The organism is Paenisporosarcina sp. P4_B8 (assembly GCF_056402175.1).
Window position 1 is genome coordinate 57672 of record NZ_JBFUHX010000009.1, and the last position, 57671, is coordinate 115342.

Annotated in this window: 60 protein-coding genes and 1 other annotated feature (2 of these 61 cut by a window edge); of the genes, 5 read left to right on the forward strand and 55 right to left on the reverse strand. The window is 40.1% G+C overall.

The annotated features are described in order from the left end of the window. Window positions 1-1293: the 3' portion of an SH3 domain-containing protein gene (locus AC1DSK_RS10170; protein WP_477546949.1), read on the forward strand. Its footprint begins 276 nt before the window's first position; the window shows 1293 of its 1569 coding nt (coding positions 277-1569); its start codon lies beyond the left edge, outside the window; the stop codon is at window positions 1291-1293. A 47-nt stretch (window positions 1294-1340) separates the two neighbouring features. Here AC1DSK_RS10170 and AC1DSK_RS10175 read toward each other — a convergent pair whose 3' ends face one another. From AC1DSK_RS10175 to AC1DSK_RS10190, 4 genes are all read right to left on the reverse strand, one after another. Then, entirely contained in the window at window positions 1341-2381 is a 1041-nt protein-coding gene (locus AC1DSK_RS10175) for a LacI family DNA-binding transcriptional regulator (RefSeq protein WP_477546950.1), read from the reverse strand. A 258-nt stretch (window positions 2382-2639) separates the two neighbouring features. Further along, window positions 2640-3482, reverse strand: a complete 843-nt coding sequence (locus AC1DSK_RS10180) for a sugar ABC transporter permease (RefSeq protein ID WP_477546951.1) — start codon at window positions 3480-3482, stop codon at window positions 2640-2642. 1 nt (window position 3483) lies between these two features. Beyond that, window positions 3484-4770: a carbohydrate ABC transporter permease gene (locus AC1DSK_RS10185; protein ID WP_477546952.1), complete on the reverse strand. Its 1287-nt coding sequence runs from the start codon at window positions 4768-4770 to the stop codon at window positions 3484-3486. Between the two features lie 306 nt (window positions 4771-5076). Next, the gene (locus tag AC1DSK_RS10190; protein WP_477546953.1) at window positions 5077-6366 is read right to left on the reverse strand and encodes an extracellular solute-binding protein; all 1290 of its coding nucleotides are present in this window, start codon (window positions 6364-6366) and stop codon (window positions 5077-5079) included. 436 nt (window positions 6367-6802) lie between these two features. Between AC1DSK_RS10190 and AC1DSK_RS10195 the strand changes: the two genes are divergently transcribed. Continuing rightward, window positions 6803-8566: a glycoside hydrolase family 13 protein gene (locus AC1DSK_RS10195; protein WP_477546954.1), complete on the forward strand. Its 1764-nt coding sequence runs from the start codon at window positions 6803-6805 to the stop codon at window positions 8564-8566. A gap of 536 nt (window positions 8567-9102) precedes the next feature. Here AC1DSK_RS10195 and AC1DSK_RS10200 read toward each other — a convergent pair. From AC1DSK_RS10200 to AC1DSK_RS10245, 10 genes are all read right to left on the reverse strand, one after another. Further along, on the reverse strand, window positions 9103-9384 hold the full coding sequence (locus tag AC1DSK_RS10200; RefSeq protein ID WP_477547088.1) for a hypothetical protein: 282 nt from the start codon (window positions 9382-9384) through the stop codon (window positions 9103-9105). A gap of 10 nt (window positions 9385-9394) precedes the next feature. Continuing rightward, window positions 9395-9784 carry an SHOCT-like domain-containing protein gene (locus tag AC1DSK_RS10205; protein WP_477546955.1) on the reverse strand — a complete coding sequence of 130 codons (390 nt, stop codon included), beginning with the start codon at window positions 9782-9784 and terminating at the stop codon, window positions 9395-9397. Between the two features lie 15 nt (window positions 9785-9799). Then, on the reverse strand, window positions 9800-10165 hold the full coding sequence (locus tag AC1DSK_RS10210; protein ID WP_477546956.1) for a DUF2089 family protein: 366 nt from the start codon (window positions 10163-10165) through the stop codon (window positions 9800-9802). 524 nt (window positions 10166-10689) lie between these two features. After that, the gene (dtd, locus tag AC1DSK_RS10215) at window positions 10690-11130 is read right to left on the reverse strand and encodes a D-aminoacyl-tRNA deacylase (RefSeq protein ID WP_477546957.1); all 441 of its coding nucleotides are present in this window, start codon (window positions 11128-11130) and stop codon (window positions 10690-10692) included. Window positions 11131-11140: 10 nt separating this feature from the next. Further along, window positions 11141-13336 (reverse strand): RelA/SpoT family protein, encoded by a 2196-nt coding sequence (locus tag AC1DSK_RS10220; RefSeq protein ID WP_477546958.1) that lies wholly within the window; start codon window positions 13334-13336, stop codon window positions 11141-11143. Window positions 13337-13515: 179 nt separating this feature from the next. Next, window positions 13516-14028, reverse strand: a complete 513-nt coding sequence (locus tag AC1DSK_RS10225) for an adenine phosphoribosyltransferase (RefSeq protein WP_342543414.1) — start codon at window positions 14026-14028, stop codon at window positions 13516-13518. Beyond that, window positions 14019-16373 (reverse strand): single-stranded-DNA-specific exonuclease RecJ, encoded by a 2355-nt coding sequence (gene recJ / locus AC1DSK_RS10230; protein WP_477546959.1) that lies wholly within the window; start codon window positions 16371-16373, stop codon window positions 14019-14021. The genes AC1DSK_RS10225 and recJ overlap by 10 nt, the downstream gene beginning before the upstream one ends. A 151-nt stretch (window positions 16374-16524) precedes the next feature. Next, window positions 16525-16947, reverse strand: coding sequence for a LapA family protein (locus AC1DSK_RS10235; protein ID WP_477546960.1), 423 nt, complete (start codon window positions 16945-16947; stop codon window positions 16525-16527). Window positions 16948-17061: 114 nt separating this feature from the next. Further along, complete coding sequence (secDF, locus tag AC1DSK_RS10240) at window positions 17062-19344, reverse strand: protein translocase subunit SecDF (RefSeq protein ID WP_477546961.1); 2283 nt, start codon at window positions 19342-19344, stop codon at window positions 17062-17064. A 107-nt stretch (window positions 19345-19451) separates the two neighbouring features. Then, a complete protein-coding gene (locus AC1DSK_RS10245) occupies window positions 19452-19802 on the reverse strand; it encodes a post-transcriptional regulator (RefSeq protein WP_477598209.1) in 351 nt (116 codons plus the stop codon). Window positions 19803-19897: 95 nt separating this feature from the next. Between AC1DSK_RS10245 and AC1DSK_RS10250 the strand changes: the two genes are divergently transcribed. Further along, entirely contained in the window at window positions 19898-21403 is a 1506-nt protein-coding gene (locus AC1DSK_RS10250) for a putative polysaccharide biosynthesis protein (protein ID WP_477546963.1), read from the forward strand. On the opposite strand, the gene AC1DSK_RS10255 is transcribed toward AC1DSK_RS10250, so the two are convergent. The 6 genes from AC1DSK_RS10255 to ruvA all read right to left on the reverse strand — a co-directional run bounded on the left by AC1DSK_RS10255 (window position 21387) and on the right by ruvA (window position 26361). After that, complete coding sequence (locus tag AC1DSK_RS10255; protein ID WP_477546964.1) at window positions 21387-22037, reverse strand: DUF421 domain-containing protein; 651 nt, start codon at window positions 22035-22037, stop codon at window positions 21387-21389. The genes AC1DSK_RS10250 and AC1DSK_RS10255 overlap by 17 nt on opposite strands. Before the next feature lie 99 nt (window positions 22038-22136). Beyond that, entirely contained in the window at window positions 22137-22409 is a 273-nt protein-coding gene (yajC, locus tag AC1DSK_RS10260) for a preprotein translocase subunit YajC (protein ID WP_016426812.1), read from the reverse strand. 96 nt (window positions 22410-22505) lie between these two features. Beyond that, complete coding sequence (gene tgt / locus AC1DSK_RS10265; RefSeq protein ID WP_016426811.1) at window positions 22506-23645, reverse strand: tRNA guanosine(34) transglycosylase Tgt; 1140 nt, start codon at window positions 23643-23645, stop codon at window positions 22506-22508. Then, a complete protein-coding gene (gene queA, locus AC1DSK_RS10270; protein ID WP_016426810.1) occupies window positions 23642-24700 on the reverse strand; it encodes a tRNA preQ1(34) S-adenosylmethionine ribosyltransferase-isomerase QueA in 1059 nt (352 codons plus the stop codon). Before queA ends, tgt begins: the two co-directional genes overlap by 4 nt. Before the next feature lie 20 nt (window positions 24701-24720). Continuing rightward, window positions 24721-25722, reverse strand: a complete 1002-nt coding sequence (gene ruvB, locus AC1DSK_RS10275) for a Holliday junction branch migration DNA helicase RuvB (RefSeq protein ID WP_477546965.1) — start codon at window positions 25720-25722, stop codon at window positions 24721-24723. Between the two features lie 18 nt (window positions 25723-25740). After that, window positions 25741-26361: a Holliday junction branch migration protein RuvA gene (gene ruvA, locus AC1DSK_RS10280; protein WP_342543404.1), complete on the reverse strand. Its 621-nt coding sequence runs from the start codon at window positions 26359-26361 to the stop codon at window positions 25741-25743. A gap of 203 nt (window positions 26362-26564) precedes the next feature. On the opposite strand from ruvA, the gene AC1DSK_RS10285 reads away from it, so the two are divergent. After that, complete coding sequence (locus AC1DSK_RS10285; protein ID WP_477546966.1) at window positions 26565-26741, forward strand: hypothetical protein; 177 nt, start codon at window positions 26565-26567, stop codon at window positions 26739-26741. 66 nt (window positions 26742-26807) lie between these two features. Here the strand turns inward: AC1DSK_RS10285 and AC1DSK_RS10290 are convergent, their stop codons facing one another. After that, window positions 26808-27620, reverse strand: a complete 813-nt coding sequence (locus tag AC1DSK_RS10290; RefSeq protein WP_477598211.1) for a phosphotransferase — start codon at window positions 27618-27620, stop codon at window positions 26808-26810. 39 nt (window positions 27621-27659) lie between these two features. Further along, the gene (locus AC1DSK_RS10295) at window positions 27660-28709 is read right to left on the reverse strand and encodes a LysM peptidoglycan-binding domain-containing protein (RefSeq protein ID WP_477546968.1); all 1050 of its coding nucleotides are present in this window, start codon (window positions 28707-28709) and stop codon (window positions 27660-27662) included. A 122-nt stretch (window positions 28710-28831) separates the two neighbouring features. On the opposite strand from AC1DSK_RS10295, the gene AC1DSK_RS10300 reads away from it, so the two are divergent. Next, a complete protein-coding gene (locus AC1DSK_RS10300; protein ID WP_477546969.1) occupies window positions 28832-29365 on the forward strand; it encodes a 3H domain-containing protein in 534 nt (177 codons plus the stop codon). A gap of 261 nt (window positions 29366-29626) precedes the next feature. On the opposite strand, the gene pheA is transcribed toward AC1DSK_RS10300, so the two are convergent. From pheA to AC1DSK_RS10465, 33 genes are all read right to left on the reverse strand, one after another. After that, window positions 29627-30499, reverse strand: a complete 873-nt coding sequence (pheA, locus tag AC1DSK_RS10305) for a prephenate dehydratase (RefSeq protein ID WP_477546970.1) — start codon at window positions 30497-30499, stop codon at window positions 29627-29629. A gap of 12 nt (window positions 30500-30511) precedes the next feature. After that, a complete protein-coding gene (locus AC1DSK_RS10310) occupies window positions 30512-30967 on the reverse strand; it encodes an ACT domain-containing protein (protein WP_016426802.1) in 456 nt (151 codons plus the stop codon). A 17-nt stretch (window positions 30968-30984) separates the two neighbouring features. Further along, the gene (gene obgE / locus AC1DSK_RS10315) at window positions 30985-32274 is read right to left on the reverse strand and encodes a GTPase ObgE (RefSeq protein WP_016426801.1); all 1290 of its coding nucleotides are present in this window, start codon (window positions 32272-32274) and stop codon (window positions 30985-30987) included. Window positions 32275-32277: 3 nt separating this feature from the next. Continuing rightward, window positions 32278-32808 carry a Spo0B domain-containing protein gene (locus tag AC1DSK_RS10320; RefSeq protein WP_477546971.1) on the reverse strand — a complete coding sequence of 177 codons (531 nt, stop codon included), beginning with the start codon at window positions 32806-32808 and terminating at the stop codon, window positions 32278-32280. 263 nt (window positions 32809-33071) lie between these two features. Further along, window positions 33072-33362 carry a 50S ribosomal protein L27 gene (rpmA, locus tag AC1DSK_RS10325; RefSeq protein ID WP_036659634.1) on the reverse strand — a complete coding sequence of 97 codons (291 nt, stop codon included), beginning with the start codon at window positions 33360-33362 and terminating at the stop codon, window positions 33072-33074. A gap of 15 nt (window positions 33363-33377) precedes the next feature. Further along, window positions 33378-33713: a ribosomal-processing cysteine protease Prp gene (locus AC1DSK_RS10330; RefSeq protein ID WP_016426798.1), complete on the reverse strand. Its 336-nt coding sequence runs from the start codon at window positions 33711-33713 to the stop codon at window positions 33378-33380. A gap of 12 nt (window positions 33714-33725) precedes the next feature. Beyond that, a complete protein-coding gene (rplU, locus tag AC1DSK_RS10335) occupies window positions 33726-34034 on the reverse strand; it encodes a 50S ribosomal protein L21 (protein WP_016426797.1) in 309 nt (102 codons plus the stop codon). A 14-nt stretch (window positions 34035-34048) separates the two neighbouring features. Continuing rightward, window positions 34049-34125 (reverse strand) — a sequence feature (ribosomal protein L21 leader region). A 39-nt stretch (window positions 34126-34164) separates the two neighbouring features. Continuing rightward, window positions 34165-34767, reverse strand: coding sequence for a metalloprotease (locus AC1DSK_RS10340; protein WP_477598213.1), 603 nt, complete (start codon window positions 34765-34767; stop codon window positions 34165-34167). Beyond that, on the reverse strand, window positions 34751-35311 hold the full coding sequence (locus AC1DSK_RS10345; protein WP_477546973.1) for a hypothetical protein: 561 nt from the start codon (window positions 35309-35311) through the stop codon (window positions 34751-34753). The genes AC1DSK_RS10340 and AC1DSK_RS10345 overlap by 17 nt, the downstream gene beginning before the upstream one ends. A gap of 165 nt (window positions 35312-35476) precedes the next feature. Further along, the gene (locus tag AC1DSK_RS10350) at window positions 35477-36439 is read right to left on the reverse strand and encodes a nuclease-related domain-containing protein (RefSeq protein WP_477598215.1); all 963 of its coding nucleotides are present in this window, start codon (window positions 36437-36439) and stop codon (window positions 35477-35479) included. Window positions 36440-36504: 65 nt separating this feature from the next. Continuing rightward, a complete protein-coding gene (minD, locus tag AC1DSK_RS10355; RefSeq protein ID WP_016426793.1) occupies window positions 36505-37302 on the reverse strand; it encodes a septum site-determining protein MinD in 798 nt (265 codons plus the stop codon). A 1-nt stretch (window position 37303) separates the two neighbouring features. Further along, window positions 37304-37975: a septum site-determining protein MinC gene (minC, locus tag AC1DSK_RS10360; RefSeq protein WP_016426792.1), complete on the reverse strand. Its 672-nt coding sequence runs from the start codon at window positions 37973-37975 to the stop codon at window positions 37304-37306. Window positions 37976-38000: 25 nt separating this feature from the next. Then, window positions 38001-38525 carry a rod shape-determining protein MreD gene (gene mreD, locus AC1DSK_RS10365; protein ID WP_477546974.1) on the reverse strand — a complete coding sequence of 175 codons (525 nt, stop codon included), beginning with the start codon at window positions 38523-38525 and terminating at the stop codon, window positions 38001-38003. Next, window positions 38522-39427: a rod shape-determining protein MreC gene (mreC, locus tag AC1DSK_RS10370; RefSeq protein WP_477546975.1), complete on the reverse strand. Its 906-nt coding sequence runs from the start codon at window positions 39425-39427 to the stop codon at window positions 38522-38524. Before mreC ends, mreD begins: the two co-directional genes overlap by 4 nt. A gap of 14 nt (window positions 39428-39441) precedes the next feature. Further along, a complete protein-coding gene (locus tag AC1DSK_RS10375) occupies window positions 39442-40458 on the reverse strand; it encodes a rod shape-determining protein (RefSeq protein ID WP_016426789.1) in 1017 nt (338 codons plus the stop codon). A gap of 94 nt (window positions 40459-40552) precedes the next feature. Further along, window positions 40553-41251 carry a RadC family protein gene (gene radC, locus AC1DSK_RS10380; protein WP_477546976.1) on the reverse strand — a complete coding sequence of 233 codons (699 nt, stop codon included), beginning with the start codon at window positions 41249-41251 and terminating at the stop codon, window positions 40553-40555. After that, entirely contained in the window at window positions 41241-41852 is a 612-nt protein-coding gene (locus AC1DSK_RS10385; RefSeq protein WP_477546977.1) for a Maf family protein, read from the reverse strand. Before AC1DSK_RS10385 ends, radC begins: the two co-directional genes overlap by 11 nt. A gap of 95 nt (window positions 41853-41947) precedes the next feature. Further along, window positions 41948-42583 carry a hypothetical protein gene (locus tag AC1DSK_RS10390; RefSeq protein WP_477531867.1) on the reverse strand — a complete coding sequence of 212 codons (636 nt, stop codon included), beginning with the start codon at window positions 42581-42583 and terminating at the stop codon, window positions 41948-41950. Between the two features lie 87 nt (window positions 42584-42670). Further along, entirely contained in the window at window positions 42671-43426 is a 756-nt protein-coding gene (locus AC1DSK_RS10395; RefSeq protein ID WP_477546978.1) for a prepilin peptidase, read from the reverse strand. 59 nt (window positions 43427-43485) lie between these two features. Further along, complete coding sequence (locus AC1DSK_RS10400; RefSeq protein ID WP_477546979.1) at window positions 43486-44424, reverse strand: LysM peptidoglycan-binding domain-containing protein; 939 nt, start codon at window positions 44422-44424, stop codon at window positions 43486-43488. Further along, window positions 44417-45166, reverse strand: a complete 750-nt coding sequence (locus tag AC1DSK_RS10405) for a hypothetical protein (RefSeq protein ID WP_477546980.1) — start codon at window positions 45164-45166, stop codon at window positions 44417-44419. Before AC1DSK_RS10405 ends, AC1DSK_RS10400 begins: the two co-directional genes overlap by 8 nt. Before the next feature lie 2 nt (window positions 45167-45168). Continuing rightward, window positions 45169-46122 (reverse strand): type IV pilus biogenesis protein PilM, encoded by a 954-nt coding sequence (gene pilM, locus AC1DSK_RS10410; protein WP_477546981.1) that lies wholly within the window; start codon window positions 46120-46122, stop codon window positions 45169-45171. A gap of 20 nt (window positions 46123-46142) precedes the next feature. Beyond that, window positions 46143-46604 carry a prepilin-type N-terminal cleavage/methylation domain-containing protein gene (locus AC1DSK_RS10415; protein ID WP_477546982.1) on the reverse strand — a complete coding sequence of 154 codons (462 nt, stop codon included), beginning with the start codon at window positions 46602-46604 and terminating at the stop codon, window positions 46143-46145. Between the two features lie 129 nt (window positions 46605-46733). Next, window positions 46734-47945, reverse strand: a complete 1212-nt coding sequence (locus tag AC1DSK_RS10420) for a type II secretion system F family protein (protein ID WP_477546983.1) — start codon at window positions 47943-47945, stop codon at window positions 46734-46736. Continuing rightward, the gene (locus AC1DSK_RS10425) at window positions 47945-48985 is read right to left on the reverse strand and encodes a type IV pilus twitching motility protein PilT (RefSeq protein WP_477546984.1); all 1041 of its coding nucleotides are present in this window, start codon (window positions 48983-48985) and stop codon (window positions 47945-47947) included. Before AC1DSK_RS10425 ends, AC1DSK_RS10420 begins: the two co-directional genes overlap by 1 nt. An 8-nt stretch (window positions 48986-48993) precedes the next feature. Beyond that, window positions 48994-50643, reverse strand: a complete 1650-nt coding sequence (locus AC1DSK_RS10430; protein WP_477598217.1) for a GspE/PulE family protein — start codon at window positions 50641-50643, stop codon at window positions 48994-48996. A 15-nt stretch (window positions 50644-50658) separates the two neighbouring features. After that, on the reverse strand, window positions 50659-52026 hold the full coding sequence (locus AC1DSK_RS10435) for a VanW family protein (RefSeq protein WP_477546986.1): 1368 nt from the start codon (window positions 52024-52026) through the stop codon (window positions 50659-50661). Further along, entirely contained in the window at window positions 52027-52431 is a 405-nt protein-coding gene (locus AC1DSK_RS10440) for a hypothetical protein (RefSeq protein WP_477546987.1), read from the reverse strand. 10 nt (window positions 52432-52441) lie between these two features. Further along, complete coding sequence (locus tag AC1DSK_RS10445) at window positions 52442-53812, reverse strand: hypothetical protein (protein ID WP_477546988.1); 1371 nt, start codon at window positions 53810-53812, stop codon at window positions 52442-52444. 144 nt (window positions 53813-53956) lie between these two features. Then, window positions 53957-55408, reverse strand: coding sequence for a hypothetical protein (locus AC1DSK_RS10450; RefSeq protein WP_477546989.1), 1452 nt, complete (start codon window positions 55406-55408; stop codon window positions 53957-53959). Between the two features lie 14 nt (window positions 55409-55422). Beyond that, window positions 55423-55884 carry a PulJ/GspJ family protein gene (locus AC1DSK_RS10455; RefSeq protein WP_342543372.1) on the reverse strand — a complete coding sequence of 154 codons (462 nt, stop codon included), beginning with the start codon at window positions 55882-55884 and terminating at the stop codon, window positions 55423-55425. Next, window positions 55881-56408 carry a prepilin-type N-terminal cleavage/methylation domain-containing protein gene (locus AC1DSK_RS10460; protein WP_477546990.1) on the reverse strand — a complete coding sequence of 176 codons (528 nt, stop codon included), beginning with the start codon at window positions 56406-56408 and terminating at the stop codon, window positions 55881-55883. The genes AC1DSK_RS10455 and AC1DSK_RS10460 overlap by 4 nt, the downstream gene beginning before the upstream one ends. 131 nt (window positions 56409-56539) lie before the next feature. Continuing rightward, window positions 56540-57671, reverse strand: the 3' portion of a protein-coding gene (locus AC1DSK_RS10465; RefSeq protein ID WP_477546991.1) for a sensor domain-containing diguanylate cyclase. Its footprint extends 575 nt past the window's final position; the window shows 1132 of its 1707 coding nt (coding positions 576-1707); the start codon falls outside the window, past its right edge — the gene reads right to left on this strand; its stop codon occupies window positions 56540-56542.

Genomic DNA, 57671 nt, shown 5'->3' on the forward strand with positions numbered 1-57671 from the left:
TTGGGTGAAAAGAAACAAGCGACCGGACAACTTGTTGTTTCTAAAGTAGACAGATTAAATGTCCGTTCCCAACCTTCGATTGATGCAGCGGTCCTGGCAAAACTTTCTGCCGGCGATCAAGCGACACTGTTGACTGATCATGGAAAATGGGCTGAAATTTCCTTTAATCAAGTTAAAGGTTTTGTTGCGAAAGAATACATAACGGTTCAAACAAACGATACTAAGCCTACAAAGCAAGGCGCGACGAAAGAAAATCAGTTCGAAGTTTCAGTTGATAGTCTTAACGTCCGTTCCAAACCAGATTTAACAGCAAAAAAAGTTGCCAACATCAATAAAGGCGAACGATTTAAAATTATTGAAAAACAACACAATTGGGTGAATATCGAACTTTCATCTAATGAACGTGGCTGGGTCTATTCTTTTTATGGCACAATGACTGCAACTGCCAGTACTGCTTCTTCCGAGAAGCCGAAACAAGAACAAGGTAGTAAAAAAACGAAAAGCAAAAATATCTTTATCGTATACAATGGTACGAATTTGCGTTCCACCCCTGACACATCGGGTGAAGTCGTCTATCGTGCAAATGCTGGCGAATCATTTGAAACAACCGGACAAACTGGAGATTGGTATGAAGTAAAAACGCCAAATGGCACGAAAGGCTATGTTGCCAATTGGGTAATCTCTACCGATGCCTCTGAAAAAGAAACACACCAACAGAAATCAAAATCAAAACGTAAAAAAGGCACATTAAATGGATTAACCATCATTGTCGATCCTGGGCATGGTGGAAATGATCACGGCACTACAGGAGCCAGAGGAACGGATGAAAAAGGAATTACTCTTCGCACATCTGAACTTCTGGCAAGCAAATTACAGTCTGCTGGTGCCAATGTCGTCATGACACGTGATTCCGATGTCTATGTTGACTTGCGAAAACGCGTGGCTATCGGCCATCAACTCGCTGCAGATGCTTTTATCAGTGTTCATTATGACGCAACCGACAGCAGTGCGATTAATGGGTTCACTACTTATTACATGCATGGCTATCAAAAAGGACTTGCTCAAAGTGTACATCGATCCCTTGGGAACACAATTTCCTTGCGTGACCGCGGTGCTCAGCCTGGAAATTATCTTGTACTGCGAGAAAATCGTCAACAAGCGATCTTGATTGAACTTGGTTTCCTGAGTAATCCATCAGAAGAACGTGCAGTGACGACTGAACAATTCAGAGAACAAGCATCTTTGGGCATTTACAATGGAGTCGTCAATTATTTCGATGATCAATTAGAATAGCAAAAAGCTCGTCCAATAAATTTTGGACGAGCTTTTTTATCATTTCCTTAAAGAACACTGATATTTTTAATGCTTTCTGAACATGAGCAACGTTTGATGATTTCGTGGTCCACTATGATCCGCTTAACTGGTTCATTTGGATTTTCCAATAGTTGAATCATGCTTTTTGCCGCCTGATAGCCGATTTCGAAAATATTGATATCAACTGAGGTTAAAGGTGGATGGGACAGTTCAGTAAAAAGCACATTATTGAAGCTGATGATCGACATGTCTTCAGGGACGGAAATATTCATTTCCAACAATGTATTCAAAACGCCAAGTGCAATTAAATCATCAGCCACCACCAAAGCGGTAGGAGGTTCTTCCAGATTGATGAGCTTCCCAATAGCCTCTTGCCCACCTTCACGTAAAAACTGACTGTGTATAATATAATCGTCGTTGCTTTGAAGACCAGCTTCACCTAGAGCTTTTTCAAAACCTAGTAACCGCTCGACCGTCACCACGAAGTTCAGATCTCCGCCAATAAAACCTATTTGTTTATGCCCCAGGCTCAGCAAGTAACTCGTCGCTTCTTTTGTCGCTTTATAGTTATCGTTATCTACATATGTAATTTGCTCCACATCTTTAAACGGTTTTCCTATTACGACAAATGGAAAATTTCTTTCTCTCAAATAATTCAAGACTTTGTCTTCAATCCGGGAATATAAAAGGATGACTCCGTCAACACGGCCGCCCTGCACCATTTGTACAACCCCGTCAAAAATCTCTTCATCTGTATTTCCCGTATTGATCTGCAACGCATAATGTCGTTCATTAGCTCCGTCACTTAACCCTCTCAATACTGTCGGGAAAAATGGATTCTGGAAGAATACATCTGTTGAGTTTGGCAAAACCAATCCAATAACTCTTGTTGACTGATTGGCTAAACTGCGAGCGATAAAATTCGGATGATAGCCTAGCTCATCCATAGCAGCTCTTACTTTAATTTTAGTTTTTTCACTGATTCGAGGGTTATTCGCAATGACCCTCGACACGGTTGAAGGTGCCACATTTGATAGTTTGGCAACGTCTTTGATTGTGATGGCCAAAGCTCCTCATCCTCTCTTTAAGAACTTCATAACCATAATTCATATAAATCTATTATAACGATTGTTGACGAATTAATTTACAAAATAATTAATATTCAAGTGGTTATTTTTTGATTTCGTCTCATAAAGAACCAAAATCCAAAAATGTAGTTTGACCATAACCTTTGTGACGAGTAACCGCAGGAGCAGGTTTTTTGTCGCAGATTCCATCACTTTTAATAAAAACAGTAAACAAAGCTTATTTACAAAACCAGGGTATTAACCTTTTGTCCCGCCTGCTGTTAGACCAGATACGAAATATTTTTGGAACATCAAGAACAGAATCGCGATAGGAATTGCTACTAATACTGCACCTGCTGCGAACTTTGTGAATTCATTACCAAACTGCTTGGCCACCATTTCGTATAGACCGACGGCAAGTGTAAATTTCTGATCATCGCGTAGTAAAATCCGTGCGAGGATGAAATCACCCAAAGGTGCAATGAACGAGAACAATGCAACAACTGCAATGATTGGTTTAGCCAAAGGCATAACAATTTGGAAGAAGATGCGCATATGACCTGCACCATCCATTTTTGCCGATTCATCCAGTTCTCTTGGAATGGTGTCCAAATAACCTTTCATCAGGTACGTATTCATCGGTATTTGTCCACCAACATACACAAGAATTAATCCAATATGCGTATCAATCAAACCAGTACGGATGGCTAATACGAAAATTGCTATTAATGCTGCAAAGTTTGGAATCATTTGCAGGATTAGAAATGTCATCAAGCCGTTCTTTCTTCCATAGAAACGGTATCGTGAAAAGGCATAAGCTGTAAATGACACAGAGATAACCGTTAATACCATCGTTATGACACTTATTTTCATGGAATTCCAATACCAAAGAAGGTAATTGGATTTCTCTGTATCAAACAAGAAATCATAATGTTTGAATGTTGGATTATCGGGAAACATTTTTGATCCTGATAAACTTTGACCTGGATTTAATGAAGATCCAATAACCCATAGCAATGGATACACAACAATGACAACCATCGCTAAAATAGCTAAATAAGATAACGTGAGGCGGATGATTCTGCTTTTTTTATTACTCATGTTACATCATATCCTCCTCTTGGAAAGATTTCGTGCGTTTAAATTGCCATAACGCTACGGAGATGACAATGATTGAAAGGATCATGGTGACAGCAGCCGCTTTTCCGTACTGTGCACTGGTCATTGTCAGACGATAGATCCACGATATGAGGATATCGGTACCCCCGGCATTCTGGCTCGGAATCGCTGGACCTCCCCCATTGAACAGGAAAATAACGTTAAAGTTATTAAAATTGAATGTATATTGCGTAATGATAATTGGCGCCGTCGCATACAACACTAACGGCAATGTAATCGAGAAGAACTTTTGCATGATGGATGCGCCGTCCACATTTGCTGCTTCATACAATTCATCAGGAATGGATTGAAGAACCCCTGTTGTCATCGCAAAAATGAACGGGAATCCTAACCATGTCTGAATCATAATCAACGCAAATCTCGTCCACATTTCATTCGTCATCCAAGGCAACCCAGCTTCGAGCCCTATTAAAGGAAGGATGGATTTATTGATGACGCCGAAAGTTTCGTTGAACATACCCGAGAAAATCAAGATTGTGATGAACGATGGGACAGCCCAAGGTAAAATCATGATTGTACGAATGATTGCTTTTCCTTTCAAATCCTTTTGATTAACAAGAATCGCTAGGAAGATCCCTAAAGCTACTTGGAAAGTTGTAGCAACGAAAGTCCAGACAATGGTCCAAGCAAGTACAGCAAAGAATGTTTTTCTCCAAATGTCCAGTTTATAAATATCAATAAAGTTTTGGAATCCAACCCAGTCCACTAAATTTCCTGGTGGTGAATGGTACAAATCGTAATTGGTAAATGCCAAAAGTATGACAAATAATATTGGGAAAATAACAACAAAAATCAAGAGGAAGAATCCTGGTGAGATCATTAAGTAGGGAAATCCATTATTTATTAAGTTATGGTATTGCTGTCTTACCGAGTTTACCGATTCACCTAGATCACGTTTCTTCCCGTTATGGTACGCGTCATATAAATTAAATGCATATACACATAGACCCATGATCGTGATAATTAAAGCAATGATGCCATCGATTAACAGGAATACTGAATTGTCTAATTCAGCAATTTCCCCTAAAGTGACAATGCCCCAATAACCTACTCCTAAAAACTCAGAAAAAACGATGGCAAACGATGCCGCTAAAATTAAAAAGATCATTCCTTTAATAAATTGCTTATTGTAAAACTGTCCGAATCCAGGAACGATGGAGAGCAATGTGGCATTTCTTCGATGATGAGTAGCAGTTGTTAAACCTTCCATTCGGGCTTTAGCCTCCTTTTTCAGCATAGAAGAAAGTGTTGAGTATGTATCACAATCGGTAATTGTAGTTTTCAATACTTATAGTATGCTATTCGAAAAACTGAAATTAATAGGATAAATAAAAGGATAGGCAATACCCTCCGGAATGAAGGATACCGCCCATGTCTTTTTCCAGCATTTTGATACCAGCGTGATATGCTAACCAAGTCTCTACCATATCCACGATAAAAAGCTATGGCAGGTGGTTGTAACCGATTAACTTTCTCAGGCATCGGAGTAGATTTTGGGAGACACATTTAGCAAGTATTATTTCGCTGGGTGATTTGTTTCAATGTTAGTTTTGATAGATTTAACGGCTTCGTCCAATGCTGCTTGTGGTTCAGATTTACCTGTAGCCACAGTTTGAAGTGCAGAAGCCATTGGTCCCCAAACTTCGGCCATTTCTGGAATGTTTGGCATTGGCACTGCGTATTGTGATTGAACAGCTACAGCTTTAGCGCCTTCATTGTCAGCAATAATTGGATCTTCAACTAATGCTACGTTAGCAGGAATTTCTGAAACTGCTTCAAAACGAGCTTTCGAGTTTTCATCATTAGACAAGTGTTCGATAAGTTTTGTTGCCCAGTAAGGATTTTTCGTGAACTTCGTTACGTGCCATCCTTTAACACCCATGAATGTTTTAACATGCTCTCCGTTTGGAAGTGTTGGCATTGGAGCAATTCCGATGTCAACTCCTGCGTCTCTCATTGATTGGAATGCCCAAGGTCCGTTCATAACTGCAGCAACTTTACCTTCGTTAAATAGGCCGTCCATTGCAGCGCCGCCAGTTTCACCGATGATACCTTTAGGGAATAATCCTTCTGTGTACCATTTTTGAATGTATGCAGCACCTTCTACAGCGCCTTCATTGTTCAAGCCAATATCTTTACGGTCAAGACCTTCTTCGCCTTCGTTGAACACATATCCACCCATACCTGCAATCGCACCGTGTGCAAAGTAGAAGTTATCCCAAAGTGCAAGGAATCCGTAGTTTTCACCTTTTGTGAAATCTTTAGAGAATGTATAAAGCTCATCCATTGTTTCAGGAGCTTTTTCCATTAATGCTTTGTTATAAATAAATACTGGTGTTTCTGTTGCTTTAGGAAGACCGAAAAGTTTTCCATCATACATTTGAGCAGTAATAGAAGATTCGCTATATGTTTTTAATACTGAATCTTCAACTTTAATTTCTTGAATAAGTCCTTCAGTTACAACTTGACCGATTTGGTCATGAGGAAGAGTTACAACGTCTGGAGCATTTCCTGTTGGACCATCTAGACGTAATTGATCACGGATTTTATCAGCCATGTTCAACTCTTTAAATTCAACTTTGATACCATACTCTTTTTCGAAAGATTCGATAGCAGCTGGTAACCAGTCTTTTGACTTGTCAACATCTTCCCAGATTACAAGTTTCTCTGGTTTAGGCTCTTCAGCCACTTCTTTGCCATCTGAGTCTTTACCGTCAGTTTCTGGATTTTCTGCACGATCAGGTGCACAAGCGCCGAGCATTGCTAATAAAAGAACAAGCATCATTAATAATAAACTTTTCTTCATCATGACCCTCCTAATATCTTTTTGAACACTCACCTATACAACCGTTTGCACAAATCTAAAAACTCGTAAAAATGAAAACGCTATCATCTCTTTTTAAAAAAATAATGTTTGTCTTCAAAGGACCTTTTCCGAATCTTTTAAACTTGTGAAAGCGATTGCACAAATATATTCTTAATTATAATGATTGTTTCTAATTTTACAATAACTATTTTAAACAATCGTTAAAGGAAATTTTTTAGTTGACTGGATGTCACATTTTAGAAAAAATTTTTTCAGGGATTGAATTGACTGAATTGTTTTGTTAATCTGAGACGAAGTTTTTAAATTGGCTCTGTTAACTCTTTGTGCTGATTTTGAATTAAAGAGATAAAGATTCCCTTAATTTCAGCAGTATCTTTTATCAGAGCATATAAAATAAACATAAGGTGGTGTTGGAATGGAACGTTCGGCAATTTTTCACAGACCAGGGAATAATTACTCCTTTATTCTTGACGAGGGCACGCTTTGCATAAGGATTCGCACAAAAAAATCGGATGTTGAACGGATCGAGCTTATTTATGGCGATCCCTACATTTGGGAAAATGACAAATGGATTATTCAGCGAGCAGATGTATTCATATGCGCAACTGATGCATTGTTCGATTACTGGGAAGTAAATATCAGTCCCCCTCACCGTAGAATTCGGTACGGATTTGAACTGCACTCGAACGAAGAAACCTTTGTTTTATCGGAAAAAGGATTACATGAAGAAATCATATATGATTGTGGCTATTATTTCTGCTTCCCCTACCTCCATGAGTCAGAGCTGTTTGATTCTCCTGAATGGGTGAAAAATACAGTATGGTATCAAATATTTCCAGACCGTTTCTTCAACGGAAACAAATTAAACGATCCAAAAGACGTTCAACCATGGGGAGAAGCTGAACCATCAACCAACAATTTCTTTGGTGGCGATCTGCATGGTGTGGAGCAACAACTTGATTACTTAGAAAAGCTCGGAATAAACGGCATTTATTTTACACCCATTTTTACTGCACCATCCAACCATAAATATGACACCATTGATTATTTTTCTATTGATCCTCAATTCGGAACGAAAGAAGATTTCAGAAACTTGGTCGAGGCATGTCATGCCCGTGGAATCAAAGTGATGTTGGATGCTGTTTTCAATCATTGTGGTTACTACTTCCCTCCCTTCCAGGATGTATTGGAAAAAGGTAGGGATTCAGAATACGTAAACTGGTTCTATCCGCACAGTCTTCCCTTGCAGGAAGGAGATCGTCCAAATTACGAAGCATTTGCATTTGTTTCCCAAATGCCCAAATTGAATACACAGAACCCTCAAGTAAAAAAATATTTGCTGGATGTTGCTGCTTACTGGATAAAAGAATTCGATATTGACGGCTGGCGCTTGGACGTTGCCAACGAAGTGGACCACCAATTTTGGCGTGATTTCCGAAATGTCGTCCGTAACGAAAAACCTGATGTCTATATTCTTGGGGAAGTATGGCATGATGCCATGCCTTGGCTCAACGGTGATCAATTCGATGCCGTAATGAACTATCCGTTCGCTACTAATGTATTGCAACTACTGGCCAGTCAGACCATATCTGCTACTGAGTTTATGGACTCCATGACTACTGTTCTGCAAAGCTATCCAAATAATGTGATGAACGTCACGTTCAATTTGGTGGGCAGTCACGATACATCGAGAATACTTACGGAGTGTCAGGACGATGTAAAACGCGTCAAACTGATTTACTTACTGATGTATACATTCATGGGGTCACCTTGTATGTACTATGGGGACGAGATTGGCATGGCGGGTGGAAGAGACCCTGGCTGCAGAGCATGCATGGAATGGGTTGAAGAGAAACAGAATACGGACCTTCTAGCTCATGTGACAAAATGCATTTCATTACGAAAACAACATCCATTGCTCGCCAATGATGGTCATTTCCAGTTTATGAACTGGGTTGAAAGTAATTTTGTAGTTTACCGAAGATATATGGGTGACAGGAATATTTTCGTACTGATTAACCCTACAAATTCAACTCAGACTTATCACATTCCATATGAGATAAAAAACAACTCGTTGAAAAATCTATGGACAGATAAAAAAATAGTTACAAGCGAGCCATCACCACAAATTCAGCTAAAGCCATATGATTTTAAGATAGTGGAATTTTACATTGATTAATAAATGATTAAGTTAAATGTTTATCGTATATTTGCGCTAGCCGCACGTTTCGCATGAGCCAACAAGTATGAAAACCACATACTTGTGGGTCTCACGCTTCAAAAGTGCTGCTCCTGCGGTTACTCGTCGCCTAAAAGATTGCTCCTGCGGTTACTCGTCGCAAAGAATATGGTCAAATTACCTTTGACCATATTCTTTTTTGCGGCATGCTAGGCGCAAATGTACTCTCTTGCTTTTCAATATATATATCATTTTTTAATATGGCATTTCTATTGAGTTTGCAAAACGATAATAAAATCGTTAGGGAATCTGCGACAAAAAAACTCCAGTCATGTTATTCAACAATCGGGTGCTATTGCTGAATAACAACAACTATATTTTTAACCCCGTCCTAAATTTAGAACGGGGTTATGCTTGTTTGAGCTTTTAAAATTAAATAACTTTATTGTCTTTTTACAATTTTCTCGGTATTGTAGCGACAAATTAGGCTTTTTCTTCAAAATGCCAGTCAGTGGTCGGTGTATTCTAATAATAAATTATAGTCTAACTTTAACCTCAGTACCGTCCTTAGCTTTGACATCTACTAGCACGATCCCCTTATAATTTTCCAGTTCCTTGACGATAGGCTTTAGCGTCTTTTTGTCTATTAGTGGAAAGGTAAAGTCCAGTTTTTTTCTTTCGAAGTGCTCTTTTGTCCATTTGTTTGCATTTTGCTGAAAAAATTTTGAAGACAAAATTAAAATAACAATGTTTAAAATAGCATATGGAATTGGGATGGTAAACCGAACATCTTTTGCTTTCACTTTTACATGCATCATAAGTAAATCACTAATCAATGATGACCGAAACGGTATCCCCGTTTGCCGATTTGATATCAACAATTTGGCCATCTAATTCGTTTTCGATTGCTTCAATAATAAGGCTTATGTCTATATCTTTAATATATTTTTCCGATTGAGGAATACTCGCTGCGATGCTGTATCCAGCCATTAATACTACCTTGACAAGTTTTATAGGTAAATTTACCGTGACGTTATCATTTTCGGCTGATACAACACGAATTTTTAATGTTTTATCTAAATATTTAGTCGGTTTTTCAAAAAGCTTATTACCTGTTTCTTCTTTCTCTTTTAATATTTGAATCAGTTCTGATCCCTTATCTGCATCAATTTTCCCATCTTGAACCATTGTTAACACTCTTGTAATTTCCTCTTTCATATGATAAATTCCTCCCTATTCCTCTTTTAAGAGCTTAATGGCTTCTTCTGGTGTGATTTCGCCATTTTCCAACATGGTGACAACTTTTTTCTCGTCTACTTCATTTTTCTTCTTCTGCACATATCCAAGGGATGAAATGATGTCTGTTAGCTTGCCTCGAACCGTTGGATACGAAATCCCCAGTTCCTTTTCAACTTCTTTGATATTCCCTCTGCATGTTAAAAATACTTCCACAAAATGAAGCTGATCATTTGATAAGGATGCCAGCTTAGATAATTCAAACTCATTTTCGATCGTAGTGTGACAATGAGAGCAATGCAACTTTGTAATTTTCAATGTTTTACTGCAGACAGGACAATTTGTGATTACTTTATACGCCATAATGAAATTCCTTCCTTTTAGTTGATTCGATTATATAGCAAGGAATTAAAAATATAAATAATAAATTTAAATTTTTTTATCCAAAAAAATAAATAATATTAATTTGTTATTTAATATTATTAACCATTTTCATTATTCATTCAAGTATTATATTTACCATAATGGAGATTTCCTCTTGGGAAAATACCCAGTTACATAATGAGCACGATTACTTAGACTTTGAGATGCTGAAAAATAGCTTTTTACATAACAACTTACAGAAGGTAAATTCCCCCACATTACTAATTCCATTAATGCTGCAAATGCTCTATCAATGGAATCTGTTCTGTACCCCTAATCCCCCTTGCTGTATCATAGATTCACTTGTTATTCGAGATCTACATCCGAGAAAGCCTCAAATGTGTTTCTGCAAGTATGGGGTGGACAGTAGTTATGCATTCTCTAACTAAGCCAAATAAAAAAAACACCCTTTTCAACTACGAACCATATGATATGGTTTCGTATTGATAAAGGGTGTTTTCTATTTACTTTGATTCCACAATCAATGTCACGGGACCGTCATTCGTTAAAGATACATCCATCATTGCGCCAAAGACACCTGTTTCGACATGTAAATTCAATTTACGAAGTTCTTCGTTAAATAAATCCCAAAGCGGCTTCGCGATATCGGGTTTGGCCGCTTCACTGAAGCTCGGTCTTCTGCCTTTTCTTGTATCTCCATAAAGTGTAAATTGGGAAACGGATAAGATAGAGCCACCTGCTTCAAAAATGGATAGATTCATTTTCCCGGTTTCATCTTCAAACAAACGAAGATTTGCCACTTTTTCGGCTACATATCGAACATCTTCTTCGGTATCTTCATGGGTGATGCCCACGAGAAGAACCAAACCTTTATCGATTTGCCCGGTGACTTCCCCATTAACTGTAACTTTTGCCTCTAAACTTCGCTGTATTACAACTTTCAAAACTAAACCCTCAATTCGTCATTCGTTGCACGGAATGAATATCTGGAATTTGTTTAATACGTTCAACAATTTTGTGTAAATGTGCAATATTTGTAATCATAATGGTCATATTGATGGTAGCTATCTTATCGCGATCTGCTTTACCACTGACTGCTGAAATATTAGTTTTCGTTTCATTCACCACTTGCATCACTTCGTTCAATAAACCAGGACGATCGAATGCGGAAATTTCAATATCGACTTGATATTCCTTACGCGTCGCCGTCGTTGGCTGACCCCACTCAACGTCAATTAAACGTTCATTCCCTGTTGCATCCTGCACATTCGGGCAATCGTCTCGATGGACTGAAACCCCACGGCCTTTTGTAATAAAACCGACGATTTCATCACCCGGAACCGGACTGCAGCAACGGGATAAGCGAATAAGCAAGTTGTCTATTCCTTTGACAATAACACCTGATTCGGTTGCTTTTCGAATAGTTGGCGTGTGCATTTCTTTAGTGATTTTCTCTAAAGCTTCTTCATGATCACGTATCTTACGCATTTTCTCTGCCAGACGGTTCACTACCTGCTGTGCAGTAATGCCGTTAAATCCAACTGCTGCATACATATCTTCTTCGCTCGTGAAATTGAACTTTTCACATACGCGTTTTATATTTTCATTCGTTAATACTTCTTTAATATCAAACTCTTGTGCTTTTATTTCTTTTTCTATCATTTCATGACCTTTATGGACATTGTCATCACGAACTTGTTTTTTGAAGAACTGCTTAATTTTATTTTTGGCTTGTGAGGATTGGGCGATTTTCAGCCAATCTCGACTAGGGCCAAATGATTGCTTGGAAGTTAATATTTCTACGATATCACCTGTTTGCAGCTTCGTATCAAGTGGCACCATTTTTCCGTTTACTTTTGCACCGATTGTCTTGTTACCGATTTCGGAATGCACGCGGAAAGCAAAATCAATGGGAACCGAACCTGCAGGCAGCTCCATTACATCACCTTTTGGAGAAAATACATAAACCATATCCGAGAATAAATCGAATTTAAGAGATTCCATAAATTCTTCTGCATTCGAGGACTCATTTTGGTACTCCAAAATTTCCCTGAACCATGTGAGCTTCGAATCAACCGATTTATTAGAAGACTCCACTGTTTTGCCTTCTTTGTATGCCCAATGTGCAGCAACCCCGTATTCAGCGATGCGATGCATCTCTGCTGTTCGGATTTGTACTTCCAAAGGATCACCTTGAGGACCGACGACCGTTGTATGGAGTGACTGATACAAATTTTGTTTTGGCATGGCAATATAATCTTTGAAACGTCCAGGCATCGGCTTCCAAAGTGTATGGATAATGCCTAGAACTGCGTAACAGTCTTTGATACTTTCGACTGTTATTCGTACGGCAAGCAAATCATAGATTTCGTTAAACTGCTTGTTTTGCAGGACCATTTTTTTATAAATACTGTAAATATGTTTTGGTCGGCCATATAAATCCGCTTCGATTTCAACGTCTTCAAGCTCACTTTTAATATCGACCATCACATTGTTCAAGTAGTCTTCACGCTCATTGCGTTTTCGTTTCATCAAATTCACGATGCGGTAGTATTGCTGGGGATTTAAATAGCGCAACGAAATGTCTTCAAGTTCCCATTTGATCGTGGAAATCCCAAGTCGGTGTGCCAGGGGAGCGAAAATTTCCAGCGTTTCACTTGCTTTAAGCCTTTGCTTTTCAACAGGTTGGAATTTCAATGTGCGCATATTGTGCAATCGATCAGCCAATTTAATTAAAATGACACGAATGTCCTGTGCCATCGCCACGAACATTTTGCGGTGATTTTCCGCTTGCTGTTCTTCTTTCGACATGAATTTAATTTTACTTAACTTGGTGACACCTTCCACCAACATCGCCACTTCTTCACTGAATTCGCGAACGATGTCATCTCTATGGATATCCGTATCTTCTACGACATCATGTAAAAAACCTGCAGCTACTGTTGCAGGATCCATTTGAAGTTCTGCCAATATCCCCGCCACTTGAATCGGATGAATAATATAAGGCTCTCCTGATTTTCTGAACTGTTCTCGATGAGCATGCTCCGCCATTTCATACGACTTTTTGACAAATTGCACGTTTTTGTCGTTCATGTACGTAGCGACAATTGCGAACACTTCTTCAGCTGTAAATATTTGGTCTTTCGCCATGTCGAATCACTAGACTCCATTCACTTTCGAATATATGTAAAGACTATTGTATATTAGATAAACACTTCTTGCACCCTAAATGCTACAAGATATTGTCTTTTATTATATGGTCATTCAAAAAATCAACATACTTTTTAATAAAAAAAAGATGAACTTGATTAGTTCATCTTCTTTCAACCTTAATATTGCATCAAAGTGCAAATGTCGTAGCCCTTTAATTTTTCGCGTCCATCAAGGTAAGTTAACTCAATTAGGAATGCACATCCCGCAACCACTCCACCCATTTGTTCGATGAGTTTGATTGTTGCTTCGACCGTTCCACCCGTTGCAAGCAAGTCGTCGCAAATCATGACACGTTGACCCGGTTTAATCGCATCTTTATGCATCGTCAGGACGTTCGTTCCATACTCAAGGTCATATTCCGCACGAATTACTTCACGAGGTAATTTCCCTTCTTTACGAACAGGAGCAAACCCTTTACCCATCGCATAAGCGACCGGACAACCGATAATAAATCCGCGTGCTTCAGGACCAACTATCATATCTATGTTCTTTTCTTTCGCATATTCCACGATTTGATCAGTTGCATATTTATAAGCTTCACCATTATCCATGATTGTTGAAATATCTTTAAAACGGATACCTGGTTTCGGCCAATCTTCCACTATTGTTACATATTGCTTTAAATCCATACTTGCTCCTCCTCAGGAACGGTCTGCTCGGCTAAGCGGGCATCAAACCATTGTCTTAATTCCATATATGGCGCATATAAAAGCTTTTGTTCAAGCTGCATTTTTTTCTCGCGCATTTGATATATCGTCGACTCTGCAAGGTCGCGTTTATTCACTGTTTCCTGCAGGTCAATTCGTCCACTGTTTATTTTAACAAAACCAAGGTCAAAAAACACCTCTGTCATGAAAAATAATGTACTTTCGCTCCATCCTTTATGTTTGGCAAGATCTTTCGCGTGTTGTTGCAAATCGAATGAAGGACGTTTAGCCAAAAATCCATAATACCATTTAAAGTGATCGCGGCTAGGCATTCCTTCAAAATAAGTGGATTCTGGAGCATAAAAATGAGCATAAATCCGTTTCGGTTGTACATGTGTCAAAACAGTTTCCAATACTTCTTCCTGTTCCGGTATATCAAGCAGAACGATATATGGTTTCGCGTCCGGTAAAGACTGTGCTTTGGAAATCAACTTAATATCAACATTCAATAACGATTGAAAATGATGAACAGTTGATTGATGGAACGCAAGATACAAGGTATTGTCAGGCTGAATCATCTGATGCCATCTATTTACTTGTCGAATCCCACGTATGTCATATAGTTGCCATTCATCCGTTTTCGCATCTTCGATCATGAATTGCGGTTTCTTGCGACCGTTCCACTCATTGATTTGCAAGTCCCCAATAAATGACACAGCGACTCCTGGCGTCATTTCATCTGCCAGATGGCCTTTACTGAAGCCAACAGCATCGAGCGTCAGTGGACCATCAGCGAGCTCCATTTTCACATGATTTTGATTCGCGCCTATTTTTCTCATGGACGAAATATTGACGTTTTCAATACAGTACATCGGCTTAGGAAAATCCATACCGAACGGGCCCAGTTGTTTCAGTGACTCAATTGTCGACAAATCAATTTCTTCGAGGTTGATGGAAATATCGATCTGTTGAACAGGTAGTAAATCTTCTTCTGTTAATGACTGTTCGGCTTGCTCTAGCAATCTAGTACGCAAATCCGTAACTTTTTCTAATGGCAGGGTCATACCCGCTGCCATTGGATGTCCTCCAAAATGAGGCAAAATATCACGATTTTTAGCAAGTTCATTATATAAGTGGAAACCCTCAATACTTCGTGCGGAACCTTTAGCAATTCCCTTTTCTGAATCGAGACCCAGAACAATTGTTGGGCGGTAATACTTTTCAACCAAACGGGACGCAACAATTCCAACTACTCCAGGATTCCAGCCTTCTTTCGCCACGACAATCACCAATGGATTTTTTCCAATATCACCTGATTCCACCATCGCGATGGCTTCTTCGGTCATTTGGCTGACTATGCCTTGTCGTTCTTTATTATGCGTGTCCAATACTTTCGCAAGGGATGCCGCTTCCACAGAATCTGTTGTCAAAAACATATCGACGCCTGGACCTGCATCTGCCAATCGACCTAATGCATTTATGCGTGGACCGAACATAAAGCCAATTGTCTCTTCGTTGATTTGGTTTTGTTCAGTGCCTGCAATCTGACACAGTGCCTTGATTGCCGGTCTTTTTGACATCCGCAATTGCTTAATGCCTGCTTGTACAAAGTATCGATTTTCATCGTGCAAAGAAACCAGGTCGGCTATTGTTCCGATTGCAACAAGTTCCAACAGTTCTTTCGGCACTTCACCGAGTAAAGCATGTGCCACTTTAAAGGCTACACCGACACCCGCTAGTTCTCCAAAAGGATAACTTCCCAGAGGATGTCTTGGATGAATAATGGCATCAGCAGGTGGTAGGATCTCACCTGCTTCATGGTGATCGGTTACAATAACGTCCATACCTAATTCCTTGGCTAATTGAATTTCATTGATGCCTGAAATTCCGTTATCCACCGTAATGATGAGACTCACACCATCTTCAAATGCTTCTTTAAATAATCGTTCACTCGGACCATAGCCATCAACAAATCGATTTGGAATGGCAAACATTACATTGGCATTCAGTTGTTGGAGTGCAGTCATCATGACAGAAGTACTCGTCACGCCATCTGCATCGTAATCGCCGTATACCAAAATCATTTCCTCATCGGCAATTGCTTTTTTAATACGCTCCACTGCTTTATCCATATCGTGCAATAAAAACGGATCATGCATGGATGATTCGTCCATATGTAAAAACGCTTTCGTTTTGTTGACATCAGAAAATCCGCGAGACGCTAGAAGTTTCGCAGATACAGTCGGTAAATTCAATGCTTCTTTTAAATGTTGAACGATTTGGTCATCTGGTCTTTCCATACGCCATCTCTTTTTTGATTCAATCATCTTTAGTCACTTCCTCATAAATACCATTATAACGTATCTCGTTAGCTCTGTAATTCTTCAACTATCTTACGTTTAAATATGATGTTCCAACTAAACCTCTAACTAGTTGGAAACAACAAAAAAAGCACTCATAATGAGCGCTTCATTCAACTTAACTAGTGGAACGGACATCGGCTTTTGTATCATTTTTAATATCGCGTTTGCTAATCGGTGGGAGTACTTTAGTTTCACTATCGGTATCTTCATTAGCCAAATGTGCATCCTGGTAACGAACAGGTACATTTTTGTTTAAAGCCGAGATTTCATTTTGCTGTGCCGCAATCAGTGATTCTTTTACTGTATTATCTTTCTCCAGCTGCTTCACACGACGCTGAAATACGAATGAACGGAAAATGGCGACTGATCCACTCACTAGTGCTCCTAATAAGGCTGACACTAAAATAACTAAAATGAGTGGCCATTGGGCGGTGCCGAAGACGTAATTGACCGGTACCGTATCCACATTGACGACTGCAAAAATGGCAACAACCACTGCAAAAATAAGTGCAAATAATAAAGACCATTGAAATTTCATCCAGTTCCCTCCTCAGTATTCAAAATATTGGTTGTTCCATAATACACAAAAAAAAGGAACAGAGCATAGTTATCTATACCCTGTTCCTCATTATTTATAAACTTTACGTGCTTATTATACGACAGGCTCGTCAGAACCCCATTTTTTCTTGTTCTCATCTTCTTCAACATCAATTGTTCCACGTTTTTTCAATTCGCGTTTTTTGAACACGAACCAAAGCTGTGCAGCGATGAAAATTGAAGAATACGTACCGGAAATTAAACCGATAAATAAAGCCAATGAGAAATTACGAATGGATTCTGCACCGAATAGCAATAGTGCGACTACAACCATGACAACCGTTAAAACCGTGTTAACGGATCGTCCAAGTGTCTGGCGAAGTGACTTGTTAACAATCGTTGCAAGTTCTTCTTCTGTCTCGATTTTCTTCGAACGTTTCATGTTTTCACGAATACGGTCAAATGTCACGATTGTATCATTAATCGAGTAACCTACAATCGTTAAGATTGCCGCAATAAAGGTAATATCCACTTCCAAGCGGAATATACTGAATACCGCTACCATGAAGAATGCATCGTATAAAAGAGTTAATATTGCTGATATCCCCATTTTCCATTCAAATCGGAATGCCGTGTAAATGATAATCCCAATAGAAGCGAAAATTAAGGCTTTAACTGCATTTTTTGCAAGTTCTTTTCCGACAGTCGGAGATACCGTGCTGATGTTTGGTTCAGCACCATATTCATCACTGATTGTCGCTTTCAATTTATTGATTTCTTTCTGGGAGAAATCTTCATTATATCGAATAACGCCAATTTCTTTTTTATCACCTGAAATGACAATATCTTCAGAAGGATGATCAATCGACTCTAAATAAGTGATTAATTCCTCTTTTGTCAAAGAATCTTCAGACAGGATTTCAACTCGTGTACCACTTGAGAAATCAATACCTAAGTTCAAGCGGAAAATCCCAAGTAATATCATCCCAATTGCAAGGAAAGCAAGGGACGCTGTAAAGAATTTTTTACGTGATTTAACAAAATCAAATCGATCAAATTTTGTTGGCAAATCCAAAGCACTATAATTTTCATCAGCATGATGAATCGCTGATTTATTGACCCCAAATAACCATGGCTTGCTATCGAAGAATCCACTATTTACAAGTAAGCCTAAAAGTATTCGTGATCCCCATACAGCGGTAATGAAACTAACTAAAATACTGATGATCAATGTAATCGCAAAGCCTTTAACAGAACTTGTCCCAAAATAGAACAATACGGCAGAGGCTAATAAAGAAGTGATATGGGAGTCAAAAATAGCAGAAAACGAATCTTTTGCACCATTTTTAAATGCTGCACTAATAGACCTACCAATACGTATTTCTTCTTTTATTCGTTCAGCTGTAATGATGTTTGCATCTACTGCTATACCGATTCCCAGGATAATCGCTGCGATACCTGGCAAGGTTAAAACTCCATTGATCAGTTCAAAGACCAATAAATTTAAATAAACAAACACCGCTAATGTTATTACTGCAACCAAACCTGGAAGACGGTAATAAAGAAGCATAAATAAAGCAACTAATATAGTCCCTACTACTCCAGCAAAAATCGTAGATGTCAGGGCTTTTTCACCGAACTGGGCTCCAACTGAAGTTGAATATTTTTCTACCAATTTAACCGGCAATGCACCTGCATTTAATACGCCTGCTAAACTTTTTGTCTCTTCAACTGTAAATGAACCACTGATTTGAACATTATTTGAATTGATTCGTTCATCCACAGTAGGACTTGAAACAAATTTAGGTTTTTCTTTCGTCATTTCTTTAGCGAAAGAATCCTTTCCTTCTTCAAAGTCCAACCAGATAACCAATAAGTTTTGACCAACTGGTTTTTGACTGATTTCTTGAGTCACTTCTGCAAATTTAGCAGGATCTTTTAGTTCTAGTGTGACCATCGGACGATTTTTATCATCAAATGTCGCCTTTGCTCCACCTTCTTTTAAATCAGAACCGTCCAACATTAAATTGTCTTCAACATCACGGAAAGTTAAATTCGCTTGCGTTGATAACAATTCACGCGCGGATTCTTGATCTTCAACCCCCGCAAGTTGTACACGAATACGATCTTCGCCTTCAACTTGAATGACCGGCTCACTGACTCCTAAAACATCTATACGGTTTAACAGAGCTTCCGCAGTATCAGCAAGCACATCTTCAGTGATTTTCTGATCTTTCTCGTCCTTCAATGGTTGAACTTCATAGAGAACTTCAAAACCACCCTGTAAATCTAATCCTAGTTTAATATTGCTGACAACCGATTGAGCGGTTGTACTGATGGAAGCCGCAAATACTACGATGAGTAATAAAAATGCGATTATTCGGCCTCTGGTTTTCATATGTAAACTTCCTCCTCAACTTGTCAAATGGCAATCTAAAATCACCACTCTCGAAAAAAGCGCAACATGATTATTATGAAACACGTCACGCCACGTGTCAAATGTCCTTAAGATTCTGACGATTTAGCTATAACAATGCTTGACTTTGATGCTTTAACATTCGGTTTCAATAGGTCCTGAAGATCTCCTTGATTGAGTTCCGAGAACCAATTTGAAGTTCTGAAGTCTTCAATTTGAGTGTGTGTCATGTACTGTGCGGGCGAAGTCTCCAATATATCATTTACCAATTCAGAGACTCGCATTTCCTGAATGTCACGTTTTCGCCATTTTTTATTAATACAATAATTCCAGACATCCGCTTCCGTGACAGAGTTGTAACTATACACCCGAAATTCGGCAACTTTACTTTCCAATGCGGGTCGCACAAGTTCAAATAATTCTTCATACTTAACACTCATTGAAACACTTCCCTCTTCTTCGGTTTTAAGCATCGTTATTTTCGCATACGAATATTGTATACGAATTTCTTTGACTTGAGAAGGAAGTGGCATAATTGTCGACATTTTTACGTGGAACGATGGTATTAATGGGCGCTGTTTTTTTATCGAAATTGTTTGGCTTTGTTTTTCGCATTCAGTTTGTGCGAATCGCAGGTGAGGAAGCAGTTGGTATATATTCAGCTGCTTACCCAGCGTTTATTTTTTTCTTATCGTTAATCCAGCTCGGTTTGCCAATCGCTGTTGCCAAAATTACCGCTGAGTTGTATGCAGGGAAAAAGCATGCCGAGATACAGGCTCTCATGCGACAAGTGTGGAAATTAACTTGGGTTTCCATCATTCTTTTCGGACCACTCTTATACTTTACGGTTCCATTTGTTGCAACGAACCTGATGGAAAATGAAGCTATGAGCCAAACTCTTATTATCGGCTTATTGACGATTCCGATCGCCGCTTTTTCAGGTGTACTCAAAGGTTATTTCCAAGGACTCGCCAAAGTAGAGGAAACTGCCTGGTCGTCTTTGATTGAGCAATTCTTCCGCATTGGACTTGTCACGTGGCTATTGCCATATGTGGTCAATCAATCAAGTCCGGCAGCAACTGCGGCGGCAGCCATGACAATGGCTCTGATTGCGGAACTCGTTTCGTTCCTATACTTGTGGTGGAAATACAAGCGAGTAAAAACAATAAAAGAAAATAAAGTTAATTATCCCTCTTCACCTATTTTACAGATAGCATTGCCTTCTGCAGGCAGTCGATTGTTCGGATCTTTCACATGGTTTTTGGAACCGATTGTTTTTATTAAGGCACTTTCAGTCGCAGGAATCGGGGCGGTGGCCGCTACCAATTTATACGGTATGATCTCGGCAGTCTTTATCCCGTTGCTGTTATTCCCTGCGTTTATTCCATACGCCTTGTCCATTGTGTTGGTCCCTGCTGTCAGTGACGCGAGAGCACGCTCCAACCGTTCGATGCTTCAGGAGCGTGTATCACTAGCCATGCGGGTGTCAGCCATTACCGGATGTTTTGCTGCAACTATTTTTTATTTGCACGGTGAACACATCGTCCGCGTGCTCTTCCATGTAACAGAAGGAAAAGGTTACATGGCTCTACTTGCACCTGTATTCTTTTTCTATTACATCCAGAGTCCGCTCCATGCCATCCTACAAGCGATGCATGAAGCAAAAGCTGCTATGATGAATTCAATTTACGGTGGACTAGGAAAATTATTTGTCATGTTTGTATTGGCTTCCCAACCTGGTGTGGAAGAAAAAGGTGCGATTTTAGCCATCGGTTTCGGTGTTTGTTTAACGTCATTCTTACATATGGCAACACTCAGACAAAAAAAAGAAGCCGGCATTGGCTTCACGTTTTTCGCACTTCCCTATCTGCTGTTTATCATTGTAACGATTCTTCGTCCAGTCATCTGGCCTTTAGGTGAAATGCCTTGGTTGGCTGATAGTATGGTGACGGCAGCATTGATATTCCTCGGACTGCTTGTATTTGGTCAGCTTCAAATCTCAGATGTCCGTCTCCTTCGTAAGCTTATAAAGAAGACTTAAATCGCTCTCTCATTTGCACATATAATTTTTCCCGTTCATAACTACAATAGAATACGGTTCTGGGATCATGAATATGGATTTTTTGTAATTCATCGAGCAACCATTCTTTATCCTGCTGGATCAGATCGAGATGGCTTTCCTGTATATCTCCATCGACGATAAGTGGCAACACTGGATGATCGCCATCATTTTTGAAGACGGATAAATTTCCCGATGGCTCCAGAAATGCATACGACACATCTTGAATCGATCCAATCTGCTGTTCACGAAGCTGCTGGAATAAGTCATCCAAGTTGTAGCGGTGTTTGCGCATTTCTGATTCAATGATTTCACCGTTACGTATAATAACCGAAGGATCTCCATCAATCAAATCACGGATTTTCTTGCTTTTCAATGACCAATAAGATGCTCCGATTTGAATCAAAAGTAAAAGAATCATGGGCAGAATGGATTCAAACAAACTGCGTTTCGGGTTATCGATTGCAAATGAAGCAACATCTGCAATCATGACGAAAATGACTAAGTCCATCAAGCTTAATTCGCCGACTTCCCGCTTACCCATGATTCTGAAAATAAACAATATTAGCATGTAGAGAAAAATGGTTCTCCATGCTACAACGAATAAATCACTCATACGCATCCCCTTTTTCTATTGAGTATGAGAGAAAAAACGAAGCAATATACAAAAAAACCTGTTTTCCTTTAAAGGAGAACAGGTTTTGTTTTTTACATTTTATAGTGCTGGAGAAGCGTCCAAGATGCGAGCGATAGCCGCACGTTCGAACTGAAGACGAGTGCCGTCTGCTACTGTAACAAATACAGTTGCATCATCCACTGCATCTACCAACGCGTGAAGGCCACCCACTGTTACGATACGATCCCCACGTTTTAAACTAGATTGCATAGAAGCTGTTGTTTTTTGACGTTTTTGTGCTGGACGGATGATGAAAAACCACATCACTACGAACATCAAAATTATAGGCGCTAAGGCCATTAATTGATCCATTATTTTATTTCCCCCTTTCTCTATATAAGCGCATGTCCAAAAAGAAGCATTGAAATACAAACTTTTTAAACAACCTTTACATTAAGTATACAAGAATCAGAAATTTTTTGCATTCGGTTTGTTGTATCCGTACTGTTCGAAGAACTCCTCACGGAAATCTCCAAGACGATCTTCACGAATTGCCTGACGAACTTGTTTCATCAAATTCATCAAGAAATGCAAGTTGTGATAGGAAGTCAAACGAATCCCAAACGTTTCTTCCGCTTTGATTAAATGGCGGATATACGCACGAGAGTAGTTTTTACATACGTAACAATCACAGTTTTCATCGATTGGTCCGAAGTCACGGGCATATTTAGCCCCTTTGGCAACTAAACGGCCGTTACTTGTCATCAATGTACCATTACGAGCAATACGCGTTGGCAACACACAGTCAAACATATCAACACCGCGAATGGCTCCGTCGATTAGAGAATCCGGTGAACCGACGCCCATTAAGTACCTTGGTTTATCAGAAGGCATGAATGGTGTCGTGAATTCAAGTACACGATTCATGATGTCTTTCGGCTCCCCTACAGACAATCCACCAATTGCGTAGCCCGGGAAATCCATTGAAACAAGGTCAGCGGCACTTTGACGGCGAAGATCTTCATATTCCCCACCTTGGATAATCCCGAATAATCCTTGGTCTTCAGGACGCGCGTGTGCGTTCAGACAGCGTTCAGCCCATCGAGAAGTACGTTCTACACTTGATTTCATATATTCACGTGTTGCAGGGAATGGTGGGCACTCATCGAATGCCATCATAATATCGGAGCCTAATGCGTTTTGTATTTCCATCGCTTTTTCAGGACTTAGGAAGAGTTTATCACCGTTCATATGATTACGGAAATGAACGCCTTCTTCTTCAATTTTACGGAACTCGCTTAAACTGAATACTTGGAAACCACCGGAATCCGTTAAAATCGCACGGTCCCAGTTCATGAATTTATGCAGTCCGCCTGCTTCTTTAATAATTTCGTGGCCTGGACGTAACCATAAATGGTACGTATTACTCAAAATGATGCCGGCTTCCATCGTTTTCAATTCTTCAGGAGACATTGTTTTAACTGTCGCTTGTGTACCGACTGGCATAAATGTCGGTGTTTCAAATGAGCCGTGAGGTGTATGAACAATACCTAAACGCGCTCCTGTTTGTTTACATGTTTTAATTAGTTCGTATCGAATCGCTGTCATGCACGAACTCCTTTCTGATTTGCGGACGGGCGAATAAACATCGCGTCGCCAAAACTGAAAAATCGGTATTGATGGTTAACTGCCTGCTTATAAGCATTCAGAATTTTATCTCGTGATGTCAGTGCACTGACCAACATCACAAGCGTAGATTTCGGTAAATGGAAATTTGTAATCAAGCCGTCAATGCACTTAAATTCATAGCCTGGGAAAATGAAAATCGATGTCCATCCGTTATCTTCCTGCAATTGGCCATTAAATTTATTGGCTACCGTTTCAAGCGTACGTGTAGAAGTAGTACCAACAGAAATGATGCGACCGCCTGACGTTTTAACACGGTTAATTGTATCTGCTGTTTCTTGTGACAATCGATAAAATTCCGAATGCATTTCATGGTCGTCTATCGAATCGACACTGACAGGTCTGAACGTTCCAAGACCAACATGAAGTGTGATGAACACTACTTCCACGCCTTTTGCACGAATTTCATTTAATAAGTCGTCGGTAAAATGAAGTCCGGCTGTGGGAGCTGCTGCTGAACCTCGTTCTTTTGCGAAAACTGTTTGATAACGGTCTTTATCATCAAGTTTTTCGCGGATGTATGGTGGCAACGGCATATCTCCGAGCTGATCGAGAATTTCATAAAAAATGCCGTCGTAAGTAAATTTAAACAGACGTCCACCGTGGTTGGCTTCTCCGACACATTCTGCACGCAACAAACCTTCACCAAATGACACGACCGTGCCAATTTTAACACGTTTTGCAGGCTTCACAAGTGACTCCCACACATCTTCTTCCGTCTGTTTCAACAATAGAAGTTCAATGTTAGCACCGGTCTCTTCTTTTACACCCATCAGTCGTGCAGGAAGAACGCGTGTATCATTAAGGACTAGGCAATCTCCAGCCTGAAATTCATCTACGATATGCTTGAATGTATGATGGGTGACTTCCCCACTGTCTTTATCCAAAACTAAAAGCTTGCTCGATGTTCGGTCGGCAAGCGGCGTCTGTGCAATTAATTCTTCTGGTAAATAAAAATCAAAATCTTCTACTTGCATGATTATACTTCCTTTAATCTTTATTCCTCAAAATATGGGAGGTTAAAATGGTCATACGCGAGTTTCGTTACTACACGCCCTCGAGGGGTACGTTGTAAGAAGCCGATTTGCAAAAGGTACGGTTCATAGACATCTTCTATAGTTGCCGATTCTTCACCGATACTTGCAGCGATGGTGTCGAGACCAACAGGGCCACCACGAAAACGTTCGATCATGCCCAAAATCAATTTGTGGTCAATATGGTCAAGACCAAGTGCATCTACTTGCAACAGTTCGAGTGCCTCCTGAGCAGTTTCAATCGAAATCGTACCATTTCCTCTGACTTGGGCAAAATCGCGTACACGCTTCAATAAACGGTTTGCGATACGAGGAGTACCTCGTGAGCGACTGGCGATTTCACCTGCAGAAGGATGGTCAATTTCCGCATCAAACAATGTTGCGCTTCGGGATACAATTTCAGTCAACGCCTGGTTGTCATAGTAATCAAGTCTCAGCAGTACGCCGAATCGATCTCGCAGGGGAGCCGATAAAGCACCGGCTCTTGTCGTTGCACCGATTAAAGTAAACGGTGGCAAATCGAGCCTGACAGACCTCGCTGATGGTCCTTTTCCTACGACGATATCCAGACAGAAGTCCTCCATCGCGGGATATAACACTTCTTCAATTGAGCGATTCAGACGATGGATTTCATCGATAAACAACACGTCACCCGGTTCAAGTGAGCTGACAATTGCCGCAAGATCGCCTGGTCTTTCAATCGCAGGACCACTCGTCATACGGATATTGACATTCATTTCGTTTGCAATAACGGCAGCTAAAGTTGTTTTTCCTAGCCCTGGAGGTCCATACAGAAGTACATGATCCAAGCTCTCTTCACGCATTTTTGCTGCTTTTACAAAAATGTCTAAATTATTCTTTACTTTATCTTGTCCAATGTACTGAGACAAATACTGCGGACGCAACGATTGTTCAAAACGTTCATCGAATTCTGAGACGCCGCTTGAAATCACACGTTCTTGCATGACGTTAACCTCCTTTCATTAGCTGAGTTTCAACAACAACTGTAGTGCTTTTTTCATATAGCCTTCCGTATCAAGTACTTCGGGCAATGCCTCTAATTGCGGACGCACTTTTGTTAATTCACGTTCTGAGTAACCAAGTGCCGCAAGTGCTAAGAACGCTTCTTCTATTTCGTGTTTACCTGACGTTTCCGGGAATAATTGAAGTTCATCTTCCCCGCTTGGCATTTCGAAGTCGATTGATAAATCGCCAAGCTTTCCTTTTAAATCAAGAATCATTTGACGTGCCGTTTTTTTGCCGACACCCGGGAATTTCACTAAAAACGACTCGTCTTCACGTTCAATCGCTTGCACAACCTGAGAGGGTTGTCCACTAGCCAAAATAGCCAAGGCCCCTTTTGGACCGATGCCTGATACTTGAATCAGCTTGCGGAACAACTCGCGTTGATCAAGCGATACAAAGCCAAAAAGCAATTGGGCATCTTCTCGGACATGCAAGTGGGTGAAAATTTGTTGTGGTTCTGATGATACTCGGAATGCGTAAGGATTTGGCGTGTAAATCTGCCAACCTATTGATTGCTGTTCGAGTGTCATATATTCCGGTGTAATACGTGTAACCAAGCCTTTTATGTAATCGTACATTTAAAGTCTCTCCTCACATTCAACGTACTGATTATAGCATATAAAACGGATGTTCGCAGGAAGAAACCTAGGAATAAACGCCGATTCGAACAACATGTATTTTAGCAAGTTGCAATTAATCTACTACGGAAAATGTTTCAATTAGAATATTGTTGGGAAAAGATGTTCAATATCTTAAAATACTAAACTTGGAGGAGTTACTTATGGGAAAAAATAATAATACCTTTACGCATCAGAATAATCAACAAAACCATCAAAACGAACAAGGTGAAGTGAATGAACTGAACCGCAAAACATTGCAATATAACCAGGAGCACAGCAATCATGAAGAAAATAAAAAAGTAGAAGAAATGCAACAACAACAAAGTGAAAAAGAATAATTTTCATAAACAAACAACACCCGTGATGTCAGTCATCACGGGTGTTGTTCTGTTTTTGCAGATGTCTTACGTCAAGCGGCTACAGTCTTCCCATAGCTGCGGCATTCTTTTTAACGCATGGTTGGTGAATTTCTTTAGCTTTGGTAAAAACCCCAACAATTGTTGATCTGACAAAGTAGTCGCATACAACCACTCACGCATCAATTCATTTGGAAATAATAAATAGTTCCAATCTACATTGATGAGAGATGGATGTTCTTCTATAAGTGCATGTAAATCATAATCAAAATGCGGCAGGACACGGTGAGCCCATAAAATAAGTTCCACCTCTGCAGGTCCTATGCAGGCCAGGTCAAAGTCAATGATATACATACGGTTCTTATTATCACGCACAAAATTATGGTGAACGACATCTCCGTGCAGCAGAGTTACGTTATCACGTTTGATCGGTTTGAGCTGTGCTAAAGAATCGTTGGCGAGTTTCGTAATTCTCTGGGTTTTGGAAGAACCGAGTTTTTGAATAAGAAAGGGCTCAACTTGTTGCCATTTTTCCAAACGATGGGCCCATTTCCGATTCAAATCAATCTCGTGAAAGAGACCCGACTTCTGCCACTCAACCTGCTTTCGTGTTGCGTGCAGTTTATGAATCACTTCAAGCGATTTTTTCCGATCTTCCAATTGATTGAACTGAACTTTTCGCCCACTTTCAATCCACGGTTGCTGGATGACGAATGCATCTGGATATGGCTCAATTGGAACCATGAAATCCGCACCCGCATTAGTTAATTGTTCATGTATATAACGAATCTTATTTGCATCTGATTCATATTCATATTTTTTTAATGAATACGCATGGGGTCCAATTTGCCATTTCCACACATTTGGCTTTAATTGAACGTAATGCCCTCGTTCCACTTTTTAATAGTGGCGAACGGGATTCGGATAACCCCTATGCCCTTGTGGAGCGGGCCACATATGACATGGCATGCATGCCATGAATGGAGACATATGCTGAGGCATCATATATTGAGGCATCATTTGTTGTGGCATCATATATTGAGGCATCATTTGTTGCGGCATCATATTATTGCTTTCCATTTCTTCACCCATGGTTTGAGTTGGATATGGAGTTGGGTATGGATTTTGCCCGTATACCGGTTGTTGCGCATAATTTTGTTTTCCACATCCACAAGGTGAAGGACGATGGCCTCCACATCCGCAAGGTGATGGTGGTGGAGGCGGTGCCCCACAACCACAAGGCGGCTGAGGATGGTACTGAGGTGGCATTGTCGGCATTTGCAGTGATGATTCCATCTCAAGTGAACTGGAATCCAATAATTGCCATCCGGGTTGAGACTTAGGAGCATGCGGAACTTTTGGCGCAGGCATCGGCTTCGGTTTTGATGCAGGTGCAGGCATCGGCATCGGTTTTGGTGCAGGTGCAGGAGCTGCATGCTGTGGTAAATTTACTTGCAAATGAACGTCCATGTCAGGGACCGGAATCCATCCGTAAGGAATGCCCATATATTGAGGCATCATTTGTGTCATTGCTATGTTTTGATTAATTGGTTGTGGCATTGGTTGTGGCATTGGCTGCGGCATTGGCTGTGGCATCGGTTGTGGCATTGGTTGCGGCATTGGTTGCGGCATTGGTTGTGGCATTGGTTGTGGCATTGGTTTCATCGTCGGTTTATGGATTGGTGGTGCAGGTTGAGGAATCGGCTTGGGAGCTGGCTCCATTGTGTATTCCTCCTTCATTTTTTTCACTGGTCGTTCGTTAGTGAACGGGTGTTCAGCCATTCCTTGCGTTTTTGCCGTCTTTTGCGGCACGAAGATCTTCATCCCAGGGACGATATAATCGGGATTTGCCAAATGGGCATTCAAACGTTTCACTTCATCAAAAGAAACACCATATTGCTTAGCAATTTTCCACAGTGTGTCTCCTTTTTGCACAACATGTACGTGCAAAATAATTCCCCCTTTCATCTATGTATCCTATGAATCGCATTTTGATTTGGTCACATAATTGCTGTACATGATAAACTATGAGTACACGTGCTATAGATATGCATGAAAAGGACGGGATCAACTTGAAGAAATTATTAGGAGAAGAAAGACGTCATCAATTACTCCACTTGCTAAAAGAAGCTTCCGAGCCAATTAAAGGCACGGAATTGGCTAAACAAGCTGGCGTTAGCCGCCAAGTAATCGTTGGGGACATGACTTTATTAAAAGCTCGCAACGAACCGATTTTGGCCACGAGCCAAGGTTATGTATATATGAAGCAATTAAGTGAAACCCATGCGTTCGAACGCCAAATCGCATGTGTGCATACTCCTGCCGATGCGCGGGACGAATTGTACACCTTGGTAGATGCAGGAGTCACAGTAAAAAATGTAACGGTCGAACATCCTGTTTATGGTGAACTGACCGCATCCATCATGGTGGCAAACCGCCATGAAGTCGATTTGTTTTTGACACGCGTGGAAGAAACGGGTGCCAGTTACTTATCCGAACTGACGGATGGCATTCATTTGCATTTGATTGCCGCCTCTTCAGGCGAATTCCTGGAAGCAGCAGTTGAGGGTATGCGTAAAAAAGGATATTTGGCGGATGAGGAATAAGATAAGGACGTCATTGCGCTATATGACGTCCCTTTCTATAAAAATGGGGAAATGCTGCTCCCTTTCCGCGGATTCTTCGGGTTCTTGGCAGGTCGATTGCAAGCTACAATGAGTGATTCTTCTGTTGCGTAATGGTATGGGAACTCAATTAGGAGGAAATTGGTTATTTGCTCTCCAAACCAGTGAAAGTTGCTCCAAAGAGAGTACATTTTCGGACAATGATTCTTAAAAACAAAAAAGGAATGACTGCGCAATCCGCGGTCATTCCTTTTTGTATGTAAAATATGTACCGAGAGATTTCACTTCGCACCCTAAAGCGCGTAGTTCTTCTTTCGCTCCTTGCATCATAACAGCTTGTTCATCTTCTAGTACATCCATGATAAAGAAATAATGACCGAGCCCTGTTTTTAATGGACGCGACTCAATTTTGCTTAAATTCAGCTGACGCCATGCGAATACCGACAATACTTGATGCAAAGCACCCGATCGGTCATCTACTGGCAGCTTAATCATAAGGGTCGTTTTGGGTGAGTTGTCATGACCTGTTTTATCAAGACGGATGTTCTTCTTCTGAAGAACAAAAAACCGTGTATGATTGAAATGAAAATCATGGACATTTGGTTCCACAATGGTCAGTCCATATTTCTTTGCGGCAAAATCATTTCCGATTGCTGCAATCGTCCGGTCTGGATTCTCTGCTACATATTTTGCTGCGGCTGCAGTTGATGTAGTCTGTTCCAGAGGTACTCCGCGAAATCGATAATACAAATATTTATGGCACTGGGCCAGTGCATGAGGATGTGAATAGACCATTTCGATATCTTGCCAATTCTCCACTTGCTCAGGATGTACCATAAAATGTTGCTCAATCGGTGATAAAATTTCTGCCGAAACATGCAGTTCCACATCGTGAAACAAATAATCAATTGTTAACGGCACAGAACCTTCCAGTGCATTTTCCAGTGGTACCACGGCAAATTCAACTTCCCCGTTCGCCACCGCTTCAATGCATTCTGGAATTGTTGCATACGGCATCAACCATTCCCCGGCAAAGACCGTTCCTGCTGCTAAATGTGTAAAAGATGCTTCCGGTCCTAAATAAGCAACACGTGATTCCCAATCTTTAGTTAACATGTAAGACACTCCTTAAGATGCGCCGGAACTGATGACTTCCGCTGACTCGACAAAATCCAGCCGTTTCAATTGTTGAATTAAATCATCCAATTGCACATTCATGGCTGTGACATCAAGTGACAGTGTCACATTGGCACGACCTTGAATGGGAATCGTCTGATGGATTGTCAACACGTTACACTGTGCTTCAGCCACTGTATTCAATAATGTCGCAAGCGTTCCTTTGCGATCTTCCAGTTGTAAAAACACCGTTAAAATACGTTCCCGAACAATCGAATGGAATGGAAAGACAGCATCCCGATATTTATAATAAGCGCTGCGTGACAGGTCCACTTTTTTCACAGCGTCCCATATCGATGCGACTTCTCCACTTTGCAATAACTGCTTTGCATCAAGCGTTTTTTGCATCGCTTCCGTCAGCACATCTTCACGCACTAAATAAAACCGTTGTTCAGATACGTCTTTCATATGTCCATCCTCACTTTCTATTCGATGAATTCAAACTCGAATTCAAGGAGTCTTACTGTATCGCCATTTTCCGCACCACGTTCACGTAATGCTTCATCAACACCCATACCACGAAGTTGACGTGCGAAACGACGAATCGCGTCTTCGCGAGAGAAGTCGGTCATCTTGAATAAGCGTTCGATTGATGAACCACTTAATACATAAGCCCCATCGTCGTCACGTGAAATTTCGAAGCCATCACGTTCAGATTGGTGTTTGTAAAGAACCGTTTTATCTGATTCTTCTTCAGCCATTTCGTGAATTAAGAATTCTTCAGTTACTTCAAGTAAATCTGCAACTGCGAATAAAAGTTCATTCAACCCTTTGCGTGAAAGTGCCGAAATCGGGAAAATCTTCACATCTTCCGGTAATTTCTTACGGAATTCAGCCAAGTTTTCTTCTGCATCAGGCATGTCCATTTTGTTCGCTACAATTAATTGAGGACGTTCCGTCAAACGCAAGTTGTATTGACGAAGCTCTTCATTAATCGTCACATAATCATCATAAGGATCGCGACCTTCAATACCAGACATATCAATTACGTGAACGATTACGCGTGTACGTTCGATATGACGAAGGAATTGATGTCCAAGACCTACACCTTGGCTTGCGCCTTCGATAAGACCTGGCAAATCGGCCATCGCAAAGCTACGACCATCAGTTGTTTCAACCATTCCAAGGTTAGGAACGATTGTTGTAAAATGATACGCTGCAATTTTTGGTTTCGCTGCTGATACGACAGACAGCAATGTAGATTTCCCAACGCTTGGGAATCCAACCAAACCTACATCAGCCAATACTTTAAGTTCTAAAACCACTTCAATTTCTTGTCCTGGTTCGCCTTTTTCAGACAGCTCAGGTGCTGGATTTTGAGGTGTTGCAAAACGGCAGTTCCCGCGACCTCCACGGCCACCTTTTGCAATAACCGCTCTTTGACCATGCTCAACTAAATCAGCTAGTACCGGTCCGCCTTCTTCAGCCATTACGACTGTACCAGGTGGAACTTTAACGATTAAATCTTCCGCTCCGCGTCCGTGCATTCCTTTACTTTGTCCGTGATCGCCACGGTCTGCTTTGAAATGACGTTTATAACGGAAATCCATTAACGTACGTAATCCTTCTTCAACTTCAAAGATTACGTTCCCTCCGCGGCCACCATCTCCACCTGCAGGACCACCATTTGGTACATACTTTTCACGACGAAACGCGACCATACCATCTCCGCCATCTCCGCCTTTAATGAATATCTTTACGTGATCGACAAACATTGACTATCCCTCCTTGCTTTCTTCTATATGAAAACGCCAATTCTTGGTCGTTTTGCATTCATGGGTCAGTGAAACGTGCGATTCTTTTGAAAGTTCTTGCTGAATGGGTTCCCATTCTCCGTTCGCATCAAACGTCAGTTTAAATGTCGTCGGATTACACACTATATGAATGTGCAATAGTTGTTCTGTATAAGGATTTAATTGTTCGTGTAACAGTTTTGTTGTTTGTTCAAGTACATCTTGGACTTGCTCATCCAACAATAGGTTGCAATCTGATTCGATGTTATTGGAAATGCTTACTTGAAATCCAGGGAAACGCCAATTGGCAGTCTGAAGCCACTCTGTCGTGCGTGGTAAATCCATTTTCGAAAGTTCATAAAACGCTTTAGCTTCTGTAGAGTAGTGATCTATTGCCGCCTTTGCGTCTTCCAGTCGTGCAAGATCAATATTCATTTTGATTAGTTGCAACTGATTCAAAAAATCATGGCGTGCAAATCGCAGTGCCTCATTTATTGAAAACGTTTTTTCGGTCATACATCACACTCTCCATTATGCTAGTCTCAATTCCTAAGTATACCAAGAAATAAAGCGATTTTGTTGCAAAAAAGAAAAGCGCAAAGCACAAGTCGAACTTGACGCCGACGCTAAAAGGAAGGTTTCCTTTGCGACGAGTGATCGCAGGTATGTGCTTAGAGCTAGACATAGAGTCCTCTAATCTAGAGTTATCTATGCAAATGTAAACACTTTTTGATAAAAAGAAAAAGGACTGCAGTTATGCAGTCCTTTGGCTGTTTGAATTAAGCTTCTTGAGCTACAGGATATACACTAACTTTTTTCTTGTCGCGGCCATAACGCTCAAAGCGTACAACTCCGTCAACTTTCGCAAAAAGTGTGTCATCTCCACCACGGCCTACGTTTTCACCTGGATAAATTTTAGTCCCGCGTTGACGGTATAAAATTGAACCACCTGAAACCATTTGACCATCAGCACGTTTAGCGCCAAGGCGTTTTGATTGTGAGTCACGTCCGTTACGAGTCGAACCTACTCCTTTTTTCGATGCGAAAAACTGAAGATCTAATCTTAACATCATTTGTTTCACCCCCTACTTTTTGAAGGTTATTTTTATATATTGTCCATAATCTTGTTCAATCGTTTGTAAAGAAACAATCATCGCTTGTACAATTAATTGCACTTGATCATTCACAGTTGAAACCAGATCTTGCGGAAACGAGACTTTGAGAAACCCGCCGTCTTGCCCTTGCTTCACGTCTGGAAGGACTTTCGTAAGTTCAGCGATTGCATTGACTGCTCCAAAAGAAACAGCGGTTGCAGCTGCACAAACTAGATCTTTTCCATGCTCGGCAAATTCTGCATGGCCTTTCATTTCAAAAGAATGAATGTGATTGGATTGATCTTTTTCAATCGTTACAGTTATCATCGTTCACACATCTTATAGGTTGATTGAATCAATCACAAGTTTTGTGTAAGGTTGACGATGACCTTGTTTTTTACGGTAGTTCTTTTTCGCTTTGTATTTGAAAACTGTGATTTTTTTACCGCGGCCGTTTTTCACGACTGTAGCTTTTACTGTTGCTCCTTCAACGAAAGGAACTCCAACTTTCACGTTGTCTCCACCTACGAATAATACTTTGTCAAATGTGAAAACGTCTTCAGCATCAACACCTAATTTTTCGATGTAGATTTCTTGACCTTTTTCAACTTTGATTTGCTTACCACCAGTTTCGATAATTGCGTACATTTTACTGCACCTCCTCTTAGACTCAGACTCGCCTTAAAATGAGGTGATCTTTGCAGATACTTTAACCTCTTCAGAGCGGTTGTAGTAGCACGGGTGCTACAAACAATAACATTAAAACTTTACCATAATGCTAAGGCAGCGTCAACTGCTTCGTCACAATTTTATAGAAAGCTTCCTCATATTTTCGATATTGCCATGAGCGAATATTTTGCAATGCGATAAATGAGAAAATCAATGCCAGATGAAGATGGTCAAACGTCACTACTATCAAAAGCGTTGAAAGACTGATAGACAACGCTAATAGCGTCTCGCGATAACGTTTGGGCAAGATAGATTTCAGCGCTTGTCCACCGTCCAGCGGCAAAATTGGAATTAAATTCAATGCTAGTATAGTCAACTGAACTTCATTAAAAAAAGCTTGTCCAGGAAATTGGAAAGGTTGGGCAACTAAATAGAGAATAGCCGTTGCAAGTGGCCCAGCAATCGCAATGAGCCACTGGTGATGAGTCGGAGCTAAATGAAGATTTTTAATTTTTATTTCTCCCCCATACGGAAGAATGGTGCAACTGGTCATCTTGAGGCCCGTCCATTTTGCTACCGCAATATGTCCTAGCTCATGAATAAGTAATGAGCCGATAATGATGCTGTAATGTGAGAGTTGTGCAGTCGCAATCAGGTAGATAATGATGGGGATCATGATGGGATGCATGCGAATCTTATTGAAGTACATCATTCATCCATTCTTTAATCGCAGTCGGTTCAAGCAATTCTCCATCACGTTCAACTTTCACGAACATGGAACCAGGCTCTACTTCTGCAATTAAGTCATTGGCAGCAACCGCGGTATAAGGTAAATTAGAAAAATTCTCCACAAATCCATACGTCACCGTATCCCCATTATCATAAAGGACGGTCATCGTTTTCCCAGTATGTCGGGTGTGCCCAGTAAACAGTATAATGCCATCTTCGCGGGCGACTACTTGTATCGCGGTATCATAGGAAACAAGCACGCCTTCTTCATATGGTTGCATTGATTCATACGAAGCCATCGTCGGTATCATAGGGTCCTTTGTGGGCGCAGACACAGGGATGAGTTCTGGTGTCGAGCTTGTTGGAAACTGAGCGAGTACGAACTCGCGAACCATTTGTAAGTCTTTCCCTTCCGAGAACAGAGTGCGAAGTTGTGAAGTTTGGTCATTTCGTTCCTGGATTTGTATCGTTGCGATGATGCCAACGGTAATTATGCAAGCGATGATCCATTTATTTGTGAATTTCATGCCGCAGCCCCCCTTTTCGGGTAGTATATGCGGGGCTTGTTCGGTTTATTTCTATTAATCTGGGGATTTTGATAGTTATAGGGGCAACTTTGATGCTTATTGGGGCAACTATTCGGTTGATGGGGGCAACTTTTGTCCTTATAGGGGCAACTAACCAATTACCTACTAATTCTTTCTCAGTTCCGAAGTCAAAAATGGTTCTAACACCCAAGGTTTGAATGAAAGCACATAAGTTCGAGTGCGAGAGCTGCCTATACTATTTTCGGAAACTTCCTTCACTATCCGTTTAATAAAATATTTATCCTCTATTCCCAGCCACCACTTTAATCTATCACTACTCACTTCACGACCGAACAATAATTGATATTCTTGGAGCGCAGCGATATGAGCACCTTTGTCACGATGGCTACATCGAGTACATAACCATGTTGAAAAGATCCGAGTCATCGATATCTCAAAGCATTTCAAACACCTGACGCCCGTTTTAATTGAAGAATGTGTAACACCGTGGTACTCAAGAATATCCGTTTCATAAACTTTATTTCCATTACGCTTAATAATATGACACACTTTTTTCAACTCTTCATGGGTCATCAATTTCCTATTGTCAGATTCCATTTGTTCAAGGAAACCGCACATAGCATCAATAGGGACAGCTTGAAATAGTGTAGGAGATTCAATAACAATTCCAGCTCGACTTACCAAGATAATGAGTCCTTTTACCGGAAAATCCACTCCATTTCGATTAAGTCTTTTTTGTAAAACTTTAACCGCTCTTTGTAATTGCAATTCTGGATTGCGCATCCCTTCTTTTAACCCATTTTTGATTCGATAGAATTGTTTGTTGCTTGAATCGAAATAAAATTCTCCAGTCATATTTTTCACTTCCAAAACACAAATTAGCTTTTGTGTCACAACAATAATATCGTACTGAGTATTGTCCAAATTGATATGGCGGTAGATAGACACTTTCGGGGTCAGATTTGCTTCCATCAAATAAGCAGTAGTTTTTTCTTCACCTGAAAAACCCGCCTTAATATTGCGATAGCTACTCTCGACTTTAGCGGATTTTTCAATCCGTGATCTTAATATACAAATTCGCAACACTTCTAGTTCGTGCGATTTCAAATTATTCAGTCTTCTCCCCTCCTAAAGAAATCCCCCACTCGATCAAAGTGGGGGATTCAGATAAATTATTTTGCAAAAATGGATTTGATTTTGGAGAACATGCCTTTACGCTCTTGTTCCAATGACATCAATGGAACAGATTCACCTAGAATACGGCGGGCAATGTTGCGGTAGCCAAGTGCTGCACGGTTTGTTGGGTCCATGACAATAGGCTCCCCTTTATTTGAAGAGGTGATGACATTTTCGTCATCCATGATGATACCTAGCAAGTCGATGGATAGGTGCGTAGTGATTTCGTTGACATCCAGTGCATCGCCAGATTTCATCAAATGTTGACGAATGCGGTTAATGATTAATTTTGGCGGTGCAATATCTTCTTGCTCTAGCAAGCCGATGATACGATCCGCATCACGTACAGCTGAAATTTCAGGTGTTGTGACAACGATCGCACGGTCAGCTCCTGCCACTGCGTTTTTGTAACCTTGTTCAATCCCTGCTGGACAGTCAATGACGACATAATCGTAATCGCGTTTTAATTCCGTCACAAGTTCTTTCATTTGTTCAGGATTAATGGCGTTTTTATCAGTCGTTTGTGCTGCTGGCAACAGGAATAATTTATCTTCAAAACGTTTATCTTTTACTAAAGCTTGATGTACTTTACAACGGCCTTCAATTACGTCAACCAGATCATAAATGATACGGTTTTCTAAACCGAGTACAACGTCAAGGTTTCGTAAGCCGATATCGGTATCGATCAAACATACTTTCTTACCTTGAAGTGCCAATGCAGTCCCTAGGTTAGCAGTAGTCGTTGTTTTACCAACGCCTCCCTTACCTGAAGTAATTACTATAGCTTCTCCCACATTAGCTTCCTCCTTTAAATGTAGACAATTGCGGTCTTAATAAACGCAGTTCTTGCAATCTATCAATGGCGATGAAGCCATTTGCATGTAAGTATGCACATTCCATTTCTGGTTGTTCCGAAAGAATGGTTAGTTCATCTGTCATGATTTCTAGTGCTTCATGAATCATCAGATGGGTTGCTTCTAACCAAGACGCAGCAATAACTGCTTCTTTATTACCATTCGCCCCTGCATGAGCAATTCCCTTCAAACGACCGAGAACAAAAATATTTCCTCCGGCGATGACTTTGCCGTTCGGGTTCACATCTCCCACAACGACCAAGTCACCTTCTGCCCGAACAATCTGTCCAGAACGAACGATGCCTACAAACGTTTCGGATTGACGCTCTAGAATTCGACGGTTGCTTTCTTCAATTGAAATGACATCACTCTGCACTCGTGAAACACGTAAATGTGGTGACGTGTGCACGCTCGCAATGAGTTCTTTGGTCTGTTCTTCTGAACAAAAGCGATTGCCAAGCTGCAGCAAAACTTCCGCTTGTCCATCGATGCCTTCGTCCGATACTTTACGTTTTAGTTCTTCCACCAGTTCGGCATATGCGCATTGATCATCAAGCCGAAGCACTAGACCGTCTTTAGTTCCTTTTATGTAGACTAGTTGCTTTTTCGTCATCAAATGCGTCACCTCGCGCGTAGAATCAATTTGGCTGATTTAACCGTTGCAACAAACGTGCATTGATTACGTATTTAAATGCCCAGCCGAGCACCACTAAGAAAATTGAATTTGCAATCATTGTGGGAATTAATCGTTCGCGTACAAATACAGCAAGCGAAATGTCTGTTAACCCAATCAATGAAAAGAATTGATAAAGCACGAATTCAAGACCTGCTACCAATACAAGTGACAAAGCCGTTGTCACAATCAGATGCTGGTGAATGAATTTCATGATAAAACTAGCAATTAAACAAATTAATGGATATAAGAAAGAGTACAATCCAATAATATCAATGAAAAACACATCATACAAGAGCCCAAAAAGTAATGCATACAACATCGCGCGATTGCGACTATAGTAGATGGAAATGAATATTAAATACATGATGAGAAATCGAGGGATTAAAAAACGATACTCCCCACTAATATCGAGGGGAGAAAATAATCCGAACACAGGTTCAAGATAAAACAGCACGACGGCAATGGCTGGAATAATCAATCGCTTCATGAGGCATCCTCATCTTTTGAAGTCTCATCCGTCGCACTGTTATCGCCGTCTGAACCATTTTTTACTGTTGTCATCGTTCGTTTCGCAATCATGACATGATCAAGCAGTGCAAAATCTGCCGCAGGTTTGATATATGCCATTTTCGTCAGTCCGAAATCGTCTGTCGAGACTTCTGTAATTTCCCCGATTAAAATACCTTTCGGGAAAATCCCGCCTAGTCCAGATGTCTCGATTTTCTGACCTTTTTTAATTTTAATATTGGAATCGATTCGTTTTAATATAAGTTCTTTTCGTTCATCATCGTATCCTTCTATTAAACCGAATACTTCTTTTTCACCCATTACCATCGCAGATACGCGATAGTTAGGATTTTGAGTGGATAATAGTTCTACAGTTGAAGTGAAAGGAGTTGTCAGAACAACTTTCCCAATCAATCCTTGTGCTGTAAGGATGGCCATGTTTTTTTCAACTCCATGGACTTCCCCTTTATCAAGAATTACTTTTTCTTCCCACTGATCAGGATTTCTCGCGATAACAGTTGCCTGAATCGGTTCATAGTCCCTGAGATCGTCCTGCTTGTCGACGATTTCTCGAAGTCTCGTATTCTCGGATGCTAAATCGTTGACGTCCGCTTGCAATTTTGCAAATTCTTCTAAGCGACTTTTCAATCGTTTATTTTCATCGTACGTATTTAACAAAGCATCGACACTATCGAAAACACCTGTTATGTACTGTGTTGGTTTTGAGAAAATTGATTGCCCAAAACCAACGACATCCTTAATAATCTGTTCAGGTAACGACGCATTATCACGATCTTTAAGAGAGAAGCTGATCAAAGCCACAAGAAAAATCACCCCGACAAGCAGCAAAATCAAACGCTTATTCGAAAAAAAATGTGGCATTGGAACGGTCCTCCTTAGTGTTTAGAATTTTGGCGAATCATGTTCAAATGATCTAGCGCCATTCCCGTACCAATTGCGACGCAATCCAATGGATTTTCTGCAATGAAGACAGGCATGCTTGTCTCATCACTAATCACTTTGTCCAAGTTTTTCAGTAATGCGCCACCGCCAGTTAAGACGATTCCGCGTTCCATTACGTCAGCAGATAATTCTGGTGGAGTTTGTTCCAATGTCTTTTTCACACCGTCGATAATAGCTGAAATCGACTCACGAAGCGCTTCTGCAATTTCTTCAGAAGAAATTTCGATAGTTTTAGGAAGACCTGTAACTAAGTCACGACCACGAATTTCCATTTTCTCGACATTGTCTATTACTCTAGCAGAACCGATTTCCATTTTAATTGCTTCAGCCGTACGTTCACCGATAGTCAAGTTGTACATTTTACGAATGTAACTTGTAATCGCATGATCCATCGCGTCTCCTGCAACACGTACCGATTCGCTTGTTACGATACCACCAAGTGAAATAACTGCAACTTCAGTTGTTCCTCCACCGATATCAACGACCATACTGCCTGTTGGTTCCCATACTGGCAAGTTCGAACCGATTGCCGCTGCAAATGGTTCTTCGATTGTCACAGCATCACGAGCACCAGCTTGACGAGCTGCATCAATCACTGCACGACGTTCTACCGAAGTAATCCCGTAAGGCACACAAATCATGACGTTAGGCTTTTTCCACGTTCCACCAGAAGCTTTCATCGCTTCTTTTAAATAGTATTGAATCATTGAAGTCGTAATATCAAAATCTGCAATTACGCCATCTTTCATCGGGCGGATAGCCACGATTGAACCCGGTGTACGACCAATCATATTTTTAGCATCGTTACCTACTGCAACGATATCGCCATTATTTGTATTTCTTGCAACTACTGAAGGTTCGCGTAAAACGATTCCTTTTCCTTTAATAAATACCAAAGTATTTGCTGTGCCTAGGTCAATCCCGACATCTTTTGCTCCAAATCCAAACACGTTATGTTCTTCCTTTCTATCCTTAGCCAGTTAATCTTAGCTTAGTTTAAACCATAAATTTGATTATAACGGATAAAAGGAGAAAATCACAGTGTCACATGTAACCCTTTTCCTTCAAACTGATAAATTGATGATCACCGATAATGACATGGTCGAGCAATTCGATGCCCATAATGCGCCCGGCTTCCTGTATTCGCTTCGTTACTTCAATGTCTTCAGGTGAAGGGGAAGGGTTACCTGACGGATGGTTATGGGCACAAATAATCGAGGCAGCTGAACGTTTCACTGCCTCTCTAAATATCTCCCTGGGGTGTACGATGCTGGCATTTAAACTGCCGATAAAAATGGTTTGTTTGTGTAGCACTTGATTCTTAACATTCATGAAAAGACAGACAAAATTTTCTTGCTTTAAAGATGTCATATCCGTCATTAAGAATGTTGCAGCGTCTTTCGGAGAACGAACGGTGAATTTCTCATCTGTTTGTTGTAAAGACAGCCTTCTACCAAGTTCCACTGCCGCAAGCAGCTGAACCGCTTTCGCTTCTCCAATCCCTTTAACGGACATGATTTCTTCGATGGTTGCATTTTTCAATTCATGCAGTTGTTCAAAGAACGTCAACACTCGATTCGCCAAATGAAGGACGGATTCCTGTTTGGTACCCGTCCTTAGTAAAATGGCAATCAATTCTTGGTTCGATAGCGCGGCTGCACCTTGGTTTATCAGTCTTTCACGTGGGCGATCGGAAGCATGGACGTCACGAATCATCAGTGCCGGTTTCACTTCAGTTATCATAACGTACTCCTGCAGACTTCATCTCAAGCAGTTCTAAATTCATAAGTTCTCGATACACTTCCGCAATAGGCAAACCCACAACATTATTGTAGTCTCCGTTAATATGTTCCACCATCAAAGTACCTGCTGTCTGGATACCATAAGCCCCTGCCTTGTCGTAGCAATCGCCACTTGCCACATAACTGTTGATCCATTCGTCCGTTAATTTATAAAAAGTGACTTTTGTCTCTTCAAAAAACACATTGCAAATTCCTTCAAAATAGATGGATACTCCCGTAATGACCGTATGTGTCCTACCGGATAATCTCCGCAAATACAGTTTCGCCATCTCTGCATTTTTAGGCTTCCCAAGTGCCTCATCATCAAGAAATACCATTGTATCGGCACTGATGACGATTGCGTGCTGATTGTATTCAGCGACGGCCAGTCCTTTTTCCATCGCAATGTTGCAAACTAGTTCGGCAGGCGAGCATCCGAAAATGTCCTCCTCATCTATCTCCACTGTTTTCACTTCAAAGGGTACCCCAAGCAGTGATAATAACTCTTTTCTCCTCGGTGAAGCAGATGCTAAAATTAACGGTTTTGTTGTTTTGAATTCCAATGAAATCAGCTCCTTTTTGACATCATACAGAATGATGTCGAAGTTGAAAAATGTGTATAAAGAGCAATAATTTCATTTTGACCAAATAAAAGGGCTTATAATTCAATTTTCAAGCAGTCATTTTGTGCGAAATAATGCGATAATAATTGAACTCTAATGACGTTTAATTCCTTTGAAAGCGTTGATATAGCAGCAATGTTAGAGTCCCAGTCCTTTGGTTTGGCATCCTTATTTCCAGTGTCCGCAAAATTAAATTTTGCCGGGTCTGGATTCGCAAGGAAAACAGGTAATTTTTGCATGGCTTGTTCGGTACATGCTGCCGAATTGATCCGGAATGGTTTAACGAAAGACTCCGTGCTGCCTTCCACTTTCACTTCACTTTCCACGGTGCTTGCTGCGGACCACACAAAATATTTTCCATCGGTGATGACAATGGCTGCGGATTTCATTGCTGGATTTGATTGAAGCAAGGCAGTAGCCCCGTCGGCTGTGGTAAATACACCGTGTTGCTTCGCATAAAATTGAGTCGGTGTTGTCGTATTTGGCGGTGCAGTCACCTCGACTTGTTCTGGTTTGTCAGTCGTTGCGGATGTCTCAGGAGTCTCAGCTTTCGAATTATCCTGCCACTGAATAAAGATTGCGAATATGCCAATCGAAACAGCTCCGATAAGAAAACCATGTATGATTGCCAATGTGTATGAAAACTTTGAGAACGTTTTTGAAAGACGCAATTGATCACCCCGTTTTTCTTTAACGCTACCATTTGAGCAATAAAAAAAGACAAGACCGGTGTCGGCTTGTCCAAAAAAGTTTTCGAGTTAAACTAACAAATTTATATACCAATCGAGTATTTGTTTCCCATAAAAATAGACAACGATGGCTGCGAGTGCAATCGACGGTCCAAAAGGCACTGGCGTTTTGCGCCCTTGTTTTGAGCGGCGCAAGTGAATGACGCCAACGATTGCACCAATAAATGCAGCAAAGAACAAAGTCAATAAAGTCGGAATCATCCCAAGCACAAGACCAATGACCGCGAACAATTTAATATCGCCACCACCCATTCCGCCTTTCGACAAGATCGCAATCAGTAACAAAATTCCAAACCCTCCGGCAGCACCTATGATACTGTCCCACCAAGGCTCTAGTGGAGATAAAATCCGCGCAATAATTAATAAAACACCAAAGAACAACAGGACTTTATCTGGGATAAGCATATAAGCAAAATCTGATACCGTGATGATGACGAGCATCGATATAAACAAAATTGCAACAATCAGTTCCCACGAGAAACCTAGTTGATAGAATGCGAAGGCAAACAAACCTCCCGTCACAAGTTCCATCACGGGGTAAATCCAATTGATTTTTGTCCCACATCCCCGACATTTCCCTTTCAGGAAAACAAATGAAAATACCGGAACCAAATCTTTGATCGTCAAACGTCGATCGCAAATCGTGCAGTGCGACGGCGGCGACACAATCGATTCATTTTTCGGTAAACGCAATCCGACGACATTGTAGAAAGAGCCAAAAATAAGTCCGTATATGAAAAATAATGTTGTATATAAAATGTCCATACATACCTCTCAATCACACAAAAACTGGAGGCAACGTACGCTCTCCAGTTTTTGTTTCGTTATTTTGGAATGACTAGTGTTGAATTTGCTACGATTTTGTTTGAATGTAAACCGTTTGCCTGTTTGATTTTCTGTTCGCCTGATCGATCTCCATAGTATTCAATAGAAATAGAGTATAATGAATCGCCAGGTTGAACAGTGTACGTTTGAGATTCAAAATTACTGGATACCGTGTCTGAATCGGAAGTTGCTTCTTCGTCCGTTTCAATGTTCTCGATAATCTGACCTTCCACCAGTGCAGTTTCATCTTTACTCGACTCTACTTCTCCAGTAACAACACCATTGTTCGCAGGAAGCGGATTCCCTTTTTCTGCTGGAGGTGGTGTATCAACTTTAGGACCTTCTTCGAGTAGTTCGGTTAGGTCTGGTCTATAAAATGCAGAGAATGTCAGCGTCAGTTGTAATTTCTCATCTTCTTGTTCAGTGGTTGTCACTTCACCAGAAGAGCTGAACTGAATCGAATCAACGATTAATATGCGATCCAATTTTTCAAGTTCATCGATGAAAGTCTCCAATGTCGTGTAGGAAGGCGTTTCAATCGACAAACTCACAAGAAGTTCCTGAAGTGTCTCAACCCCTTCTGGAGGGGATTCAATGACAACTGGTCCTTCTGTAAAGCTCACAGATTGAACAAGTGACTGTGAGAGAACTTCCGCTTTCTCAATTTGCAATAAAACAAGTTCAGATAATGGATCAACTGGAACTTTCTTTTGCAATTCAAGCGAACTGACCACTGGAATTTCAGGCTGATCAGCCAGTTGTTGTTCCAACGCAAACAATACTTGTCGATCCGTTGTGAGCGTCGTTTCAGAGACAGCAAAACTCTCTTTTTTGGGAGAGTAGAATGTGAAATATGAATAGGCAAGTAATACGATACAAAATAAACTAGATAAGACGATCAGGCCGACTTCTTTTTGTTTACGTGTCAGACTACTCATTTACATCATCTCCTTGCGCATCGTCTGCAGGAGGTTGCGTTTCAGTCACAGGCGGTTCAACTGGTTGTTCTTCCGCTGGCGTTTCGCCTTCTGTTGGTGTTTCCCCTTCAACTGGAGGTACATTCGGATCTACTGGTACCGCAGTCCCTTCAGCTGGCATACGTGTATCTAAAAAAGTGATTAAGTATGAAGCCAAATAACGGGGCATAACAGGTTCAACTGCTGTCGCAGTGCCATCAGTTTCTTCTTCCTCTGCTTCTTCCAACGGTTGATATGTAAGGGTTGATAAGCTAGCAGCAGTAATCATCTCAGATGCTTTTAATTGGGTTAAATAAAATGCCGCTTCACGCGATGTATCAAATTGCACGTCCACTAGTGCTTCACTTGGTGAAGTAAACGAAAAGTTCATGAAAAATCCTCGTTCAGGAAGTAGTGAAGTTAGTTCTCGAATTAAAGGCAAAGTATCATATTGATAAGCTTCCGCCCAATCAACTGTTTTTTGCAACTTTTGAGTATCGTTCAATGCTTCCGTTGTCAGCATCTGTTCTTGAATGGCTGTTTGCTGACTGGCAACTTCTACACTTTGGGAACTCAATACTTGTTCCTTGTTCTCATAAGAATTTCCTAGGAAATAAAAAACGAGCCCTCCGAATAGGCCGATGAAAATCAGTAAGATGGCAGCCACGACAAAGGCGGGACGGTCCCGTTCTTTTTCGGAAAGTAAATTAATATCGACTAACATCTTTACACCTCTTTCAACGCAAGTCCGAGTGCTCGATTAAAGCGTATCGGGATGGCTTTTCCATCTTCCATATAAATCGTTTCGCGAACAACTGTGGAAGTATGAACTTCGAAACGGAGTTCCATTTGTCGCAATAGTTCTTCCCAATTATCCATTTCACCGTTAAGCAAAATATGTGTGATGCCTTCATTTCCTTGGTTCATATTGTAGCGATAGAAATTGATGAGCTTTGAGACTTCAGATAGAAGTGATTCCATCTTTGATGTTTGTGCTCCACTAAAGAAATTCGACTCGTCAGGTTCATTCACTTCAACAGGTCGCATGAACAATGGGAAATGTTGATGGAAAATCGAAACGGTATAGTTATCGTTTTTAACATCCAATAACAAAATATGTTCTTCACCGCTATAGGCATATTGGGAATATGCCAAACGATACAGGGCAAGTGGTCCAATATCGGCCACAATCGGTTTCATTTTAACGTCTTCAAAAGCATCTTCATATGTATTTAAAATACTTTCTTTTGAAGCAATCAATATCGCTTCTTTTGTATCAGTTGATGCAGTGTAAGGGACCACATCAAATACGGGGTCTTCGAAAGGTAAATAAAGTGTAGAACCAATTTCAATAAAGAAGTGGCCTTTCAACTCATCCCTTCGAACATCGGGAGGATATGATAGTTTGCGGATAATCACATATTCGTCTGGCGCTAAGAACCGAACGGATTTGCGGGAAAGTTTCCATTCTTCCACAGCCTCGCCTAAAATAGACACCAGCGTATCCGCGTCCACAATTTTGCCATCCGTAACAACGTCAGAAGGCAAAGAACGCTCCTCTGCACAAACTACATGCAAAGGAGACGTTGACTTCACTTCCACCATTCGGATCGCATCTTCTTCAATTGTAACCGTCGCCACGCGAGAGCGTTTGTTTAGGAACGATGGTGTGAAATTCATAGAATCAGCTCCAAAGATTATTAGGAAGTTGCAGGTGCAGAACCTTTTTTAACTCTAACTGCTCCAGTTTCTACTCGTGAACTATTTGCAGTTCCAGAAATATTAGCTTTAGTTGCTGCGACTGTATTCATATACATATTCCCAGCATTTGCAGCACTAGTAGCTACTTTAGTTGCTTTAGTATAAGTAAAAGCAGTTAAAGAACCCGCATCTTCTAAATATACTGCAGTTGTTGCAGAAGCTGTAAGATCTGCTAAAGAAACTGATGTTGCAGTAGGATTGTCAATTAAGTATAATTCAGCAGCAGCAATTGCATTTAAATTATCAGCTTTCATAGCACCTACACGTGAATTTTCAATTACTCCTCCTATTGCAGGGATTGCAATTGCCGCGATAATCGCCAAAATAACGATTACTGCTAGAAGCTCAATTAATGTTAAACCTTTTTGTTCTTTTAATTTGTTTTGAATGAATTTTCTCATCCTGTAAGCCTCCCTTTTTTCTATAAAATGGTACTTGTACCAGTACAATTTCATGATAGCACCTTTATATGTCGAAATATATAGACAAATAGACTTTGTGCTCATTTTTATTATATATTTTTGAATTATTTACATATTATCCACATTCTCAAATAGACCAAACATTGGTAATAAGATTGCCAAAACAATGGTGCCTACAAGGCCAGCTAATAAGACAATCATCAAAGGTTCAATCAATGCTTTGAGCTTATCAGTTTCCGCATCGACTTCTTTTTCATAGAATTCAGCTACCCGCTCTAGCATGTGATCAAGAGCGCCAGTTTGTTCTCCAATTGAAATCATGTGGGGAATCAAGGGCGGGAATGCCCAATGACCCATCATTGGTCCTGTCATCGACTCTCCTCTTTCAAGCCCGTCTCGAGATTTAAGAATCACTTTCCCTATTACTTCGTTACCAACTACACGCTCAACCATAGTTAAAGCAGTTAAAATAGGAACTGAGCTGGAATACAGTGAACTTAATGTCCGTGTCATTCTGGCCAGGGCGGCTTTTTTTAAGATGTTGCCAAAAATTGGCATACACAATAAAAAAGTATCGAGCATGTAACGTCCCTTTTCATCTCTTCGCATTAGCCATAAACCACCTACTAATATCGCAACTATCGCAATCAATATATACCAATAATTTTGTACAAAATCACTTGCACCCATTACGAATCTGGTGATGAGTGGTAATTCCCCACCAAAATCATTAAACATTTCAACGAACATTGGAACGATTGACGTCAACAGGAAAATAACGACCCCTACCGCCAAAACAGCAACAATAATAGGATAAGTCATTGCGGAAACTACTTTTTGACGGGTCACATATGCTTTTTCAAAATGAGTTGCCAAACGATCTAATGATTCATCGATTGATCCTGTTAACTCACCTGCTTGCAACAGGTTAATGACGAGTGGTTCAAAAATCCTAGGAAATTTCCGGGCAGCGTCAGATAAAGAATTACCGCTTTTTAAATCATCCGCAATCTCAACCAATGCTCGTCGCAAAGCTTTTGACTCTACTTGTTGAGATAGGATGACAACAGAATCAACTATCGTTACACCTGCACGCATTAACGTGGCGAATTGTCTCAAAAACATGATGAATTGTTCCCGCTTGACGGGGTTCCCGATGACAATATCTTTTTGAAGAGCAGTTTCAGCCATTTGTTTGATTTCAGTGATGCGAATGCCGTCGTCTCGAAGTTTCACGATTGCCTCACGTTGGTTCGCTGCTTGAATAATTCCTTTTCGCACGGCTTTACGGTCACGACCTACATATTGAAAGCGTGCCATTAATGCTCGTCCCCTTCAAGATACGGTTGTGCCGCTTCTTGTGTAATTTGGCCAGACTCGACAAGTTCTTTTACGGAAGTTGCCATCATGTGCATGCCAGCAGCTCGATTCGTCAAAATGACGTTTGGAATTTGATATACTTTCTCCGTACGGATTAAGTTCGAAATTGCTGGATTTGTAATCAAGATTTCAGTAGCCGCTCGACGACCTTTGCCATCTACTGTCTTGATTAATCGTTGACTAATTACCGCTTTCAACACGCCACCAAGCTGAGTACGTACTTGCGCTTGTTGTTCTGGCGAAAACACATCAATAATACGTTCAATCGTCGATGCGGCACTTGACGTATGTAAAGTACCCAAAACTAGGTGACCCGTTTCAGCCGCCGTAATGGCAATACTGATGGTTTCCAAGTCACGCATTTCCCCTACGAGAATGACGTCTGGATCTTGACGTAGTGCTGCACGAAGACCGTTCGAGAATGATTTTGTATCAAATCCGACTTCACGTTGGTCAATAATACTTGTTCCATGTTCGTGCATATACTCAATCGGATCTTCCAGCGTAATGATATGTAAGTTCATATCCGTGTTCATATGTTTGATCATCGCAGCTAACGTAGTCGACTTCCCTGAACCAGTTGGACCTGTTACCAAAATAAGCCCTTGCTTCGTTTCCGCTAATTTCTTCAGCGTATTCGGCATTTGCAATTGCTCGACTGTCGGAATGACTTGCGGAATGGTCCTAAAAGCAATAGAAATCTTGCCTTTTTGATGAAAAGCATTCACACGAAAACGAGCTACATTTTCAACTACATGTGAGTAATCGAGCTCTCCTTGCTCCAAAAACGTATCCCATAACTTATCGGGTGTAATTGCTTTAGCCATCTCTCTCGACATTTCCGGGGTTATTGGAGTGGAACCGAATTTGACAAGTTCTCCTTGCACACGAAATACAGGAGGAACGCCAACTGTTATATGAATATCGGATGCTTTTTGCTGAAAAGCATTGGTTAATAAAATATCTACTGATTCTCTCATGTTCTCACCTAATCTTGAAGGGCAACACGCAGAATTTCTTCTGTCGTTGTTTGGCCTTCTTTTACTTTCATCAGTCCGTCGTCTATTAAGAAGATGGTGTCATTGGCTTGGGCAATTTCTCGAATTTCTGCTGCAGTACCACCGCGGTTGATGACACTTTTAATTTGGTCATCAATGATTAGTACTTCATGAATGGCCATACGACCACGGTAACCAGTCATGCCGCATGATGGACAACCTTTTCCTCGCGAGACCGTCTGTATATCGAGTCCACGTTTCTGGAAAATATCAATTTCACGAATAGTAGGCTCCTGTTTCTCTGCACAATCACGACAAACTTTACGCACAAGACGTTGTGCCACAACGGCATTAATCGAACTCGTAACCAAAAACGGCTCCACACCCATATCCATCAATCGAGTGACCGAGGCGATTGAGTCATTTGTATGGATCGTACTTAATACTAAGTGACCCGTTAAAGAAGCCCGAATCGCAATTTCTACGGTTTCTTTATCTCGAATCTCCCCGACCATGACGATATCGGGATCTTGGCGCAGAATCGAGCGAAGGCCAGCCGCAAATGTTAAGCCTACATTCGAATTCACTTGAATTTGATTTATCCCTTCTAGTTGATATTCAACAGGATCTTCAACCGTAATGATATTCACTTCTTCATCATTTAGGTAGCTGAGCGCTGCATATAACGTTGAAGACTTACCCGAACCAGTTGGACCAGAAATCAGGACAATTCCATTTGGTTTGGCTATTTCTTTCATGAATCTCTCATAATTCTTTTCGTGGAAGCCGAGTTTTGATATATCCGTTAAGTTATTGGATAAATCCAAAATACGCATAACGATTTTCTCACCATAAACGGTAGGCAGAGTAGAGACACGTAAGTCAATTGGACGAAAATCAACATTCGTTTTAATACGACCATCTTGAGGAATACGATGCTCCGTGATATCAAGTTTTGACATAATTTTCACACGTGCCGTGACCATTCCCTGCATTAGCTTTGGAAGTGTTCGTTCATCATGCAACACTCCGTCAATACGGAAACGCACTAACAATCGAGTTTCCTGTGGATCAAAGTGAATATCACTCGCTTTTTGAGTCACCGCCGCAGATAAAATCTGATTAACGATTCTTACTACCGGTGCATCGATATCAAGCAGTTCTTCCTGTTTATCAACTGCAGAAGCTTGATCTACCAAGAAATCGTCAAACGATTCCTCTTCGTAATATTTGTTGATGGTTTTTAAAATCTCTTCCTTAGATGCAATCGCGGGAATGATATGAAAGCCGGTAATCAGACGCAAATCATCCATCGTAATGAAATCCATTGGGTCTTTCATGGCTACGTATAGTTTGTCCCCTTCTACTTTCAAAGGTACCATTAAACTGCGTTTTGCAACGTCTTTAGGAATCAGGTTAAATAACTTTGCTTCGAATGGGTAGTGATATAGCTGAACTTGAGGGATACCAAGTTGAATTTCGAGTACTTCGAGCAGTTGTTGCTCGGTGATAATTCCTTGCTGCAAAAGTGCGTCCCCAAGTTTTTCTTCCCGTGGTTTGTTTTGCAACACATTCGTTAGTTGGTCATCTGTAATCAAACCATTTTCAACTAGTAAGTCACCCAGTCTTTTTCGAATCAAGTTACACTCCCCCTATTACTTGCTTGGCGGAATAAGATTTCCACCTTTATCGTATTGTGGTTCCGAATCATTTTCATCATTCGCGTTACTGCCAGTATCATTAGTTGAACCAGAATCAGTTGAACCTCCCATAGAAGTTCCATCTCCTGTTGTTCCAGTACCCGTTCCGGTAGAAGGTTGTTCGTTTGAACCATCTGTCGTGCCCGTACCATCTCCGGTTCCCGCAGCAGGTATCGTAACGGTCAATGGATGAATTTCTACTTTATGAACAGGTGGATAAAAATCTTTAGATACTTCTTTCGTTTCTATAATGGCAGAGTCTGAACGTATGTTTTTAAATACAGCGACTTGAATGCCATTTTCACCTTGCGTTTTTACGCGCATCGTATTTGGTTCTACGAATGAACTATATTGTTTAATGGTTTTCGGTAGAAATTCCTGCTTATCACTGATTGTCGTTTCGTATTGATAAATAAAAGGAAATCCAGTGAGGCTAGCATTAAGACCTGTCCCCACTTCGTTCAGATTGATGGTAAAGCCGGTAGCATTCGGGTTTGTAAATACAAAATCAACCCCAAGTTCACGGTTAATGGAAGCTTCGAAGCCAAGCGGAACAGTAGTAGGAACAACCGGTCCGATACTTCTTTCATCCACCCCAAAATTCGTTTGCAATACCGACGCATATAAAATAGAAGCTACTGTGGTTAAATCTTGTTCCGTTAAAATTCCCAAATCCGTTGATTCGATAAATTCCAGCATCGAAAAAGTAGATTTCGGATTGATTACGTATCCATTTAGAGCTGTCATCAAATTACGAATGCCCACTGATGATTCAATATTGTTGAAAGTCACATTAGTAACTGCAGTATCGACTTTAGAATTTGCCAGTAAAGCACTTGTAATATCGATGATTTGATCTTTTCGTCCAGCGGCCAATTGTTCACGAATCGTTTCCGTGACAATTGCGATTTCTTCATCACTAAACACCATGGGAGAAAATTGTTGATTTAGGAATGTGCCAACGGATTCCTTCGTCACATCAAATTGCAGTTCATTTTTAGCTCCATCTTGTGCGTTAGTTAACGTGCTATCCGTATTGAATTGTACAACTTCCACTGGGAAAGGAACGACTGCATCTTGCAATTTAATTTGGACATTCGCTTCGCCGTACCAACCTTTTACACCTGTTTGCACGGTTACCGCAGCCTCGTTTTCAGGCAAATTTGAAACATCGTAAGGACCTATATATGTTTGTTCCCCGAAACCTTTTGATGGGAAAACTACTTCATCGATTACATATGTACCTGCTTGTGTTACACCGAAAAATAAAACAGTTGAGCCCAGTAGCGCTGCAAAAGTCGTCCCAAATAATTTATTGTTCATTTATTGGTCCTCCTTTTTTGCAGGTTTTAACCAGTCTTCAGCTTGAGATTCAATAACAGGTTGAACTTTCGGTGTAGGAGAAGTTGCTGCAACATAGGATTCTGAAGGTTTTTCTATCGCTTCATGAATAGATTTCGGCACATATAAATGCAATTCTTCTTCTTGAAGTTTTTCATTTTCCAACCGTTTCGTTAAAATTACGGCCCCTGCAAATAACAAACCTAACATAATCAAAACAGAATAATAGAGACTTAGCGTGGATTGTGCCAACAAGCCTAATAGAGCGATGATGAATCCGCCAAAAAGAAACATTAGCTTAGTTTTTAAATCTATTTTTTTTACGGATACTATCACGATTGGAAACACGATAAATGCAACCAGGATGAGAATAAGAAATTTAATCATGTTTCACCTCTTAGGGATTATAATTAACAATTACTTTTGCATTCTGCTGTTTATCAATATATGATGCTGTCACCTCAGTTACAGGTGGCGGTATTGGGACGTTAACGCTATTTATGCAAAATCCTACAAAATTCTTATAGGTTCCTATGAATCTCTCAGCATCGGGAATCTGTTTTGTTGAATTTGATGTGAAGTAATAGACATTTTCATGCTTTGAATTTCCGCCTTTAACTTCAAATGAGCTGTTATTAACATCAATCCCGTCTAAATTAATACATAACTTACCAAATTTAGCATCTGTATGTTTATCAATTTTTAATTTTATGGGGTTGTTATTGTCGCCAGTGATAAAAACATTTCCACTAATATTTTTAAAATGACTATCTGAATTAACGCCCTTAACAATTGCAGTACCTGCGTAATTATTGCCGTTTGTATCAATATTAATGATCCCATCCAGGAATAAAGTTAACTGACTTAGTGCTTTAATTTGATCTATGGAAATATCCTTGTTTGAATATACCTTCAAATTATTATATCCAGCTGCACAATTACCTTTAGGACAAAATGAACTCTCGATATCCTCTGCTAGTATTGTTATTTTACTAAAATCAATACCATTCTGTGAATTTTCAAAAACAGATGCTATATTCTCTGTCTTACTCAATTTACAAATTACTCCCTCAGTTAAAGGCTTAATATCTTTACAATTTTTATTAGTTACTGGGGGAGTAAATAAATATCTATTCATTGCTGTTGAGTCGTATGGGTTTGGTTCTGGAGCTGGCTTGTTTTTTGAAGTGATACTAGAAACAAATGTTGGTATTGGTACTAATAGTTCGTTTTTCAAAACTGCTGGTTTATCATCTGAATTTCCTTCAACTGAAAAAGGTAACTTATAATAGTTTACTCCATTAAAAAGAGTTGTATTTACCTGTACAACAGATTGATCTAAGACGGAATATGTTACTTCATTATCTAAAATCTTGTTATCAATAGTTTTAATGGATTGGTAGTATGTATTAAGCTCAATAAAGAACTTTTCTATTTGTTCAGTTGTTAGTGAATTAATTTTTGTTTGGGTTTTACAATTACTATGTTCAATATTTCCGTTACAAATAGCCAAATTATTCACAGCAGCTTCTAATTCCGTAACATGTTTTCTATATAACAAAGAAATTTGATTCTGCATATGACTTTCAACATATTTAACACCTAATTCTGCAGCTACAACCGCTTGATTTTTTTGATCAACCGTTTGCTCTTGTTTCACATGGTTGAGCGAGGCACTCATGAACACCGCTGACATGCTTAAGAATATTATAATGGTAAATAAAACTATTAAAAGAGCATATCCTCTATCATTTAACAATTTTTTCATTTTTCCGATAACCCCCACCGAGACTTTTGGTGTGTTTTTTTCAAACTAACTCATCCTATTATCATACTATTTGTATAAAATGTCATGTTTAAATAGGAAAAAATACATAAAAAGAAAAGAGTCGAGTTATTCGACTCTTTTCTTTTAGTTACCATAATCAACTGTCGCTTCAATTTCACTCGTGCTATCGATAAATTGTTTCATTGAATGCCCTTCTGGTAAACCGGAAGTATTTACATTACATTCATTTAAAAATGCCACGAAATCATTCATGTAAATTATCTTATCCTCAACGGCTGCGGGTAGTTTAACCATATCCGTCCGACCAGGGTAAAGAATTAATTTTCCATTGCCACTTAATATAGAGGGGTCAGTTAAATCAGAAGAATTCGCTAAACTTATGCCATTCAAATTAATACACATCTTAGAATTGGTCGAGACCGTTACGCTTTTTCCTGTTGATTTCCAATCTATATAACCGGTCTTGGCTTCATTCCCTAAAACAACTAGATTACTGTTCGTCAAGTTCATACTTACATGGAATGAGTACGAACGACTGACGATTGTGTTGTTATCTGCTGAATTACTGTTTTTAAGGATTAAGTCGCCATCTACGTACATGGAAATGTCTTGAAGTTGATTCAAGTTATCTACATTTACCGTTTGATTTGACGGTTTTATGTAAACTGTTCCGCCTCTGCCATCTAGATTGTTAAAATTACATTTGGACTTGTCTTTTACTGCATAACATAAATCCTCTACTTTGATACTTACTTTCGAAGGATCTGGCAAACTAGCTAAATAACTTTCAAGATTGGTGCCAGTATATTTGCAGACACCTGAAGTCATTTCACTAGCTTTGGTAGGACAAATGGTCGTATTGTCATTTGGTGGAATGAAAATGCGATCGACCGTTTCTTTTTCACTTAAAATCGTTTTGATTACAATATCATTCGTTTCGGATGTATGATCCGGGATGGTTACAATCAATTTAGCATTCAGAGTTTTAACTAAAGCATTTTGTTTCCCTTTTACGGAAAGAGGTATTTCAATTCTGCGAGTTGCTTGATCAAACACCAGGTTGGAGGCAAGTGGCATTAACTCATATTTCGTTTTTGAGTCAATTTTATTTTCTTGAGGAGCTAAGTCTGCATACATCCGATTTACCTCTGATGTATACATATCCACGCCGGCCTTTTCAATTTCTTGCGTTTCACAATCAATCCAGTTATTAATGTGTGCATTGGAATAAAAGACATTACATGCGGCAGTAGACATTCCAGAAGGGAGTGGTAAGTTATTATCCTTTGCAGTGGTAACTGCCGTTGCTTTATCCACTAAAGTAGTCAGACTGCTATTCATGAAATTTTTATAATCCTGATTTAATATTTTTATTTCATTCTTTAGATTGTTGATATTATATTTTACACCCATTTCGGCCGCGACAACGGATTGATTGCGGACGTCGACAGTACTTTCCTGCTTGGCATTATTAAAAGATGCGGCAACAAATACTGCTGATAAACCAACAAAAATAACAACTAAAAAGAGGACAAGTAACAAAGCATAACCTTTATGGTTTTTTACATACTTCATTTGAATCCTCCTCTTTACTTAGTTGTTTTATATCTCGTAAGTATCGTGTTTATTTTGTAGGTCGCATTTTTATATTTCACTGCAGCAACCAATGTGTAGTCATCTTTCGTTGGGTTAATCATTTGATTTACACTTGTCATAGTCACATTGAAACGAGTATCTGAAACTGGCTTGAATGAACTGGCAGGTGGCTCAGTTGTACTTGTACATAATGTAGAAGATACAGGAGCAATCATAATTCCACCAGAAGCCCCTTTAATGTAATAACAATCCCCTTTACGGTGCTGGTTCATTAATTTCGAAACAATTAAATTTGCTTCCTGTTGAGCGGAAGTCTTATTGGATTCCGCTATTGAATGCTTAAAGCCGATTCCCAAAGTTGTCATAATTAATATAGCTACCATTGAAACTAAGGCTAGAGCCACTATTAATTCCACGAGTGTTATGCCTTGATTATTTTTAATATATTTGATCATGAGGTCACCTCAATATAGCCATAAGTTTCACTACTCAATTGACCTCCGAGCGTATAAATTTTAAGAATGGTCTTATATAAAGAAATGGTTCCTGAAAGATCGGGCACATCGAATACTTGAATTTCGAATTTAAATTCTTCCCCTGAATCAACTGTGCTATTAAATTTGAATGAATTGTAATCGTCTTTATTAGTTGCCGGTTCGTCTGTAATTACGTGGCTATTAGTTATTGTTGTGGTTTCTTCAAATTGCAATTCAATAATAGGTTTAATCTGATCAAAAGGAATTATTTTTGTTGAAGTATGGGGAATATATTTCCCTTTGCTATTTTCAATAAACTCCGTCATTTCCTGCCGCACTATATTCATCGTATCCAACTTTGTCTCCGTCTTCGTATTAAATAAAGTCATTTGCGGAAACACAGTCATAATACCCACGAAAACAATTCCCATTATGACAAGGGCTGCCAGAACTTCCACGAGTGTCAGTCCATTTTGTTTGGATTTATTTGGAAATAGTTTCATATAATTTTTCTCATTTCATGTTGTTTATACGTATTATGTATTGTTTTAGTAGAATTGTCATTATTTTTATACTATATTTACTCTCTTATTCTATCCTAGGAAAAAAGAGCTGATTAGATCAGCTCTCTTCATTATTTCACATATTCTGCAACACGATTACGTCCTTCTCGTTTCGCCCCAATATATAGCGCTCTATCCGCATTACGAATCAATGCCATGGCATCGTCACAGTCTTCTGGTGCAGTTGAGACACCGATACTTGTTGTGATGTGGACGAAGGACAGCACGGGTTGATCTTCCAGGTCAGTCCGAATTTCAAAACGCGTGGTTTCGATTTTCTCACGTAATTCTTCTGCTAGTGCTAGTGATTGTTGTTTGGAGTAGTTTGGTAAGATGATAACAAATTCTTCTCCGCCATACCTAGCAATGATGCCGGCGTCCGCAAGTTCATTTTCCAACAATCTTGCCAGTCCAAAGAGTATATCGTTTCCACTCTGATGTCCATATGTATCATTGATGGCTTTGAAGTGGTCGATGTCCATCATCAATAATGATAATTGACGAAGCTCTCCATTTAGCAATTGGCTCATATTGGTTTCAAGTTGCTGATCTAAATACCGATAATTGTATAATTTCGTTAGGCCGCATCGTTCACTTTTAGATACTGCATCTTGTACGTATCGAGCTTTTTCAAGAGATACTGCAAAATAGGAACATAGCAAGCTGATAATCTGAAGTTGATAGGTTTCAAATGCATATTTTTTCCTTGAAGCTATGACCAGAATTCCTTCCATTTTTTGATTCCGACTAATTGGGACAGAAATGATGCTCTCTGTATCCGTTGGAAGAAAATCCGATCCTGACTTACGCCATTCTTTTTGTTTGTTGAAAAGAATCGACTTGTCTTTTTTATAGACAATTCCAGCTATACTTTTTAGTAATTCTTCGTGAGTTTGCAAAATTTCTACATTGATATCTTTTTCCTTCGACTTTAAGAAGCACATATTACCTTGGTCAATATCAATGATATAGGCATAATCAACTGGTAACATTTTGCTGATTCGTGATAAAAATAAATCGATAATTGCATCATTGCTGAGTCGATCTGCCAGCTCATGTCCTATTTCAGTCGCTTGGTTTAAGTCTTCGTTAACGCGTTCGGAATTATTGTATAAGCGGACTAGGAAGGTAATGATTAAGAATGGGATACCTAATAGTAAGAATGCTACAGGTCCAACATATTCATTTAGCAAATAAAGAGTA

What these genes read in the sequence shown, in the direction of transcription:
- AC1DSK_RS10180 (WP_477546951.1), bottom strand. Translation starts at nt 3,482, where the DNA reads ATGAGTAATAAAAAAAGCAGAATCATCCGCCTCACGTTATCTTATTTA.
- AC1DSK_RS10185 (WP_477546952.1), bottom strand. Translation starts at nt 4,770, where the DNA reads ATGGAAGGTTTAACAACTGCTACTCATCATCGAAGAAATGCCACATTG.
- AC1DSK_RS10190 (WP_477546953.1), bottom strand. Translation starts at nt 6,366, where the DNA reads ATGAAGAAAAGTTTATTATTAATGATGCTTGTTCTTTTATTAGCAATG.
- AC1DSK_RS10195 (WP_477546954.1), top strand. Translation starts at nt 6,803, where the DNA reads ATGGAACGTTCGGCAATTTTTCACAGACCAGGGAATAATTACTCCTTT.
- AC1DSK_RS10200 (WP_477547088.1), bottom strand. Translation starts at nt 9,384, where the DNA reads ATGATGCATGTAAAAGTGAAAGCAAAAGATGTTCGGTTTACCATCCCA.
- AC1DSK_RS10205 (WP_477546955.1), bottom strand. Translation starts at nt 9,784, where the DNA reads ATGAAAGAGGAAATTACAAGAGTGTTAACAATGGTTCAAGATGGGAAA.
- AC1DSK_RS10210 (WP_477546956.1), bottom strand. Translation starts at nt 10,165, where the DNA reads ATGGCGTATAAAGTAATCACAAATTGTCCTGTCTGCAGTAAAACATTG.
- AC1DSK_RS10220 (WP_477546958.1), bottom strand. Translation starts at nt 13,336, where the DNA reads ATGGCGAAAGACCAAATATTTACAGCTGAAGAAGTGTTCGCAATTGTC.
- AC1DSK_RS10225 (WP_342543414.1), bottom strand. Translation starts at nt 14,028, where the DNA reads ATGGATTTAAAGCAATATGTAACAATAGTGGAAGATTGGCCGAAACCA.
- recJ (WP_477546959.1), bottom strand. Translation starts at nt 16,373, where the DNA reads ATGATTGAATCAAAAAAGAGATGGCGTATGGAAAGACCAGATGACCAA.
- AC1DSK_RS10235 (WP_477546960.1), bottom strand. Translation starts at nt 16,947, where the DNA reads ATGAAATTTCAATGGTCTTTATTATTTGCACTTATTTTTGCAGTGGTT.
- secDF (WP_477546961.1), bottom strand. Translation starts at nt 19,344, where the DNA reads ATGAAAACCAGAGGCCGAATAATCGCATTTTTATTACTCATCGTAGTA.
- AC1DSK_RS10245 (WP_477598209.1), bottom strand. Translation starts at nt 19,802, where the DNA reads ATGAGTGTTAAGTATGAAGAATTATTTGAACTTGTGCGACCCGCATTG.
- AC1DSK_RS10255 (WP_477546964.1), bottom strand. Translation starts at nt 22,037, where the DNA reads ATGAGTGATTTATTCGTTGTAGCATGGAGAACCATTTTTCTCTACATG.
- yajC (WP_016426812.1), bottom strand. Translation starts at nt 22,409, where the DNA reads ATGGATCAATTAATGGCCTTAGCGCCTATAATTTTGATGTTCGTAGTG.
- tgt (WP_016426811.1), bottom strand. Translation starts at nt 23,645, where the DNA reads ATGACAGCGATTCGATACGAACTAATTAAAACATGTAAACAAACAGGA.
- queA (WP_016426810.1), bottom strand. Translation starts at nt 24,700, where the DNA reads ATGCAAGTAGAAGATTTTGATTTTTATTTACCAGAAGAATTAATTGCA.
- ruvB (WP_477546965.1), bottom strand. Translation starts at nt 25,722, where the DNA reads ATGCAAGAACGTGTGATTTCAAGCGGCGTCTCAGAATTCGATGAACGT.
- ruvA (WP_342543404.1), bottom strand. Translation starts at nt 26,361, where the DNA reads ATGTACGATTACATAAAAGGCTTGGTTACACGTATTACACCGGAATAT.
- AC1DSK_RS10285 (WP_477546966.1), top strand. Translation starts at nt 26,565, where the DNA reads ATGGGAAAAAATAATAATACCTTTACGCATCAGAATAATCAACAAAAC.
- pheA (WP_477546970.1), bottom strand. Translation starts at nt 30,499, where the DNA reads ATGTTAACTAAAGATTGGGAATCACGTGTTGCTTATTTAGGACCGGAA.
- AC1DSK_RS10310 (WP_016426802.1), bottom strand. Translation starts at nt 30,967, where the DNA reads ATGAAAGACGTATCTGAACAACGGTTTTATTTAGTGCGTGAAGATGTG.
- obgE (WP_016426801.1), bottom strand. Translation starts at nt 32,274, where the DNA reads ATGTTTGTCGATCACGTAAAGATATTCATTAAAGGCGGAGATGGCGGA.
- AC1DSK_RS10320 (WP_477546971.1), bottom strand. Translation starts at nt 32,808, where the DNA reads ATGACCGAAAAAACGTTTTCAATAAATGAGGCACTGCGATTTGCACGC.
- rpmA (WP_036659634.1), bottom strand. Translation starts at nt 33,362, where the DNA reads ATGTTAAGATTAGATCTTCAGTTTTTCGCATCGAAAAAAGGAGTAGGT.
- AC1DSK_RS10330 (WP_016426798.1), bottom strand. Translation starts at nt 33,713, where the DNA reads ATGATAACTGTAACGATTGAAAAAGATCAATCCAATCACATTCATTCT.
- rplU (WP_016426797.1), bottom strand. Translation starts at nt 34,034, where the DNA reads ATGTACGCAATTATCGAAACTGGTGGTAAGCAAATCAAAGTTGAAAAA.
- AC1DSK_RS10340 (WP_477598213.1), bottom strand. Translation starts at nt 34,767, where the DNA reads ATGATGTACTTCAATAAGATTCGCATGCATCCCATCATGATCCCCATC.
- AC1DSK_RS10345 (WP_477546973.1), bottom strand. Translation starts at nt 35,311, where the DNA reads ATGAAATTCACAAATAAATGGATCATCGCTTGCATAATTACCGTTGGC.
- minC (WP_016426792.1), bottom strand. Translation starts at nt 37,975, where the DNA reads ATGACGAAAAAGCAACTAGTCTACATAAAAGGAACTAAAGACGGTCTA.
- mreD (WP_477546974.1), bottom strand. Translation starts at nt 38,525, where the DNA reads ATGAAGCGATTGATTATTCCAGCCATTGCCGTCGTGCTGTTTTATCTT.
- mreC (WP_477546975.1), bottom strand. Translation starts at nt 39,427, where the DNA reads ATGCCACATTTTTTTTCGAATAAGCGTTTGATTTTGCTGCTTGTCGGG.
- radC (WP_477546976.1), bottom strand. Translation starts at nt 41,251, where the DNA reads ATGATAACTGAAGTGAAACCGGCACTGATGATTCGTGACGTCCATGCT.
- AC1DSK_RS10395 (WP_477546978.1), bottom strand. Translation starts at nt 43,426, where the DNA reads ATGGACATTTTATATACAACATTATTTTTCATATACGGACTTATTTTT.
- AC1DSK_RS10400 (WP_477546979.1), bottom strand. Translation starts at nt 44,424, where the DNA reads ATGAGTAGTCTGACACGTAAACAAAAAGAAGTCGGCCTGATCGTCTTA.
- AC1DSK_RS10405 (WP_477546980.1), bottom strand. Translation starts at nt 45,166, where the DNA reads ATGTTAGTCGATATTAATTTACTTTCCGAAAAAGAACGGGACCGTCCC.
- pilM (WP_477546981.1), bottom strand. Translation starts at nt 46,122, where the DNA reads ATGAATTTCACACCATCGTTCCTAAACAAACGCTCTCGCGTGGCGACG.
- AC1DSK_RS10415 (WP_477546982.1), bottom strand. Translation starts at nt 46,604, where the DNA reads ATGAGAAAATTCATTCAAAACAAATTAAAAGAACAAAAAGGTTTAACA.
- AC1DSK_RS10420 (WP_477546983.1), bottom strand. Translation starts at nt 47,945, where the DNA reads ATGGCACGCTTTCAATATGTAGGTCGTGACCGTAAAGCCGTGCGAAAA.
- AC1DSK_RS10425 (WP_477546984.1), bottom strand. Translation starts at nt 48,985, where the DNA reads ATGAGAGAATCAGTAGATATTTTATTAACCAATGCTTTTCAGCAAAAA.
- AC1DSK_RS10435 (WP_477546986.1), bottom strand. Translation starts at nt 52,026, where the DNA reads ATGAACAATAAATTATTTGGGACGACTTTTGCAGCGCTACTGGGCTCA.
- AC1DSK_RS10440 (WP_477546987.1), bottom strand. Translation starts at nt 52,431, where the DNA reads ATGATTAAATTTCTTATTCTCATCCTGGTTGCATTTATCGTGTTTCCA.
- AC1DSK_RS10445 (WP_477546988.1), bottom strand. Translation starts at nt 53,812, where the DNA reads ATGAAAAAATTGTTAAATGATAGAGGATATGCTCTTTTAATAGTTTTA.
- AC1DSK_RS10450 (WP_477546989.1), bottom strand. Translation starts at nt 55,408, where the DNA reads ATGAAGTATGTAAAAAACCATAAAGGTTATGCTTTGTTACTTGTCCTC.
- AC1DSK_RS10455 (WP_342543372.1), bottom strand. Translation starts at nt 55,884, where the DNA reads ATGATCAAATATATTAAAAATAATCAAGGCATAACACTCGTGGAATTA.
- AC1DSK_RS10460 (WP_477546990.1), bottom strand. Translation starts at nt 56,408, where the DNA reads ATGAAACTATTTCCAAATAAATCCAAACAAAATGGACTGACACTCGTG.